Here is a 57,671-nt window from a genome sequence, read left to right on the forward strand (position 1 = left end):
TTCCTGGAGGCGATCAGCCGTTTGTATTTCAGCTTATGGAAAAGCTGTGGTGAGCAGCCGCCCCAGAACCAGCCTTCACGGGTGACGGTTTCATGTTTGATGACACGGCCATCCTCATCCTTTTCCAGAAGGATATAGCCGCCTTGAGCCAGCAGGTGCAGGACCCGCTGCTCGGCTTTGGAAATGTCCATTGATTTGAATTTGCCTGAAAGTATGCACAGATCTTCAGTCACCGCAGCTAATCGCCTGCAGTGCTGATGTGACTGGCCCCGACTGACGTCAGCCGGGGTCTACCGGGACTGTTGCAATCCGCGCATAAAACCTCTCAGTTGGTGGGAAGGCCCTTAGCACACGCTGCCAAACGCGACAACGCGCCGAGGCTCAATGCAGTGGTGAGGCTGGGTGATTTACAGAGGCTGTTGCAAATCTGCTGCGATCTGGAAACGCAGGATTTCGATTTCCTGGTTCGACCGGGTGAAAACGCTTCAGCTGTGTTCAGCCGGCCAGTAGCCGTTGTCCGGGTTGCGGGAAACCGCAATGGCCTCGACATCCCGCGAGCCGCAGGAAGCGCAAGTAAGTGTTTCGCTCAAGGACGAGACTTTCTGGTCTCCGGTGAACCGTGAAAAGTTCATGTAACGGAACCGGCCACAGTGATTGCACAATATGGCAAGGCGTCGATCGGTCTTGAAGAGGGTGTCGACTGTTGGGTCGTCTGTTTCAATAGATGAGAGTAAAGTCATGGCCTTTAAAACTTATTTTAAGGAATGGAAGCTGCCAGAGGCAATGCATGTCAAATACTTGTATTAACAAAAGTAGCACAGAGTTTTGCTGTACAAAACCGTTTAAATTTAGGTGAGCTGAGGGTCATGTCCCGGCCTCTTGCCAGGGAAATGGGACTGTTTCATTCAATTACATGGCTTTACGGCCAACTGCTGAGATGAGACTGCAGCAATTTGCCGCCGGACTAATGTCCTTAAACTTGGAAACCGGCTCGCATTTTGTCCCGCACAAGGCTATGAGGAAGCCATGATGACGCTTTCAGAAACCTGGTACGACCTCTTCGGCCTTGCTGGCCTGCTCAACCCGTTTGCGCTGCTGATCGGCGGGTATCTGGGGTGGAAGGCCGACCGGCTGCAAAAGCTCTGGATCGCGGGATTCGCGGCGGCAGCGCTGACGCTCATTCTGGATGTGGCGATTGGCGCGCTGCCCGTGCCGCAGCCTTTTGCGCATGATGCCGGTGCGCTGGCTGTCTTTCCGTTCCGCTTTGTCGGCGGTTTGATTGCGTCTGCCGTGACCTATTGGCTCAGCCGCCGCGTGAAGCGCGCCTGAAGCCGGTGCTGCCGCGTTTTCAGCTGTCGATCCAGCTGTTGAACAGGGGAGCGTTGGGGCAGTTCGGCAGGGCTTCATCCGCGCCATCGGGATGGCTTTCAAGCCAGGCACGACAGGCTTCGGTTTCGCTGCAGTTGATGCATCGATAGGCGGCAGACCTTAACGCCGCACCCGTGTGCACACCGGTCGGGACGTGGTTCATCGCGCCGATTGTCTCCAGCATCCTGCCCATCAGTTCCGCGCGCTCGTTGAGGCGATCCATCCAGTTCAAGCCGTTTCTCCTTCCGACGGGACATGTGCAGACATTGTCTGCCAAGGCCTTCTGTCTCTTGATGCCGCTCTGGTTTCCGGCACCGGTTATGAAGGACACAATGCAGCAGAAACACCTGCGTTACCTTGATCAGGGTCAACTCTGGGCAAGCATTGCGAAACCAGCCATACTGCAGGTTCATGATTCTGAACCCCTGCCAGGCCGCCTCCTGCAATTCGGAGCGCCGCAACACCTGGAGACGGTGGGATGGTTGAAACGGTAAGCGCCTCGCCGCTGCCCCAGGCAACCGGCAATGGCACAGTAGCTCAGGGACTTGAGCCGGGAACGGAACTCAAGGCCAAGGTTGAGGCAAACCTGCCGGGTGGTGTGGTGCGCCTTGCGACACCCGACGCAAAGCTGGAGCTGCGCGTTCCCGCACCACTTCCTGAAGGCGGCGAGGTTACGGTTACCGTCAGCGGCTCCAAACAGCAGCCTGCGATCCTGATCACCGTGGGCAAGGAGCAGCCGCAGCAGCAACCTTCCGCGCCGGCGACAGCTTCTCAAGGTCAGGCGTCGCAAGCCCAAGCATCCCAAGCTCAAGCACCCCAAGTACAGGCGTCAAAAGGCCAGACCGGCCAGGCTCCTGCGCAATCCGAATCCGGAGCGCCCCTGCAACCGCAACCTTCAACGGCGACCGCCTATCCGCGGCCGTCGCCGGTTCTGGCGCATCTGGTTCAGGTCCTTTCGGTCAACACGGCTCCGGGCCAGACTGCCGGCAATCCCCAGACCTTGCCGCAAACACCTCTGCCGGGGGCGTCTTCGCCAACCAGCGCTCCGCCGGCGGCCGGCGGCGTGCAGCCTCCGGCTTCAGGAAACGTCGCAACCGTTCAGCCTCTTCCGCCGACAGGAGCATCTGGACAAACAATCGCTGGAGCGACACCTCCGGCAGCGGTTTCTCCGCAGAACTCGGCGCCGACGCAGCCTGCTGCTGCCCCGTCCCAGGGGGCCGCACCTGCGCCAAATGGCCTTTCGGGTGGGGCCGCGCAGCCGCAAGTCGCTACCGCACCACCGGCGGGCACGCCATCTTCCGGGATCTCTCAACCGGGACAGCCTGCACCTCCGGCAGGGACTGCGGCCGGACAAGTGCCGTCGGGGGGAGGCGTACCTGTTACGGCTGCTACCGGACAAGGTGCGGCGAGCCTGTCGGACCTAACCGGTGGACAACCGGTTTCGCAGCCGGCAGCAGTTGCCTCAGCGGTTACAGGCATGCCCACGCAACCCGGAACATCGGTGAACCAGCCCGTAGCGAACGCTGCCGCAGTTTCACCTGCCGCTGGTTCTGTTCAGGCACCACCATCCACGCTTTCAGCAGGCACGCTGGCTACGCCAGCACCGCCGCCTTTACAAGGTAACCCGGCAGCTCCAGTGGGGGCTGCTTCAGGAAACGCGCCTGCGCCTGCCACAAGCGTCCCTGGTGTGCAAAGTGCAGTCCCCGGAACGTCGCCCGGTCAGGTTCCGGCAGGTGCAGGGGCCGGAGCGCCCGTATCAAGCACGGTGCAGGCAAATCCCCAGTCGGGAGGACCATCGGGACCAGCGCCTGTCCAGGGCTCGCAATTGGCATCAACCGTCGCGGGGGCTGGTGCCAACTCCGCTTCTCCTCCAGCTGCAAGCCTGCCTGGCACAGGCGTGCCCAATCAAGCCACAGGGCAGTCAAACGGCGCATTTCAGACAGTTGGAGGACAGCCCGTAGTTCTGACGCGAACGGCGATCCCTCAGACTTATCCTGCATCCGTTGGTGCATCCGTGCCGACTGCGGGAGCCCCGAACCCAACCGCGCAGGCTTCAGGGGTGGGGCAGCAGCCTGCCAATAAGATTGCGGAATTGCTGAAGCAACCGCTCAGTGAGCAGCAGGCCGGCCTTGGGAGCCTTTTCGCCCAGATCGGAAGCCTGATGTCCGCGCAGAACAGCGGGAACGTTTCTTTGCCGGATCCCGTGGTCAAGGCAATGCAGCAGATCCTTGGTCTACGCTTGTCGTCTGCCCAGGCACCGACTGCGCAGGATCTGCAACAGGCCGTAAGATTGTCCGGACAGTTTCGCGAAGCACAATTGTCCCTGCCTTCCGGAGCGCAGCCGCAGGGCCAAGTCGCGCTGCCGGATTTGAAATCCGCCCTTTTGTCGTTCAAGGCACTGCTTCAGCAGTTGGGTGCCCGCTCTGAAATCACCCATCCCGCAGGACAGCCTCCGGCGCCATCCCGGCATGGTGCACCACAAGGCCAGGCGCAACAGACCAGCAGCGGGTTCTGGGCTGGAGCTGCTTCGCAAAATCTGCAGGCACTTCTGAAGGAAACGGATTCGGCCCTGGCGCGCCTGCGGCTGACGCAGCTCAGCAATACGAAACTGTCCAGAGACGATGGACCGCGCGCAGCGTCCCGTCCGATGGATCTTGTGGTTGAGCTGCCGCTCGCGTTTGGCAATGAAACGGCCGTGATGCAAATGCAGGTCGGCCGCGATGGGGCCGGAAACCAGGAAGATGATGATGGAGAACCCGGCTGGCGGCTGCGGTTTGCACTCGATCTGACCGCGACAGGGCCGCTGGAAGCTGCCATCAGTCTGCGCGGCGGCGGTACCTATGCCAGCTTGTGGGTGGATCGCAAGGAAACCTTCGACAGCCTGAACGCCGTTCGCGAAACCATGGAAGCCGCTTTTGCCGATGCGGGGCTGGACCTTCAGGAACTGCGGCTGATCCGGGGGCTCCCACCCAGAACAGCGGCCAAATACGGCGCATTGATCGACAGGCAATCGTGAGACGGAACCGGCAATGAGTGAAAAGGACAAATCCGGGAAGAAGCTTGCGGTCGCACTGCAATATGAGAACGAGGGCGCTCCCGTTGTCACTGCCAAAGGCGCGGGCTCCATGGCTGAACAGATCGAACGTCTTGCGCGGGAAGCAGGCGTGCCGATTGAACAGAACCCGATGATGGCGGAGGCCCTGTCGCAGATTGAGGTCGACCAGGAAATTCCGATCGAGCTTTATCAGGCGGTCGCCGTGCTTATCGGCTTCATCATGCGGACTGGCCAGGCCAAGCACCCGCCGCAGGAATGATGGTGCAAGGCCGAGTGTTGTCGCGCTGACAAAGCAATTGCCACTGTGACCTTCCGTTGCACGCGTGTTGGTCGTGCTTCCTGGCTCTGGAAATGATCAGGTCGGGGGTGGCATTACGCTCGTCCGTGACGGCACGGATGCTTGTTGCAACGCTTCGCAATGGGCGATTGCTAGGCAGGCAGACAGGAAAGGCGCGTCCTGCTGTGCGAAAGCTGACGCTTCAGGCAAGGAAAACCTTGCAGCCAGGACAATTCCCGACTAGGTCATCAAACGGCTACAAATTCGCGCCGCAGCATGTCTTTCCAGCTGGTTGATCAGACGCGAAATCAAAACGAACAGGATTTTTGACGACTATGACGATTGTCGACGTACGCACACCCGATCCGAAGAAATTCATCAAGGGCGCGACGGGCGATTGGGAAATCGTGATCGGTATGGAAGTCCATGCCCAGGTCACGTCCGAAGCCAAGCTCTTTTCCGGCGCCTCAACGGAATTCGGCAAGGACCCCAACGATAACGTCAGTCTCGTGGACGCGGCCATGCCGGGCATGCTGCCGGTGATCAACGAGGAATGCGTGCGTCAGGCGATCCGCACCGGCCTCGGTCTCAAGGCCGAGATCAATCTGAAGTCCGTGTTCGACCGCAAGAACTATTTCTATCCGGATTTGCCGCAGGGCTACCAGATCTCCCAGTTCAAGCAGCCGATTGTCGGAGAAGGCAAGATCCTTCTCGACATGCCGGACGAACAGGTCGAGATCGGTGTGGAGCGCCTGCACCTTGAGCAGGACGCCGGCAAGTCTCTGCACGACCAGCATCCGACCATGTCATTCGTCGACTTGAACCGCTCCGGCGTGGCGCTGATGGAAATCGTCTCCAAGCCGGACCTGCGGTCTTCCGACGAGGCAAAAGCCTATCTGACCAAGCTGCGCACCATCCTGCGCTATCTCGGCACCTGCGACGGCAACATGGACCAGGGGTCCATGCGCGCCGATGTCAACGTTTCCGTCCGCCGTCCGGGCGGTGAATTCGGCACGCGCTGCGAGATCAAGAACGTCAACTCGATCCGCTTCGTCGGCCAGGCCATCGAATATGAAGCCCGCCGCCAGGTCGCACTTCTTGAAGACGGCGGCTCCGTCGATCAGGAAACCCGCCTGTTCGACGCCGTGAAGGGCGAAACACGGTCCATGCGGTCCAAGGAAGAAGCGCATGACTACCGCTATTTCCCGGATCCGGACCTGCTGCCGCTGGAGTTCACGCAGGCGTTCGTCGACGAACTGGCACAGCACCTGCCGGAACTGCCGGACGACAAGAAGAACCGCTTCATGGGCGACTATGGCCTCACCGCCTATGACGCCGAGATCCTGATTGCCGAAAAAGCTTCTGCCGATTTCTTCGAGGAAGTCGCCAAGGGCCGCGACGCCAAACTGGCGGCAAACTGGGTGATCAACGAACTCTTCGGCCGCCTGAACAAGGAAGGCAAGGACCTTTCGACCAGCCCGGTTTCCGCGGCGCAGCTCGGCGGTATCGTCGATCTGATTAAGGACGGTGTCATCTCCGGCAAGATCGCCAAGGACCTGTTCGAGATCGTATGGACCGAAGGTGGCGACCCGGCGAAGATCGTCGAAGAACGTGGCATGAAGCAGGTGACCGACCTTGGTGCGATTGAAGCCATCGTCGACGAAATCATTGCCGCAAACCCGGACAAGGTTCAGCAGGCAATCGCCAAGCCGGGTCTTCTCGGCTGGTTCGTCGGCCAGGTGATGAAACAGTCCCAGGGCAAGGCCAACCCGCAGGCCGTCAGCGACATGCTGAAGCAGAAGATCGGTCTGGAGTAAGACCATGACCGGTGAGGGGACAGCGCCGAAAGTCGAGCTGCCCATCACCGGTTCCTGCCATTGCGGGGCGGTGTCTTACGAAATGAAGACACCGCCTCGACACGCCGTTGAATGCAACTGCTCCATCTGCCGCCGACTGGGCACCATCTGGGGGCATGGCGAAGCTGGCGATATCGAGATCAAGGCTGCTCCCGGAGCAACGCTCAGCTACGTCTGGGGCGACAAGGGACTGGCTTTCCACAGCTGCAACACTTGCGGCTGCACCACCCACTGGCAAAGTCTGTCGGCTGAGTTTCCTGGTCGGTTGGCAGTCAACCTCCGGCTTGCACCTCCTGGAACCATCGAGGCCATCGGGCTGCGTCACTTCGATGGCGCGGATACCTGGACCTTTCTGGACTGAAGGAACATTGCGTGCTCTGATCGGGCCGAAGCGCTTTTGCGCACGTAATGCCATCCACACCCGGGAGGAGCAATGAACGAGCATCTTGCTAGCCTTTTTCTGGCTCTCGGCATCTTCTCTCTTGGTTTCATCAGCATTGGACCAAACATCCTCGCCATCATCGGGACGTCGATGGAACGCGGTCGCAAGTCCGGCACCCAGCTCGCGTTGGGTGTAGGCGCAGGCTCCGGTCTATGGGCAACCTTCACGGTTGCCGGACTGACTGCCCTGATTGCCGCTTATGCCCAGGCCGTTATCGTTCTGAAGATTTTCGGGGCGGCCTACCTGTTGTGGTTGGCATTCAAGGCATTCCGTGCGGCTTCAAGGCCGGCCAACGCAATGCATGTGACCGGTGCAAGGGGACGCAATCTGTTCCTGCAGGGGCTCGCTATTCAGATGACCAACCCGAAGGCGGCACTGCATTGGATCGCGATTATCGGGATAGGCCTGGGCGCTGATACGCCGCTATGGGTCGGTCTGCTGCTGATTGGCCTGAGTACGGCAATTTCCATCATCGGGCACGTCGCCTATGCAGTGACGTTTTCAACCGCACCCGTCATCCGCTTCTATCGGCGCAGTCAGCGCTGGATAAGTGCAACGCTGGGCGTCTTCTTCTCCTTCGCAGCCTACAAACTGGCTACATTCCGGCCTTGAGCGGAAAGACCTCGCTGCCGGCTGCCTGCTTCAAACTTTCAGGACAATGTCCACTGAAGCTCAGTGGACATAACTGTTCAGTTGCCAACAGGTTCTCGGTGACGTTCTTTTGGTGCGCTTGGTTCAGATCCGGTCTGCGGCCTCCGGGGCAGGTGAGCGAAACCGCTTGGGCAGTGCTGCGAGCAACATCACCGTTGCGACACATGGTATTGCAAACAGTACTGCGGTTGCGCTCATTGAGGCTACGCCACCCGTTTCAAGCATCCATCCGCCCACGAAGGTACCGAGTGCAATGCCGACATTGGCGGCTGCAATGTTCATGGATGCCGCGAAACTCTTGTGATCAGGCCCTGCCGTCATCACGCGCACCTGCGACAGCACGAAGCCGGCAGCGTGGGCCATGCCCCAGGCAATCAGGACGACTGTCAAAAGCAGGATGGGAGCAGTCGCCAGAAGGCCGAAGGCCATGGCTCCGCCTGAAACAAGCAATGGAACGACAATGGCGCCGGCCAACGCATGGTCGGCAGTCCTTCCTCCGACCCAGTTCCCGGCGAGGCCGGCTGCACCGAAAACCAGCAGCGCGATGGACATCTGATCTCCTTCAAGTCCGGCGTTGGCCAACAGACTGGTGAGATACGAATAGCCAGCGAACATTGCCGAGAAAACGCAGACAGACAGAAAAAGCTGACAGAGAAACGATGGACGGCGAAGCAGGGAAAGCGCGCTGGCTGTCTTTGCCTGGAAAGGTGGCAAATGAAGCCTCAGATTGACGACCAGCAGAACCACAGACAACAAACCAAGACCTGCGACAGGGGTTTGCCAGCCAAACCGTTCTGCAAAGAATGTTCCGCAAGACGGCGCCAGGACAACACCGAGCGTAACGCCGATATAAACTTTCGCGACGCCTTTGCCGGCGCCATACACCTGGGAGAGATGAGAGCTTGCGAAACTGATGTAGACCGGCAATGCCGCTCCCTGAGCGACCCGGAGAGCGGCGGCAAGCTCGAAATTCGGCAATACGATCAATATCAGGTTGGCGGAGTTGGGCAGCATCATCCAGCCGAGCACCTTCGCCGGAGACGTATCAGACAGATACGCGGAAAGAAACGGCGCGGCGAGGGCGGAGCCAATGGCAAACCACGTCACCAGCCAGCCGGATTGCGAGGGTGTCATGTCCAGCTGCGCCGACATTGCAGGCGCAAGGCCGATGACGACGAACTCCGTCGCCACCAGCACCAGTGCCGACAGCCCGATTGTCAGGGCTGTGGCTTTGGAAGAACCTCTTGTCATCAAGCGTTGGCACCATTGTCGATCAACCAGTCCGCTCCTGTAACAGACTGTGCAGCGTCCGAGGCGAGAAAAGCGACAACATTGGCAATTTCTTCAGGCTGTGCATAGGCTTGCCGTGCCATGAGCGCCCGTTGCCCGTCGGCAAACGGACCGTCGGCAGGGTTCATGTCCGTATCTGTGGAGCCCGGATGCACGGCATTTACCGTTATCCGCCGGGAGCCGAGATCACGCGCAAGCGCATGGGTCAATCCGGTGACACCTGCCTTGGTTGCGCTATAGGCCACCAGTCCGGCCATGGGCGCCTGAGCGGCAAGATTACTGCCGATCGAGATGATTCTGCCGCCGTCCGGCATGTGCGTGACCGCGGCTTTTGATGCAACGAACACTGCACGAAGATTGACCGCCAGGGATGTGTCGAAGTCCTCCAGGGACAGTTGGTCGACCGGGCCGACGAGAAAGACGCCGGCGTTGTTCACCAGAATATCGATCTTTCCGAAGGTGGATGCAGCCTTGTTGATCGCGTCCTGCAACTCATTGGCCTTGCTGTTGTCGGCGCGAATGGCCAGTGCCTTGCGGCCCGTCTTTTCGATCGCCGCAACCGTCCCTGCGGCTGCATCCTCGTTTGACGCATAACTGATCGCTACATCAGCTCCATCCTCGGCGAGCTTGCGGGCGATTGCGGCGCCGATGCCCCGGCTTCCCCCTGTCACGAAGGCTGTTTTTCCAATCAATGTCATCGTCGATTCCTATTTTGTAGTGATTGATACAAAATTAGATGGACTGCTTGTGTTGAAGGGTCAAGTGATTTATTTATCGATCGATACAGAAAGGGTTTGAATGGCAACGAGAGGCCGTCCAAGAAAATTTGACCGGGAAGAGGCTCTTGAACGGGCGATGCGTGTTTTCTGGTCCAAGACCTACGAGGGAACATCGCTAAGCGATCTGACATTGGCCATGGGGATTAACACGCCCAGCCTTTACGCTGCCTTCGGCAGCAAGCAGGAGCTTTTCCGCGAAGCCCTGGCTCACTACGTCGAGAACTATCACAACGGTATCTGGACCGGTTTGGAAGAGGCCCCCTCAATTTTCGATGCGGTCCGGACCTTCCTGACACGCTCTGCAGAAGCCTATTGCATGACCGGACAACCACCTGGCTGCATGGTCGTACTGGGAGCTCAACACAGTTGCACCGAGGACCAGTCCGTTCCGGCGGGCTTGAGTAAGATGCGGAAGAACAATCTTCTCCAACTGCAGGCACGCATCGAGCAGGCAAAGGAGGAAGGTGAACTTCCCGGTGACTTCGATACCGCAGCCGCGGCAACGATGCTCTTCTCGATGCAAACGGGAATGTCGGTTCTGGCCCGTGATGGCGTGTGTGAGGAAGCCTTGCTTGCTGCAGCCGACCAATGTGTCGAGGCTTTCAGGGCAATGGCAAACCGGCCCCGATAACAGCGATTCAGCAAGCCTGTCGCATCCATCGAGGCAGTGTCCGTCAGGCAAGCGTTACAGATTGAGCATCCCTACATTCCCAGGGGCTTTGAAGATGTAATAGCTGCACGATGCACACCACGAACCCGGTGCCTGATCAGTTGTTCCAGGCAGCTCGGTATCTGCGTGACCAGCAGTCATGCCTGGTTGTCAGGTCGGACTGCCTTGTAATTTTGCCCAATATCGAGGCAAGTGCCTCCGTTGTTCGCGCATCATTGAAGTTCAGCTGCAGGTTCATGGCGAACGCCTGCAATTCTTTCCTTTGGCACAAGCCTTGCTCTTCCAACTCTGGTTTGAACCATTGGAAGTCTTTGATGAAGCACGGCCTTGTTTCTCTGGTTGGTATCAATGTCCAACCTTAGATTTTTCGAGATCTACCGGAATCCGGAATATTTGTGGCTGCTCGCCAAGGGCGCATTGATCAGCGCTGCGCTGACAATCGGCGGCGGCATCCTGGGGTTTCTCCTCGCCGTGCTGCTGGCGGCAGTCCGCCACTACAGGGTGCCGGTTCTTGCCCAACTGGCGGCAGCCTATGTCGAATTCATCCGCAACACGCCATTGATCGTGCAGATGTTTTTCGTCGCCTTCGGTTTACCGCTGCTTCTTGGGTACCAATGGCCCTTCTGGGCCCATGCGCTGCTGGCACTCTCCATCAATTTTTCCGCCTATTTTGCGGAGATCCTGCGCGCGGGCCTGGCGTCCCTCGGCGCGGGGCAAACGGAAGCCGCCGATGCGCTCGGTCTGCCGCGCTGGCTCAGCTTCGTGAAAGTGTGCCTGCCGCAGGCCGTTGCCGCCATGTATCCTTCGCTCAACAGCCAGTTCATCTTCCTGTTCCTGACAACCGGCATCATTTCGGAAATCGGCGTGACGGACCTGACATGGGCAGGTCTCTTCATCGACAGCCGGAATTTTCGCTCGTTCGAAATCTTCTTCACCCTGACGGTGATCTACCTGTTGATGTCACTGGGGTTCAAAACCCTTCTGGCGCTGCTGCATGACCGGTTGTTCAAATGGAAGGTGGTTCGATGAAAGACGCCTTCGTCGCCATCCTTGGCAAACCATTCGGCATCGTCCTGTTCCAGCTTCTGGAAGCCACCCAATACACGATCTATCTGTCTCTGATCGCTTTCATCGGTGGGGGCTTGATCGGCGCATGCGTAACTGCTTCGCGGGTCTCACCGGTCAAGATATTGCGGAAGATCTTTACCGTCTACACCTGGCTGTTCCAGTCAGTGCCCTTGCTGATGCTGCTGTTTCTGCTCGGGCTGGGTATTCCGCATCTATTCGAAATCCAGATTGACCCGTGGCGAGCGGCCGGCATTGCCCTGACGCTTTATACAAGCGCCTACCTGGCCGAAGTCTGGCGCGGGGCACTGACGGCCATACCGGCAGGCCAGCATGAAGGCGGCAAGGCGCTGGGCATGACCTTCGCCCAGATCATGTTCCTGATCATTCTGCCACAGGCGTTTCGCCTGGCCATTGCGCCCACGGTCGGCTTCATGGTGCAGATCATCAAGGGCACGTCGCTTGCCTATATCATCGGCTTTCATGACCTGATGACGGTCGGCAAGCGCTGGGCGAACGCGCCCGTGCCGGGCACCCAACCCTTCGTCATCTATCCGCTGATGGCGATGATCTATTTTTCTCTTTGTTTCCCGTTGTCTGTGTGGTCGCGGCGCCTTGAAAAGCGCCTCGGGTCCACATCGTCCAAGGGCGGGGCTGCCGCCGCCGCCTGACAAATCGCGCTTCAAGAACAACCGAAGGAGGGTCGCGTAATGTTGAAAAAAATTTTGGGGCTGACAGGCTTGGCAGTGTCTGCCGTATTGATGATTGCTAGTCCTGCATCTGCAGAGCTGAAGGACATTCTGGAAGCCGGCAAGATCAAGATTGCTACACCGGAGAATTTTCCGCCTTTTGGCTCGCTGGGCAGTGAAGGCGAATATGAAGGCTACGATATCGACGTCGCAAAGATGATCGCGGAAGATCTTGGCGTGGAGTTGGAGCTGGTGCCCGTCACGTCCAAGCAGCGCATTCCGTTTCTGGAAACCGACAAGGCCGATCTCGTGATTGCAACACTCGGCGCCAATCCGGAACGCGCAAAGTCGATCTGGTTCTCTCACGCCTATGCTCCGTTCTTTTCCGGAGCCTTTGCCAAGCCTGACGTGGCCGTGTCCACCATCGCGGATTTTTCCGGCAAGAAAATAGCCGTGACCAGCGGCACGCTAGAAGATCTGGCAATCACGGCGGATGCACCGGAAGATGCGGAGATCATCAGGTTTGGCGACAACGCGGCCACCATTGCGGCTTATGTTTCCGGCCAGGCCGACGTTATCGTGACCGGTAACATGGTGGCTTTGGGCATTTCCAATGACAACCCGGACTTCAATCTGGAAAACAAGTTCATCATCGCCAATTCGCCGTCTTTTATCGGTGTGAAGACGGGTAACATCGACCTTCTGCAATGGGTCAACGTTTTTGTTCTGCACAAGAAGCTGAACGGCAAGCTGGGCGAGCTGTCAGAGAAGTGGCTGAAGACGCCGCTGCCGCCTTTGCCTGCACTTTAAGGCCTGCCGGCTGATCGTTTGAAGCGCGCGGCGTCGAGCCGCGCGTTTTTGTTTTCGCAAGGGAAAATGCGAGGTTACAGGCTTCTGAAAATCTAGTATCCCCCTGCCATGATGTTTCGCAGTTCGACCGCCGGTACAGGGCCGGCTCCGTTTTATGCCACGCCCCTCGGGGTCTGGGGCGTCGTCGCCCTTTGGGGGCTCGCGCATATCCTGCTGAGGGCGTTGAACACGCCCGTCCTTGGTACGGACGATATGTTCGAGAACGTTCTGGTGCAGACGCTGGAGCCCGGTTACATGCTGCGTCAGCCGCCGCTTTACGAGTGGCTGCTCTGGTCTGCGCAGCAATTGTTCGGCCCTACAATCTGGGCAGCGCTTTTCGTCAAATACACCCTGATCTCGATTGCCGCGCTTTTTCTGTTTCTGATCGCACGCAAGGCCATCCACGACACGCGCCTTGCAGCCCTGTGTGTCTTTTCCTATTCGCTCTTCTACCAGTTCGGCTGGAACCTTCATGAAGGCGTCACCCACACGGTGGTGTTGACTGCAGCCTGCGCCATGAGCGCCTTCTTCTTCCTGAAGGCGCTGGAGACGCAGCGGCTCGGCTACTACGTGCTGTTTGGCATGGCGGCCGGGGCCGGACTGCTGGGCAAGCATTCCTACCCGATTTTTGTACTTGCCCTGATCCTGGCGGCGGCCAGCGACCCGGCATGGCGCACCCGGCTGCGCCTTTCCGGCCTGTTGCTGGTGCCTTTCGCGGCGACACTGATCTACAGCCCCTATGCCTATTGGATCTTCAGCGAAGGGCTGAAGCTGCTGGCATCGGTTTCCGACACCATGGGCGTCAGTGCTGAAACATCGCATCTGATGCGCGCAGGCGAGGGGCTCGGGAAACTTGCCTTCGGACTTGTCGGTTTCTCGGTTCCGCTGGTCCCGCTGCTGCTCCTGCTGTTCTGGCCGCGCTATCTTGGCCGCAAAAAGCCCGAAACACCTGCCGTGAGTGACGCAGCGCGCCTGTGCGGGCGCACGGTTCTCCTGATGATCCTGCTGACGGCGCTGATGATTGCGATCACCGGTGCGACCTACGTCAAGGAACGGCACATGCACCCGCTGCTTCTGCTGCTGCCGGTGTGGCTGTTTGCGGACCTGGAACGCTTCGGATTTGAAAAGCAATGGCGCTGGCTGACGGCCGTTGTTCTGGCGGTTGTCGCGGTTGCCTTTCTCGCCCGGGTGCCCGGGTTGGTCGCGCCGGACAAGACATGGTGCGGCGGCAAGTGCCGGCACATGAAGCCTTACGCGGACTTGAAGGCACCGCTGGCTGACCTGGGAGCAGCCGACGCCACACTGATTGCCGATGATGGCTATACCGGCGGCAATCTGAGGGTCTTGTTTCCCGATGCCCGGCTTGTGACCAAGGCCATTCCGGCCAGAACGCCACCGCGACAAAGCTGCTTCTTCATCTGGGAAGAGGGGGACAAGGAGCCGGACACGTCTGCAATGGAGCGCTTCAGTCAGGTCGCCTTCTGGGATGCCGGCGAGGCGCTTGAGGCAACGTATCTCACCGGCGCTTGGCCGCATTTGTGGAAGCCGCCCGGCTGGCGGACAAGCTGGTGGGGCGTAGCGAAGCTCCCGCCCGAGAGCCCAATCTGCCGCTGACCGTAATCTTTCCTGACCAAAGGCGCGAACCGAAGATGCCGGACACATTTGCCTCGACTGTTTCCATCGAAAAAGCTCGCCCGGAGCACCTTCGCGAGATCGTCGCCATCATCAATGCGGGGGCGACCAGTGTTCGCAAGGACAGGGAATTTGCCGACTGGCAGGACTACCGCCCGGCATTTGACGCACTTGTCGCCGCACCCGAGTGCGATATCTACGTCGCGCTTGGCGAAAGCGGAGAAGTGGTCGGCACTTTCCAGATCCATTTCATGAAGGGGCTCGCCTTCCAGGGGCGTCCGAGGGTTGAACTGGAAAGCGTTCACGTGCGCGCAGACCAGCGCGGCACCGGTGTCGGGCGGCTGATGATGGCAAGGGCTGAAGACCTGGCACGGCAGGGCAACGCCTGCATGGTGCAGCTGACGTCGAACAAGGAACGCGAAGGCTCACATCACTTTTACAAGCGGCTTGGCTACGACCAGAGCCATCACGGCTACAAGAAGATGTTCGTCTGAGCCATCATTGATCAGTCGGTGCCTGGCGCGCTGTGCCTTGATGGAACCGTAACTGCCAGGCTCCGTCTCGTCTGCTCCAGATCGAACTGCGGTTTGCCCTTTCAACGTTATCAAGCGCACGCCTGACCTCACTGACATAGATCATGAGAACCGAATTCGTGTCGATCACGGTGAACTTGAGGCCGGGCAGGGGCAGGCGTACGTCGATAGGCCGTGCGGCACGCGCGGGCAGGATCAGGTCTTCACGCGGATAGATACGGCCGGATCGGCCGAACTCAAAAAAGTCATCCGCAAAGATCCGGTCCATCAGGACGGGGTCGTAACGCGTTTCCGCTCGCCACAGGCTTTCCTCCAGTCTGGTGAGCGTTTCGATATCGTCGGGCGTGAGGCACGTGTCAGACATGGATCCGGGCCGAGCTGGTGAACCGGCGGTGTCAGTCGACCCGTCGCCAGGTTTCCTTTTCGCAGACATTGAAAACGACGCGGACGCAGCCCTGTACTTCCAGGGCGGAGGCGTTCTTCGGGCGCAAGGTGGCATCCGCGCTGAAGCCGCGACGCGGATCATAGACCCGGCCTTTCCAGCCATCTTTCTGTGGTGCCATGCGCCAGAGCACGGTCAGGCCGAGCACCTTCCGTTTGCGCTTGCTTTCGTCCTTGTTTTTGAGGTCCGGCGTGTTTTCCATGGAATAGCCTTTGGGGGCCGGAAACCGGACAATCTTGCCACAGGGCACCTTGCCGCATTTTTGTATCTGGATGACGGCACCTGCCGGTGTCAGCCATTTGCCGTTGATGTCCGGGGCTGCAATGGCTTGGCCCCCTGTGCCTGCAAGCAGGAGAGCGAACAGACCGGCTTTCGATAACAGTCTGGAAGTCGGAAACGCAGAAACAAAGAAAGAAACAGGAACCACGATTATCCCCCGTCGCAATGCTGGTGACGACTGCGCCACAATCTCTGACCGGCAATTGCGACGGAGGAAAGGCCAAATCGACAGGATCTGGCGATTTCGGACTTTGTTCAGCCGTTTATTGTTCCCGTTTCCAGGTTTCGCCCTTGCAGATGAGGCCGCCTATCACGCAGCCCTCCAGTTTCAACGCGTTGGCGGACGTCAGCTCGATGAAGCCGGTATAGATCTTGCCGTCCTCGGCGTTATAGACCTTGCCCTTCCACTGGTTTTCCTTGTCGGTGGGTTTCATGGCCTGAACGATCTGTACTCCCAGCAGCGGGCGGTCCCGCTTGGCCGCGTCCGGGTTCCTGGTGTCGTTTCGCGGCTCCCGCAGCCATATCAGCTTGCCGCACAAGGAACTGCCGCAGGAGCTTATCCGGATCTTGGATGCCCCGTTCGGGCGGACCCAGTCTCCCTTGGCATCGCCTGCGAAAGACATTGTTGCGGATGTGGTGATGATGGCGCCCGCAAGAAGTGCGGACGACAGAATGGTTTTCAGCATAAGTTCCTCCCAAAGCGGAATGCCTTCCGTTTACGGAAAGGGAATGTATAGCCCGGGAAACGTGCTGAAAAGCCGTCACCCAACGTCAGGTCGTCCGAAAATCCTCCTGAACGCCGAAGGGAGGTAAAGTCTGGTTTTCTGAAAGGAAGGGAACGAAATAAAGTCGGACAAAGAATTGTGGAAACGAATCCATGGTGAATAGAAGGTTGATGGGCCTTGTCAAATTTTCGGAGAATGTGACTGATTAAAAAGGGAAAATCGCAACCATATACTTACCGCAATATGAATTTCAGACTTATTTAAAATTTTGTTTGCATTGCGTTAAACCTGTCTTTTAACGCCCCTTTTAACTGCTGCTGATGAAGTAGACCTCAAGAAACAACGGGGAAAGCTTCACGAAAGCTTGTGTTTCTTAGATCGGTCCTTGCCAAACCATTGTGTTCAGCGAAGTGACCGGTTGGCAGTAGGGAACCGGAACGGTGGATCCAGAAGGATCGGAGCTGTTCCGCAGAAGTCAGACAGACGAAAGGGGAGCGTTATGGCTCGTTTTGAAATGCACTCGGCCGATATGGCCATCATGGGCGAAAAGCCGGTTACCGCGGACATCCTGTTCCAGATGGGTCTGGATAGCGCTTGCGGCCGTCACGGCATGACCGATCTCATCACAGCGCACAAGTGGTTCAACATTGCTGCTCTGAAAGGCAACAAGGACGCAGCTCGCTACCGCAAGGAAATTTCCGGTGAAATGTCCACTTCCGAAATCGCCGAAGCTCAGCGGTCGGCTCGTGAATGGCTGTCGATGCATTGAACCGGATCAAGGCTGCCGGCCGAACGGCACCTGAACCGGTATCCACAACCTGACGCGGCAGCACAGTTTTCTGCCGCGTCCAGTTTCCGGCCCCTTGCCGGGACCGCTCCAGTCAATGGATCGGCGCCAGACCGTACTCATCCCAGATCGAGCGGTCGATTGGTGCACCAAGGGCATATTCGAACCCGCTGACGATCTTGCCGCTGGCGTCCAGCCGGCATCGATAGGCGATCTCGTACCAGACCCGGTTGCTTCTGAGGGCTCCGGCGGGCACAACAATCATATCTTCCTGCTGAAATGAATTGCGGAAAGCATGTGGCGCAAGCCGTGTCGGCTTGAACCCCGGCCGTGCATGACGAACTTGCTCCATTGCCTCCAGCGCGCAAATCTGCTCGCGGCCGTCTTCACTGGTCAAGGTTGGCAGAAACTCGCGTGCCTGTGCGGAGCGTGGGTCGTTCAGGACATCATTGGCAAAATAGGCATTTGCAATAACCCATTCCTGCTCGGGCCTGGTCCTCGAAGAAGATGGGTCCGTGGGCGCGGGCAAGATGGCATTCGAAGAAGGCACCTGTTCCGAAGGCGCGTTCGAACCTGACAACGGATCAGCAGTGGATTGCGGGGAGACTGCCGCAGTTTGCGACTGGCTCTCGTCGGTTTCTTCCAGCGCGGTTTCCAGCAGACTTGGCGGCAGGTATTCGGGAATGATCTCGACGGAGACAGGCTCGGGCGGCTCTGGCAGGATCGTCCGCCACAGCGCCGCATCGCTCAACAACGCATAGAGCGCAAGGTGCAGCCAGAGCGCACAGATCCACGGAAACCTTTCCGCGACAAACCGTGTCAGATGCGTCGGAGGGGCGAGCTCGGCTATGGCATTTCTCCGATACCCGGCCAAGTTGAAGAATGTCCATCGCACCAGAGGACTGCGGCTGAATTATGAAGGGGAAGACGGGAACTGGGTCTGTTCCCGCGGACGGCGGCAGGCCAGTCAATCATCATGCGAGAAGGGTTTGAGACTTTCTGGTAGCGCGATGAACCACCTCTGGAAAAACGTTCCCTAACCCAACAGCCTGGCAGAAGCCCGAGGCAGAAGCCTGGTCAGTTTCTTGCGGGTGCGAATTTTCCGTTTCGACATCTTTCCGCGCATTATGTCCACTGGCGAAACAGCCTTGGCTCGTCTGAGCGCAGCAGTCCACTCGTCTGTCCAGGCACTGAACTGTTCCGGGTAGCGATCGTCACGCATCGGGACAATTTCGAATGTCGTTCTTGCAGACCGGTTGCACGAGCAGGCGCGCCGCAAATTTTCCCTGAGGGCGTGATTGTCAAAACAGGTCGCGGGTATTGCAAGGAGACTGACCAGAGAAAATGTTTTGTCTGGATGCAGACGCGCCATCATCTCTTCAAAAAGGGTTGTTTCGCTTTTCAGATGCGAAACTTCTGCATGAAAGTCGTTTATCGAATTTTCTTCCGCCACTGCCGCGTTGCGATAGTAAATGAAGGTCGTTTTTTTGCCGGTGTCTTTGATGAGTTTCCTGAACCTGTCAATCCGAACCTTGTACTCGGCCAATACGTCACTGTTGTCGTGTGGATTGGAGTGCAGATGCGCGATTTTCGGGTAGTCCTTGAAAATGAGGAACTTCTCAACCGGATTTATTTGATGCGAGGCGTAAGTATAGTCGTGCTTGCTGGTAAGGCCCTTGAAGTCTGTCGCGATGATTTTCGAGACGTAGTCCAGGCCCGCATCAAGGTTCCAGAGCCAATCGAAGGGGTATTGCTCATGCCTCAGGCCCAGCTTCTTGAGGTTTGTCGCAGCGTCACACCCGCCACCCAGCGAAACAAAAACGTTTTTCAAGTATCACCCAAACCCAAACCCATTGATGAAAGAGGGTCGTTTTGCCGGTGGCGCGCCAAAAGTCAACTCCAAGATGTGACGGTGGCCGGGTGGGGAGGAAAAAAGCGAAACCTGGCGAGCGAATTGCCAAATGATGAACCAACGCCATAGTTTAAAATACAACTACTGATTTTTTGTTTTGAATGCTAAACTTTGCCTAGTGCTCTTTGGCTGGAGGGCTGCAATGCTTAGGATGTGTGGATATAAAACGTTCTATGTTGCTGTTTTAATTCAAATTTTGGTATTTTTTTTGCCGGTCGGCTCGGGATTAGGATGTGATCCAAACGAGAATTGTAATCGATGCTTAGTCTCGAATCCCTTCGGCGGTTGTACCATCCGCGGAAATGATCCGGTCTGTGAGGCGCGTAAGGCCACTTGTCAAGTTGGCGGCGGAGCCATAACGGGCGCAATTTTTACTGGCCCCTTGCAGCAAGGCGGCATTGTGCCTCAAGAAACCATTCAAAAATGCTTAAGTCGACCAGGGGATTGCGCTAAAGAAGTTATAGCCAGAGGCGGCTACGCATTTATTCGCCCTGTGGTCGATGAGTATATTTCCGATTTGAGGAGACAGGCTTCTGGGAAATATTCAAAAATACCGTTCGGTTTACAGCGGCAATTGTCCTCCTATTTCGACTTTAATTTGAACGATGTTAGATTTGCATTCAATATAAATACGAGGCACGGGCAGCATATAACAATAGGTAACGAAATATACTTTACCTCTTATGTGGATTTCTCAAGCTGCTTTGGATACCAACTATTAGCGCATGAGCTCGAACATGTGGGGCAGTATGGGCGCCGCGGAGGTATAGATCCGTTTATTGCGGAATATGTGTTAAAGTCTGTCGGTAAGGTGCTAGAGACGCGAAGTTTTAATGTGCACGATAATGTCGATATTGAGCGTGCCGCAATTTCAAAAGCTGGCTCGGTTGGTTGTCCTGCTTCTCTTCAGGGGCAACCTACACCTACTCCTCCCCTAGGTATTGCTTGTTTGACGCCTTACGGCGCTTGTCCAATGAACGGCGCTTATCCAATTAACGCGCCGTGCATTTGCGGTTCTATGAATGGTCCGATTCAAGGGGTGTGGTTCGATAGCGATAGTCTTGCGAAACGTTGGGCTATCTATCTTGTCTATCCCCTGGCACGGTCATAGATTCTATTGCCAACCTTGCAGAAGCTTTCAACAGCATTCTGGTATGATCGCAATGTGGAACTCAATCGATCTAAGTGTTCTTGTCGCATTTCAATAATTTCCAAAGACGCCTGCTTAAGCCGGTTCTGTAATTCCTCTGGTGTTTCCGGCTTATCAGGAGTTTTTGTTATTGGAAGCATAGGGGGCGGCGCGTTAGTGGGGGTACGGATTGCGAAAAATCGAAAGTCGTTGGCCAGTCTATTGTAGTCGTTGAGATTTGATTGGATGTTTACTAATTGTGTAACGAATTCACTAAATTCATCAACCGCCATGGAGCTAAGAGCTTCAGAGTCAGTCTGAAGATTTAGGAGAGATATTCCAATCGTGGGGACAAACACTGGTTCTGTCTGAATTTGAAGACTGCTTATGGATTCCATAATGGCTTCGCATTCCTGAATTGCTACTTTGAGCAAACCAATCGTTCTTTGTTTTTGGTTCTCAGCTGCTCGCCAGTCATTAAGATATAGAGCTGCAAGAACGCCTACTAGCGTGGTCGTCAACGGGAGTACCAAGAGAGAGATCCAAGGCGTCTCGAAGAAATTTTTTCGTTTGGATATTTTCTTTGGATCAATCTGATCTGAGCAGTCAGCTGGCTGGAGCTGCTTGGATTTTCGATTTTTTGTTGACGTGTTAGTAAAGAAGCCTCGGATGTGTGAAAGCAGAGACACGTTTCACCTCACTTGCAGAGCACCCACTAAATTTGATTAGTTATACAATTTTAGGGTGTGTTTCGTCCATCTTTAAAGGCCAAAATAGTATAGTTCGATAGGCTGTTTTCACTTGACTGTTACGGTCATTTCTTTTGATGGCCCGATAGCAAGGACACTGTGGCGGCAATTGTCCAAACTGCCATCGGCGAATTCTCAACTGTGCGGATGGCGCTCGGTGGAACAACAAGCTTTGCAAAAAGGTCTTTGAGTTGGAGAAAAATACAGACCAAGTCTGATCTTCTCTTACCTGGAACAAATCAGAACCAAACTGCCGGTGTTTTGCAGAAGTCTATCTGCAATTCGGTATCTGTTCTCTGCATGTTCTTGCATGAAGGTGCAGAGCTGCGGGCGTGGAAAACCTACTCTGTAAATCAAAAAAGGGCTTGCTTCCCAAGGCTTCGGGCACTAAACGGGACGGACCGGAGAGGTGGCCGAGTGGTCGAAGGCGCTCCCCTGCTAAGGGAGTAGACGGGCAACCGTCTCGAGGGTTCGAATCCCTTCCTCTCCGCCACTTTCCTTCTTCCCACCTTCATAGTTCTATTTCGCTGCGCTGCAGGTAACCCAGTCTGTGTGCTGGTGTGACGCAAACATTGTTTTGCGAGAATGTGTTGTTGCGAGCGTAAACACAGCTGCAGCAACTTTGTGACCTTCCGGGCGAATGCTGCCGGCAACGCAATTGATTCACGCCATTGCCCGAAATTTGAAGGCACCGGTAAGCGACGCGACAGTGCGTTGCTCTGTTTGTTTCTGCGGTTAGCCGCGAATTTACCAAGGCGAAAATGCGGCTAATTTGTGAACAGTTTTCTTTTGATGTTGTCCTGAGGTTTCCGTAGTGTGATTTTGAGTTGGGGGATCGGTGTAAGCGATGGCCTGAGAACATGTTTTGTGTGGATCTGGAATGTCGCGTTTATCGGAATTTTTTCGACCGTTTTTGAAGCCTCTTTTCGGAATACTCATCCTTTCCGGCGCCGGCAGTGTTGATCACGCGGCAGCATTTTCAGAAGAATTTCGGCAGTATCACCAGCAACTTATCCAATCTGGTGATGTGCGGGCGCTGGTCGATTTCGTATCCCAGCTCGAAAACGGCAGGAGCGCCGGTGATCGCCTGATCCTGGCGCAAGCCGAACAGAATGATGACTTGCTGACGCCCGCCGAAGACGCGGTTTCGGATGAGGCGATTCTGACGGACAGCAGTGACGACCTGCTGCCTTCCGATGACGGAAGCGATGATCTGCTGACCGCAGAGGAACCCGGTGCCGCCTCTGTTTCCGATGGTGACGATCTGCTGGCAGGTGATGATCCCAAGGCTGATGGAGATGACCTTCTGGCTGGCGATGACTTGCTTGCCGGGGATGATTTGCTTGAAGGTGATGACCTGCTTGCGGGCGACGGGGCCGATGTTTCCGGCGACGACCTTCTGGCCGGAGACGACGATCTTCTCTCCGATGATGACCTTCTGACAGTTGGCGATGATGACGACATTCTGAGCGGCGGCGGAACCGGGCTGACTGAAACCGTTGAAGGCAAGAAAAAAGAAGAAACGATCCGGCGAACAGCCAATGCGGAGCATGAAAAGCTCTTCCTGGAAAGCAAGTATCCCTCTGCAAACACCTGTGCGACCTGCCACCCTGGCCAGTATGAGCAATGGTCCGTGTCTCAGCATGCCTATGCGCAGCTGAGCCCGATCTACATGGCGATGCAGACCACCATCAACATGAAGACCAGCGCGACCAATGGCGACTTCTGCATTCGCTGTCACAACCCGGTCGGCATGAACATTGGCGAGTCGCTCTATGTCTCAAACCTGAAGCGCAATCCGACCTCACGGGAAGGCATCACCTGCGTTGCCTGCCACCGAGTCAGCCGGAACTACGGCAAGATCAGTGGCCGGTTCGCGCTGGAAGAGGGGGATGTGTTCTCGCCGGTCTATGGCCCCAAGGGCGGCGAGGAGCTGAAGCGCGTTCTGAACACGCCCGAGGAATACCGGGTTTCCCAAAGCAAGGATGATCCGGGACGCAGCATCCATACCGAGGCCAAGCCTTTCTTCGCGCTCACCAAACCAGGCTTTTGCGGCACCTGTCATGATGTGACGCTGTTCAACGGCTTCAAGCTGGAAGAGGCTTTTGCCGAATACAAGCGCTCGCCGGCCGCCAAGAGAGGCGAGACCTGCCAGGACTGCCATATGGGCAAGGTTCAGGGCGTTGCCTCCGGCTATGATTACGGCCCCGCCGCAATCGTTGGCGATGTCCCGACCCGTAACCGCAAACTGACCAACCACATGTTTGCAGGCCCTGATTACTCGATCATTCATCCGGGCATTTTCCCGCACAACGTCGAGGCGGCGGAGTTCAAGACGCTGGCTGAATGGCTGCAGTTCAATGTCGGTGCCGGTTGGGGAACGGACAAGTTCGAGGACAACGTCAAGGACGGCTACAAGTTTCCCGAAGCCTGGTCGTCCATCGATGATCGTTATGATGGCCGCGAGATCCTGGATACCCAGTTCGAGCGGCTGGAAAAGGCGCGTCAGGCACGGCTTCAGGTGCTGCGCAACGGCTTCAAGCTGAGCGACATCACCATTGTCGACAACACCAGCCGGGCTCTCAAGTTCTCCGTCGATGTCAGCAGCGGCACGGACGGACACGGTGTGCCGACCGGGTTTGACGCCGAACGGCTGATATTCCTTCAGGTGACGGTCAAGGACAGCAAGGGCAACACGGTTTATGTGTCCGGTGACCGGGACCCCAATGGCGACGTTCGCGATGCCCACTCGCTTTACGTTCATAATGGCGAGCTGAAGCTCGACAAGGACCTGTTCAGCCTGCAATCCAAGTTCGTGGTCCGCCTGCTGCGTGGCGGTGAACGCGAACAGGTGCTGGCGGTGAACACTTCGACGGACGTTCTGCCGCTCGTTCGGCCGGAACGCCGGGCAACCACCATCTACGGCAGGCCGCGCGGGGCCAGAAAGCACAAGCAGAACCTGGAGCCGGGGGCGAGCCGCACCGCGACCTATGCCGTTCCCGCCGAAAACCTGAAGCCGGGTGAACGCTATTCCATCTCGGTGAAGCTGATTTCACAGATGGTGCCGGTCAACCTGATCGCAGCCATTCAGGGAGCGGGCTTCGACTACGGCATGAGCCCGGCCGGTATCGCGCGCAAGGTGGTGCAGGGCAGCTCCGTGCTGTGGACGCGCAAGGCGAGTGTCGTGCTCAAATGAGGTATCAGGCAAGCAGAACTCGGGGACGGCGGTTCAGTGCGTGGGCAATCACGACGGTGGCTTCGGCTGCGCTTCTTCTGCAGGCCGGCGGGCAGGTATGGGCAGCGGGCAGTGCCTTGAGCGACGACCCAATTCCCATGGTCACGGAAGCGGAAGTCCGCAAGCATCAGGAAGAAAACAGCGGGCCTGCCCCCCTGATTGCCGGTGACCACCATTCAAGCGAATTGAGCACCGATGCAGTTCCGATCATAGCGGAAGATGAGGAGCCCGAACCGACGCCACCGATCTTCCAGCGCGGCGAGAAATTCCTCGCCAGCGGAAATCTTGCGCCCGGTATTGAATTGCCGACCGGGGCAATCTGGCAACCGGCGCTTTGGGTGTTCGGCGACGCGCGCACCGCAATTGGCCACTATGCCAACGGCGTTGAAGATCCGCGCCAGTTCTGGGCGAGCCGTATCGACATCTTTGCCAATCTGAAACTGACACCCACCGAGCGGATCCTCATCGGGTTTTCGCCCTTGACGGAAAAACGCCGGAACACGGGCATTCTCTATACGGATGAAGGCGGCGTTGAATATGTCAACGGGCTCAATCCCTATGTGACGACACTGTTCTTCGAGGGGGAGTTCGGCGAGATTTTCCCGAACCTCGATCCGGACGACAACCGCAATTTCGACTTCGGATTTTCCGTCGGCCGTCAGCCCCTGTTCTTTCAGGAAGGCATGATGATCAACGACAGTGTCGACGCGCTCGGCATCACGCGCGACACGATCGTCATTCCCGGCCTGACGCCGGATCTGAGGGCCACCGGCGTTTTCGGCTGGAACAATATCCGTCGCGGCGACAATGAACTCGACGACAGTGCCTTCCTTCTCGGCCTGTTCACCGAGGCCGATTTCCGCAAGAGCACGGCCAATCTGGATCTTGCCTATGTCATCAGCGATGAGGACGAGGGCGGAGACGGCTTCTATTTCGGGGCGTCCGCCGTACAGCGGTTCGGGCTTTACAATACGGCGTTCCGGATCAACACCTCGACCGCGATCGAAAAGCGAGGCCCGGCTGTCGACAACGGCGTGCTGATGTTTTCGGAAGTTTCGCGTACCGTGACGGCGTCCGAAAACGTCGTCTATGCCAATGCCTTCTGGGCTATCGGCAACTACACCTCCGCTGCCCGCGACAGCCTCACGGGTGGTCCTCTGGGTCAGGTTGGCATCCTGTTTGCCGCTCCGGCTGTTGGTCTGGGCGGGTCTGCACTTTCCAACCGGGCAGACAGCGTCTTCGGTGGATCTATCGGCCACCAGATGTTCTTCAACGAGGACAAGACACAGCTTGTTATGGAACTCGGTGGTCGCAAGGATACCGACGGCAGCGACGCCGGTGTGGTCGCATTCGGCGGCCAACTCTTGCATGCCCTCAACAACAGGAGCAGCATTCAGGTCGACGGGTTTGTTTCCGCCGGACAGGACCGGAAGGCGGGAACGGGACTGCGAATGGAACTGAGAACGAGGTTCTGATGAGAAACATCGGCTCATTTCTGGTCGGAAAGGCGGCCTGCTCATGATCCTGGCACTGCAAATCGGCGGTGGTACGATTGTTGCGCTCGCCCTGTTTCAGCTCTGCCTCGGGATTTATTCATCTCTGGCGGCCGTCTTTCGCGAAAGACGCCTGGACGCCAGGCACCTGCAGCATTTCAACGATCTGGCACAGGCTGCCCTGCGCAATGCGGAAGTCGACAGGCTCAAGTCTGGAACGACCTGGGCCGGCAAGCGCAAGTTCCGGATTGTCGAAAAGCGTGTCGAAAACAAATGCGGCGATATCTGCTCGTTCTATCTTCAGCCGCATGACGGAGGCGAGCTTCCACCGTTTCTGCCGGGCCAGTTCCTGACGTTCGAACTGCCGATTTCAGATCAGCCAGCACCTGTTATCCGGTGCTATTCCCTGTCCGACAGTCCCTCCCGCCTGGACCGGTACCGGGTCACGATCAAGAAACTGCCACCGCCGCCGGATGCCGGTGAAACCGTACCTGGCGGGCTATCCTCGACCTATTTCCATGCCAACCTCAAGGAAGGCGATGTCGTCGATGTGCAAGCGCCCAAGGGCGGTTTCGTATTGGACCTGCAATCGGAACGGCCGGTTGTCCTGATTGGTGGTGGTGTCGGCCTGACACCGGTGCTGTCCATGCTGAAAGCGCTTGACGATGCCGGCAGCCACCGCGAAGTGCATTTCTTCCACGCCGCGCGTAGCGGCGATGACATTGTGCTGTGCGACGAAATTCGGGAGATTGCCGAGCGGCGGAACAACGTCCATTACCGCGTGCTCTACAGCGCACCGACTGATGCTTGCGTTGAGGGACGGGATTACGATTGCCCGGGCTTCCTGACAGTTGATGTCCTGAAGCGGTATCTGACGTCTTCCAACTACGAGTTCTATGTTTGCGGCCCTCCGCAGATGATGTCTTCGTTGACGGAGCAGCTGCGCGATTGGGGTGTACCGGACAGCGATATCCACTTCGAGGCATTCGGGCCTGCGTCCGTCAAAACCGTCAAGTCACCGACAAGTTCACGGGAGGCGGCTGAAAGCGTGCAGGTGGAATTTTCGCGCTCCGGCAAGAAGGTTTCCTGGCACGAGCAGGACGGAACGCTGCTGGATCTGGCCGAACGCAACGGCATCCGGGTCGCTTCCGGCTGCCGGGCGGGCAACTGCGGAACCTGCGCAACAGCGCTCAAGGAAGGCGACGTGACCTATGTCACGCGGCCCGCCAGCAGCCCGGCGCAAGGGTCCGTGCTCATGTGTATCGCTTGCCCGGGAGGCAATGTCATTCTGGACGCCTGACGACGCGAGAGGGTGCCCATCATTTTTGGATCAAAGGATTGAGGGATTGGATATGGCTGGATTACTGAAGGGCTTGCGCCAGGCGGCGTCCTGCCTTGCCGTGTGCGCTGTCGGATATCTCGTGCTGGCCGGACTTGCCCCGGCTCAGGCCGACCCGAGCATGATTGTCGGACCGAACGAATGTGCGGAATGCCACAAGAAGGAAACCTCGATCTGGCAGAACACGCATCACTTCAGCACCTTCAGGGATCTGCCCAAGAGCGAGGATGCCGAAAAGATCGCCGCCAACATGGGCGTGAAGCGACTTAAGGCGGAAAGCCTCTGCACCAACTGTCACTTCACCATGCAGACGGTGGACGGCAAGGAAAAGGCGATTGCCGGCAATTCCTGCGAGTCCTGCCATGGTCCTGCCAAGGAATGGTACAAGGTGCACTCGGATTTCAGCGGCAAGAAGGAAGGTCAGGAAACCGAGGCGGAAATTGCCGCACGCTGGGAAAAGGCCGAGGCAGCCGGCATGATCCGGCCCAAGATGACCTACGCACTGGCGAAAAACTGTTTCAGCTGTCACCTGGTGCCGAACGAGGAACTGGTGAATGTCGGCGGTCACACGCCCGGCAGTGCCTTTGAACTGGTTAGCTGGAGCCAGGGCGAGGTGCGTCACAACACCTGGTACAACAAGGGCAAGTCCAACCCGGAAGCGTCCATCGAACGCAAGCGGATGCTGTTCCTCGTCGGGCGTATCGTCGAGCTGGAAACGGCACTGATCGGCGTCAGCAAGGCGACCGAGAAGAAAGACTACGCCGTGAAGATGGCCAAACGGGCAAGCAATGCCACGAAGGTCATGGCAAGTCTTGCCAAGCTGTTGCCCGAAGCGCCCGAACTGGGTGAGATCCAGGAAATCGCAAGTGGTGCCAAGCTCAAGCTGAACAACCAGGATGAGCTGACCGATGCCGCGGCAATGATCTCCGTGCTCGGCCTCAAGTTTGCCGACACCTACGACGGGACGACGTTCGCCGCGGTCGACAAGTACCTTCCGGGAGCCGACAAGTTCAAGGGACCCGTGACGCAGTAGGGAGCCGGACTGTTGGATCAGGAGCTTCGCGACGAGCGAAACCGGCGCTGGGACGAGCCATTCGGCAAGGAACCGCTGGACCGGGAGACGGTGGACCGTGTCCTGGCCCTGCCGGCGTTTGCCGACGTCAATCCGGCCGACTTTCCCTCGTGGCTGCCGGTTGCAAGCGTCATTGCGAATGATGGCCGGATCAGGACCTTTCAAAAGGGCGAAACTGTCCTGCGCAAGGGGGACTATGGAAGTTCGCTGTTCATCATTCTGTCCGGATCCGTGTTCGGCCTGACTGCGTCTGCGCCGACCGCCGGCTCGGGTCGCAAGCAACAGAAATCCTGGCGCAGGTCGCTTGCGCAACTGTTCGCGCGCAAGCGTCCGCCAGAGTACCGCCCTGCGCGGCGGCGGTCTCGCAGACCTTCGTCCGCGGCCGCTTCAATCAATGAAGTCACACGAGCAAATACGGTGGAAGCTGCCCTGCGTGTCGACGCGGACGAGCTGATTGCGAAGCACGAGACTTTCCTGCTGGAAGCCCCGCAGATGTTTGGCGAGCTGGCCGCCCTGACCCGAAGCCCGAGGCGCGCGACCATCTATGCCCTTGAGGACGACACTGTCCTGTTCGAGCTGCGCTGGCAGGGGCTGCGCGAAATTCGAGACTGGTCGGATGGCTTCCGCAAGCAGATCGACCAGCTTTACCATGAACGCGGTTTGCTGACCCGGTTGCAGGAATGCCCGGTCTTTGCCCATGTCGACAGCACAGCGCTGGCGGAAATCGCAGAAGAGGCCCTGTTCGAAACCTATGGCAATTTCAACTGGACCCATCGGTTCAAGACTGAAATTTCCAAGGAAGATGGGGCGCAGCACATCATCCAGCAGGAGCCGGTGATTTGTGAACAGGGCAGTCACGTCGACGGTTTGTTGCTGATCAACAGTGGCTTTGCCCGGGTCAGCGAACGGATCGATCACGGTGACAGGACCATTGGCCATCTGTCGAAAAACGACGTTTTCGGACTGGATGCGATTGCGGCGTTTGCGCGGGACAAGGTTTCTCCGGTTCTGGATACGAGCCTGCGCGCCATCGGCTATGTCGACGTCATCCGCATTCCGACGCATCTGGTCCAGAAACATGTATTGCCGGGGCTCGATCCTTCCTTCCTGCGGCAGGGCAGACCGGATGATCGTGACGGCACGCGCGGGGAACTGCGCCAGGGCATGATGGACTTCCTCGTCGATCACCGTTTCATCAACGGTGAGGAAGCCATGCTGATCAACCTGGAGCGCTGTGTCGGCTGTGACGATTGCGTGCGCGCCTGCGCGACCGCCCACGACAACAACCCCCGCTTCGTTCGGCAGGGGAGCCGGTTCGAGAACGCGATGATCGCGAGCGCCTGCATGCATTGCACCGATCCGGTTTGCCTGATCGGCTGTCCAACCGGCGCCATTCACAGGGCCGAGGACAGCGGGACTGTCGTCATTGACGACAACACCTGCATCGGCTGTGCGACCTGCGCCAATTCCTGTCCATACAGCAATATCCGGATGGTCGAGATCCGTGACGAGAACGGGCAGTTCGTGACGGATCGCGAAGGGCAGCCCATCAGCCGGGCAACCAAATGCGATCTGTGCGCCGATCAGCTGACGGGCCCAGCCTGTGTCCAGTCCTGTCCGCATGACGCGCTTGCGCGCGTCAACATGCGCGACACCGAAAGACTGCTGGAGTGGCTGAAATGAGCTGGCTCCTCAATCGCAACATCCTGTTGAAGCTTGGTGCGGCCGCTGTTTTGCTCGCGGTTTTCATGACCGTAAACCAGGCTTACCGGATCTCGTTGCGCGACAGCCAGTTCCTCAACGGTTGGGTTCTGGTGGCGGTCATGGCCGGCATGCTGCTGCTGACGTTTCGCAAGCAGTTGAGCACGTTGCCGCTCGGGCGCGTGCGCCATTGGTTGCAGGTGCATTATTACCTCGGGTTCCTGACCATCGGCGTCTTTCTGGTGCATACGCATCTGCGGTTTCCGAATGCGCCGCTGGAATGGCTCTTGTGGATCCTGTTCGTGCTGGTTTCGGCAAGTGGCTGTGTCGGCGGTTTTCTGGCCCGGATCGTTCCAGTGCGCCTGGAAGGCAGAGGTGACCGGGTCCTGTTCGAGCGCATTCCCGTGTTGCGCGCGCAAATCGCGGACGAAGCGGAAACTCTGGCGCTGGCGTCGTTGGAAGACGGCAGTTCCGTCAGCCTTGCCAATGTCTACCAGCGGGAGCTCGGCCGGTTCTTTGCGCGGCCGCGGTATGTATTCGCGCATCTGCGCCAGTCGAGCCTGCCGATTTCGCGGATCATGGGCGAGTTGCAATCGATCGAGCGGTATCTGGACGACAAGGGCAAGGAGCGTCTGGAACGGATGCGCCTGCTGGTGCGCGCCAAGAACGACCTTGATTTCCAGTATGCCAACGGCGGATTGCTGAAACTCTGGCTGTTTGTGCATGTACCGCCAACGTATGCCCTGATCCTGGCAATCCTGGCGCATGTCGTTGTTGCCTATGCCTTTTCGAGCGGAATTGCCTGACCATGAGCCTGTTACGCAGAATTGGTGTTCAGGAACGCCGCTATGAACGGCCGCAGGACGACTGGGTCTGCGGACATCTTGCCGACGGGTGTCCGTGTCGTCTGGGACCGGACCGGAAAGGAAACTGCAGGGCGGGGCCTGCCTGCCAGCCTGTACAGGACGGTGACCGCTGGATTTGCCGGCGCTCGAGCCAGGAAGGCGGACCTTGCGAAGATGGTCCGCTGCCGGACGGAAGCTGCTGTCTGAACCAGGAACCCTGCGTGCCGAAGCCGAGCCTGCGCAAGCGCAGGCGGCGGGCAGCTGTCTGGCTCACGGCGCTGACTGCCGGGCTCGTGGCGATCATTCTCTCCGGCGGAGTGGCAAAGAACTATCTGATGCCGGGCCGGCTTGCAGCCCAGCACGCCAACCTGACAGATTGCCAGTCGTGCCACGCCGACGCACGTCCGCAAGGCCTTGGCTGGCTTCATGGCCTTGCCGCGACAGCTGCAGGACCGAAACAGACAGCAGCGCTTTGCACCACCTGTCACGACGTTGGTTCGCAGCCGTTCACGGCACATACGACGCCGGTTGAACAGCTCCGGCAGATGACACTTGCCCGCACGGCGGAAGTCGGCACCGGGCGTGATCAGAGCTGGACAAACCGCATCAAGTTCTCACTGCCGATGGCAGGGCAGACGCAAGGTAGCGCTGATGCCGGGTCGCAGAACATCTATTGTGCCACCTGTCACCAGGAGCACCAGGGAAGCCTGGGCAAACTGACCGAAGTTTCCAATGACAGGTGCCAGACCTGCCATGTCGAGAAGTTCGGGCGTTTCGAGGACAGTCATCCGCAATTCGCAGGCTATCCCTTTTACCAGCGCACCAGCATCATTTTTGACCACAAGTCGCATTTCGGAAAGCACTTCCCGGATACCGCCGAGAAGCCCGATGGTGCCGGCAAGGTTCCGGCCATGTGCGAGACCTGCCATGAGGCGGGGAACGATGGCCGCTATATGGCAGTTCGAGATTTCGAAGGCATGTGCGCGACCTGTCACAGTGGCGACATTCTCGGCCAGACCATCGTGAGCGGACCGAAGGGCACGAATTTCCTCTCTGTTCCGGGCCTGGACGTCGAAACGCTTGCGGAACGGGGGATCGACGTCGGGTCCTGGCCGGAAAGGTCCGAGGCAGGAATTACGCCCTTCATGCGGGCGCTTCTGGCGCTGGTGCTGGACGGCCGGGATATCGTGGGAGAAGTGTCGGACCTGGATCTTCTGGATCTGCGGGAGGCTGATGAGGACGCTTTGGCAAGGGTCCAAACGCTGGCCTGGGCGGTGAAGCAGTTGCTCGCGAATATCGAGCGTGATGGCCTTCCTGCCGCCATGGGCGCCGGGGCAGCGGACAGCGAAACCATGACGGACCATAGGCAAATGGCGCTGATGGTCGGTGTGATGCCACACGACGTGATCGCCGCCGCCAACCGGGAATGGTTGCCGGATCTCGCTGAGGACCTAGCCCGCCACGCCGACGGAACGCCAACCCGCGCGTTCGAGGAAGCCCGGCAGGAGGTTGAAGAGAACGAAGCGGTACAAACCGAAGAGGCCGCGCCGGACACCCTTTCCGGGGTGGACGACAGCGATATTCTGGCCGGGACAGACGATGCCGCCAGCGAAGGCCATGGTACGGATAGCCTCATCCTCGGTGGCGGAGCGGATGATGGCGCAGAGCTGGCTTCCGAGGACCTGTTGCTGGCGCCTGCAGGAGCCGATGACGCATTGGCCGGCAAGACAGATACCGACGATGACATTCTTGCAGACGAAGGCTCGTTGGTTGAAGACGGTCCTGCCATAGCGGATGACTCAGGCTCCGACGTGTCGGACGGCTTGGACATCCTGGCGGAGGACGACGCTTCGAGCGGTTCCGATGGGGACGCTCTTCTCGGCCAACCCGCGGGCGGAGAGGAAATACTTGCCGGTGACGATATTCTTGCCGGTGAGGACATCCTTGCAGCAGACGAAGGCGGAACGGGCCTGTTGAGCGATGCGGCCGAACCTGTCGACACATCGACTTCAACTGACAACCCCTCTGCGCAAACCCGGGAGGAACCATTCGATCCGGAAAACTGGGCTCTTTACGGCGGCTGGTACCGGCAGGACCATACGATCCGGTATCGCCCGACGGGACATGAAGACCCCTTCCTGAAAACATGGCTCGATTATTCGAGCCATGCGGCAACGGATCAGGAAAAGGCCCTGCGGGATCCCGTATTTGCCTCGCTCAGTGACCCGGGCGCGGTGGGACGCTGTACCAAGTGCCACAGCGTCGACACGGCTGGCGTTGAAAAGGCCGTGCGCTGGCACCCCTTCGATCCCGCTCAGGTGACGACACGTTTCACGCGCTTTTCTCACGACCCGCACATCAGCGCAGTTGGAACGGAAGGATGCGTGACGTGCCACGCGCTCACCACGGGGGCGGACACCTATCTGAAGAGCTACGAGCAAGGTGACCCTGCCATCCACGCACCGAACTTCACCCCTATTGACAAGGCCACTTGCGCGACCTGCCACACGGAACGTGCGGCTGGAGAAGAATGCACGCTTTGCCACCAGTATCACACGGGCGGGTTCAGCCTGCCGCTGGTCAGAACCGAGGTGCCCAAGGAATAGCAGTTCGCAAGGCTGCCCCGCAGGCAATCGTCAAGTCGCAGGTGTCAGTCGAAAGCGATGGCGTATTTGCCGCGCCCCAGGCCGGCGTCGAGTGAGACGGACTTCAGGTAGTCTTCTTTGGCCTGGTCGCGTTGGCCCAGTCGCAGCCTCAAGTTCGCACGGCTGTAATAGGCCTTGGCAAATCCGTCGCTGTGGGCGATCGCAGAGTTGAAGTCGTCTTCGGCCTTGTTCAGATGACCGGCGGCAAGATGAGCCTTGCCGCGATTGTAAAGGGCAAGGGGGTGGTTGGCGACAAGCTTCAGGACCACGTCGTAATCGGCAATCGCCGCGGAATAATTTTCAAGTTGAGCCTGGGCGAAACCACGGTTGAAACGCGCAGCGGCGTAATTGGTATTGATCGCCAGGGCCTTGTCGTAGTCGGCTATCGCTTCCCGGTATTGGTCAAGCTTGCGCTTGGCGTATCCACGGTTGTTGTAGGCTGCTGCATATCCGGGCCGCATCTTCAGAGCGACATCATAATTGGCGATGGCAGCGCCATAATCGCCCATCATGCGGTAGACCAGCCCTCTGTTGTTGTAGGCTTCCGGAAACTCGGGGCGAAGCCGGATGGCAACAGTGTAGCGAAGCAGCGCGGCTGAATAATCTTTCGACTTCGCCAGTGCCAGTCCTCGATTGTAGTAGGTATTGGCAAGTCGGCGTTGCAATGGCGCTTCGATCAGGCGGAAGTCCTGACAAGCCGTCTGAAAATCCTGCGTCTGGTCCAGGGTAAAGTCGACGTCCGGCCCTTTGCCCTGTTTCCAGTCCGATGCCTTGTGCCCGGTGATCGAATAAACGTAATTGCGGGTTTCATCGGGAAGGCGCCCGCGCCCACGGCGCCAGTTGTCGACACGGTCTTCCCCGGCATTATAGGCCGCGGCCGCCAGCCCAAGGTTGCCGTAACCTTTAAAAAGATATCCCAGCAAGCGGGAAGAAGCTTCAATGGCTTCCACTGGCTCGAATGAGTTTTCAAGGCCCCAGTTGGCGGCCGTGTAAGGCATGAACTGGGCAATGCCTTCCGCACCGGCCGGGCTGATCGCATTGGGGTCGAAACGGCTTTCCTTCCAAATCAACTTGGCGAAGAAACCCGGTGGCAGGCCCTGTTTGTTCGCCGCCGCCTCGATAGTGCTGCACATCTGCTGCAGGAAGGCAGCCTCGTCCAGGACCGTGTAAAACGGTCCATGTTCCTTGCGCACTGTCTCGGCTGCCGCCCGGGCGGCAAGAACAGGTGCCATGATGACCGTTTCCGCAGGCTCGGCTGCGTAGGAAGACCCGAAACCGGAAAGGCATGCTGTGCCGGCAATCGCAAGGAGGAAAAACTGTCGAAGTGCCTTGGTCAACGCAGGTCCGTCAATCGGGTGAAAGGCGCACGTCATGTGCGGCGGCAATCATAGCTTCCCCGGCAAGCCAGCTCAATGTCTGCACTGAAGGCTGCAAACGTGTCGAAAACCTGTGTCAGGCAGGGGCTGACAACAGGTTCTGCGCAAGTGCCGGAAGGTCCTTGAAGCTCGAAAAGGACACAGCATGCGGAATTTCGGAAATGGGACGTTTGCGGTAGCCTTCGGTGAACAGTGCAAAGGGCATGCCCGCATTGACAGCCGTTTCGGCATCGACCTCGCTGTCGCCGACATAAACGACCGGACCGCCACCGAGGGACGATTGCAGGTAATGCAGCCCGGCCGGGTCCGGTTTGCGCTCCGTCAGGCTGTCTCCGCCAACCAGGCCCTGGAAATAACGCGACAAACCCAGGTCCTCGATAATCTTCTCGGCGGGCCGCTGCGGTTTGTTGGTGCAGATCGCCAACGTGTGTCCGGACTGCAGCAAGTGGTTGAGCGTGGCTTCGACGTCAGGGTAGGGGGTCGTCAGATCGGTCGCATGCGCCTGGTAATCCTCCAGGAAGCTCGAAATGAGACGTGTGCGATCTCGCGTCTGCAGGCCGGTGGCATCGATGATACGGTCAACCAGCGTCGGAATACCGTTGCCGATGAAGGAGCGGATGGTTTCAAGCGGTAGCGCCGACAGGCCTTCGCCTTCCAGAAGGCGGCATGCCGCTGCATGAAGATCCTGGGCGCTGTCGATCAGCGTGCCATCGAGGTCGAAAATCAGAATCGGATTCATGCAGCCTTCCATTTGATGGAGCATCCCATGGACGGGATCTGGTCTTCCGGTCCCTTGCCAGTTTCTGCAATCTGTCGCATCGCTTCGAACAGATCACGCCGAAGGTCTGCTGGCCCCGTCTCCCTGCGGGAGGCATCAAGTCGCCCACGGTACTGAAGTTCCAGCGCTGAATTGAAGCCGAAGAAATCCGGTGTGCAGACCGCGTCATAGGCGCGGGCGACAGACTGGTTTTCGTCAAAGAGGTAAGGGAAAGGGAAGTTTTCCCGCTGTGCAAGTTCTGTCATTTTCTCAAAACTGTCTTCGGGATAGCTCTCGACGTCATTGGCACTGATTGCAGCAACACCGATGCCAATCGCCTGCAGGTCACGGGCATCGCGCAGGATCCTGTCACGGACGGCAACCACATAGGGACAATGGTTGCAGATGAACATGATCAGCGTGCCCTTGGGGCCGGCAATGTCTGAAAGCTTGTAGGTCTTGCCGTCGGTCGCGGGCAATTCGAAATCGGGTGCTTTCCAGCCAAAATCGCAAACAGGCGGAATGGCGGCCATCGTGTCGTCTCCCCTTGGAATGATGCGCTTTGTCAAAAGGATAGAGTAGGTCACCCCATGGAAGAAATGAAGTGACCGGATGGAGGAAAATCGCCAACAGCAAATGGCCGGAGCGCCAGCATCCGGCAAGATGGCAAGCGGTGAAAGAAATAATCAACGACCGGTAAAGCGCACTAGCTCGGCCCCAGGCGAACGAAGACGCATTCCACGGGCCAACCGGACTTGTGGCATCGGCCCGGCATTCCGGACCGGTGCCGGGCTATTGTTTCAGAGCCAGGCCTGTTTCGGATCGGGCAGCGGAATTGCGTCGAGCAGAGTGCGTGTGTAGTCCGCTTTCGGATTGGCGAAGAGTTCCGCCGTTTCGGAGTTTTCGACAATCTCGCCCTTGTAGAGCACCAGGATGCGGGTACACAGCCGCCGGATCACTGAGAGATCATGACTGATGAAGGCCAGGGTGAGACCGAGGTCCTTGACGAGGCTCTCAAGCAGGTTGAGGACCTGGGCCTGGGAGGACACATCGAGCCCGGACACGATCTCGTCGGCCAGGATGAAGTCGGGTTTCAGGGCGATTGCCCTTGCTATCCCGACGCGCTGGCGTTGACCGCCGGACAACTCGTGTGGATAGCGGGTCGCGAAATGCCGGGGCAGGCCAACCATGTCGAGTGCTTCGTCGACCCGGCCCTTGATGTTGTCGAGTCCCTGAAGGCGCAGTGGCCCGGCAATGATACCGCCAACACGCCGGCGAGGATTGAGTGAAGACATCGGGTCCTGAAAGATCATCTGGAAGCGCCGGCGCAGGGGCCGCAGGCTGTCCTCATGAAGATGGGTGATGTCGGTGCCTTCAAACCGGATCGCACCACTGTCCGGTTCGATCAGGCGGATCAGTGCCCTGCCGAGCGTGGATTTGCCTGATCCGGACCCTCCGACAATGCCGAGGACTTCGCCCTTGGGAATATCGAAGGATAGCCCTTTCAGTACGTCGATCCGCGGTGCCGCTCCCAGAAGCGGTTTGCGGGACATGTCCGGAAAGGAGACGTGCAGGTCTTTCAGCTCGTAGATGATATCGCTCATGGCCGGGCTCCTGCCTTCAATTGTGCGTCGAAGGCAGCCACTTCAGCTTCCACCGCTTTCGTCACGCCTTCCGGTACAGGTGTCAGTGAGCCTTGCGGGTCTGTGTATTTCGGCGTTGCCGCGAGCAGGGCCTTCGAATAGGCGTGCGAAGGCGCGGCAAAGAAGTTCTCGACGGAGGTTTCTTCAATCACCTTGCCCGCATAGAGCACTGTCAGTGACTGGGCTATCTTCGAGACGACACCCAGATCGTGGGTGACGAACAGCAGAGCGGTGCCGTGGCGCTGCTGCATTTCGCGGATCAGCTTGAGGATCTGCTTTTGAACGGTCACGTCGAGCGCTGTCGTCGGCTCGTCGGCGATGATCAGCTTCGGTTCGGCGGCAAAGGCGGACGCAATCAGGATACGCTGGCGCATGCCGCCGGACAGTTCGTGCGGATAGGCCTTCATCACCCGTTGCGGTGACTGGATGTGGACCTCTTCCAACAGCTCCAACGCCCGTTTCTCGGCATCCGGGCGTTTCCAGCCGAGAATATCCACCAGCCTGTCCGTGATCTGCGGCCCGACACGGCGGGATGGATTGAGCGCGGTGAGCGGGTCCTGTGGTATCAGGGCCGCGCGGGCGCCAATCCGCTGGCGTCTTGCCTTTTGGGAGAGCGTCTGCAGGTCTTCCCCGTCGAGCAGGATCTTGCCCCCGGTCAACCTTGCGGCCTTCGGCAGAATGCCGAGAACAGCCTTGCCGATCATGCTCTTGCCTGCGCCACTTTCCCCGACAAGTGCACGCACCTCACCAGGCTCCACATCAAGCGAGACATGCCGGAGCAGCGGCATGCCGTTCTTCAGCTGGACCGTCAGGTCCTGAATGGACAAAAAGCTCATCGCAGCACCGGATCGAAATGGTCCTTCAGGCCTTCGCCGAGCTGGGAAAAGCTCAGCACCGTCAGGAAAAGCGCGAACAAGGGAAACACGAGAACCCACCAGGCCTGATAGATCGAGGTACGGCCTTCGGCAATCATGCCGCCCCATGTCGGTTGGTCCGTGGAAATGGACAGGTTCACGAAGGACAGGATCGCTTCGACGATCACCGCGATACCCATTTCCAGCGTCAAGAGGGCGACGATGGTCGGCAGGACGTTCGGCAGGATCTCGGTCAGGGCGGTGCCGAAACGGGTGCGGCCGGCAACCTGCGCCGAAGCTACATAGTCCATCGCTCCCTGGCTCATCGCTTCAGCCCGGACAACACGCGCAAACCGGGTCCAGTCAATGACGACAATGGCAATGATGACGGACATCAGTCCGGTTCCCAGAACCGCAATCAGCAGGATTGCAAAGAGAACCGGAGGGAAGGCCATCCAGATGTCGATGAAGCGCGAGATCACCAGATCCGCCCAGCCCCGGTAGAACCCTGCGATCAGGCCAAGCGTTGCGCCGATAAGACAGGTAAGCGTCCCGGCGACCAGCGCCACGATCAGCGCAAGTCTTGCGCCATAGAGCATGCGGCTGAGCACGTCGCGGCCGAGGCTGTCGGTTCCCAGCAAATAGGCCGGATCGGCACCTAGTTCGAAGAAGGGCGGCAGGCGTCCGGCGAACAGGTCTTGCGCCAGCGGGTCATGCGGGCTGATCAGGGGGGCGAAGACGGCTGCCAGCACCAGGAAGGTGAGCCAGCCGCCACTGAGCCAGAGCCGAAGGCCAGGCAGGCGACGGATATGTCCTCGGGCGTCACGCATGGCGCAGCCTCGGGTTCAGGGCGGCATAGGCCATGTCCACCACCAGATTGACCATCGTGAAGAGCAGGGCAAAAATCAGGACGATGCCCTGGATCAAAGGCAGGTCTCGGTTGATCACCGCGTCGATCGCCATGTTGCCGAGACCTTCATAGGAAAATAGACGCTCGATGATGACCGTACCGCCTATGAGGAAGGTGAACTGCACGCCGATCAGCGTCAGCGTGGGCAGGATCGCGTTCGGCAAGGCATCACGCAGGATGATCGAGCTTTCCGAATAGCCCTTTGTGCGGGCCAGGGTGATGTAGTCGTCGTGCATGCATTCCTTCAGGGATTGCTTGAGGAGCTGCAGGATAATGGCCGCCAGCGGGATTGCCAGTGCGAGCGCCGGCATGAGCATGTGCCCCATGAGATCCAGAACCACATCGAACCGGAACCGGGCGAGCGCTTCGAAGAGATAGAAGTTGGAGCTGAACTCGAACCCGAGCGAAGGCGATATCCGGCCGGAAATGTGAAACAGCGGCCACAGCACGCCGAAGAGCAGGATCAGCGCTAACCCCCAAAGGAAATCCGGCAGGGACAGCGCAATGCCGCCGGCAACGTCGATCCCGCCTTCCACCTTGGAACCGCGGTAGAGCGTTGCAGTGAGAGCGGCAGCACCTCCGATGATGACGGCGATCAGCAAGGCCATGACCGAGAGTTCCAGCGTGGCCGGCAAACGGCCTATCACCAGGTCGTAGACCGGCTGGCGCAGGGTGATGGACGTGCCGAAATCACCCTGGATCACGTTGGAGATCCAGATCACGAACTGTTCGAAGATGCTCTTGTCGAGCCCGTAAAGCGCTTTCAGCCGGTCAATGTCGGCATCTGTCGCCCCGGGCGGCAGCATCATGGCGATGGGGTTGCCAGGGACGACCCGGATGACCACGAACACGATGATCGCGGCCCCAAGCAGGGTGATAAGCGTTGTGATGAGGCGCGTCAGCAGCGCGCGCACGATTTGCATGACGGTATTTGGCCCAAAAATCGGAAAAAGTCGCCGCAACACCCCGGGAGCAAGCTTTAAAGGGTGTTGCGGCGAAGGCGGGTTCGAAAATTCCGGATTTTTAGGAACGCGTCATCAACGCAGGCAGCAGCGCGCCAGAAGCGTGCGGCGTGACCTTGACCTTGTCGCTGTGCAGGATCGGCTGGACATACTGCAGGAGCGGAATGACCAGGGCATTTTCTGCAATGTGGCGATCGACTTCCTTCCAGCCTTCGATGCGCTTGTCCTCGTCAGCCTCGCCCCAAAGCGGCAGGATCTTCTGCATCAGCTCTTCGCCATCCCAGACGGAGTGAGGTGAGGGGCCGAACATGGCGAAGCCGGTCGAGGTGGTCGGGTCGCCAATGGCATTGCCCCAATTGTAGAAGGCTGCCGGGGCCAGCGTATCGGCCGCGCGCAATTCGTAATGCTTCGCGATTTCGTAGACTTCGATTTCCGCCTCGATGCCGATCTTGCGCCACAAGCCGACGATGGCCTGAATGATCTCGTAATCCTTGGGCTTGAAGCCGCGGGTGGTCTGGATCTTGAACTTGACCGGATTGTCCGGACCGAAGCCGGAGGCCGCCAGCAGTTCCTTTGCCTTGTCCGGGTCGTAGGGAACGGTGATCGAGGCATCATAAGCGGAATAGTCGGGTGTCTGCAGCGTGTCGATGGGCACGCCGTATCCCGACAGGAGACGTTCGATGATGGTCTTCTTGTCGATGGAATAGGCCATCGCCTTGCGAACGTTTTCGTCCAGCATCGGATCGACATCGTTGATGAAAATCATGCCGATGTCGGAGATCGGGGCTGCGGTGCCGACGATGCCGTCGTTTTCCTTCAGCCGGTCGAATTCCTCGTAAGGCATTTCCAGCGTGACATGCGCATTGCCCGACATAACCTCGAAGGTTCGGCTGGACGCATCGGTCACGAACTTGATCGTGACCGTCTTGAATTCCGGTGCGCCGCCCCAGTAGTTCTCGTTGGCTTTCAGTCGGACGAAGGCGTTGCGCTCGAACTTGTCGACCATGTAAGGCCCGGTCCCGATCGGCTTGGCCTCGAAACCGTCTGCGCCGACTTCCTCATAGTATTTCTTCGGCATCACATAGCCGGTCAGGAAGCTCATCCACTTGAAGATGGTGGGCTCGTATTCCTTGACGTCGGCGGTGATCTTGTTGCCGTCGATCTGGAAGTTGCCGACCTTGCCCCAGATGAATTGGATCGGATTGCCCGTGTCCGGATTGCCGGCGCGTTCCAGCGACCAGACGATGTCTTCCGGTGTCAGCGGATCACCGTTGTGCCAGGTGACGCCTTCGCGCACATCCATCCAGATCTTCGACTTGTCGTCGTTCCAGCCCCAGCCGGTGATGATGCCCGGTGCAAAGCTGAGGTCCGTGTTCTGATGAATGAACATGTCGAACACGGACTGGTAGATGCCCTGGATGGTTGGGTTGACCGCGGACGGGCCGACCGTCGGATCCCAGCTCGGCAGGTTGACGTTATAGGCGATCACCAGTTCTTCGATGTCGCTGGCGAATGCTACCGGTGTTCCGACGGCTGTCAGCAATCCGCTGGCGGCCGCACTTTTAAGCAGTGTGCGTCTTGAAACTCTCATGGTTACTGTTCCCCATTTTACCTCTGGTGCCGGTGCGTTTGTTTTTGTCGCTATCCGGCAAGTTTTTGTGCAAGCAGATATCCGGGCCCTGCGCCGGTTCCCGCACCGGGCCAGACGGCCGCGCCGGTGTGGTAAAGGTTTCCAACCGGCGTCGTTCCGTCGGCAAAGCCGCGTACGGGCCTGAACATGAAATGCTGGGTCAGATGATGGCTTCCGCAGACCTGGTCTCCTCCGACCAGGTTGGGATTGTCCGCCTCCAGCAGGGCGGGCGATACGATATGGTGGCCGAGGATCTTGGCCCTCGTGCCGGGGGCATAACGTTCCAGAATATCGAGTGCGCGTTCGGCAAACGGCTCCGCCGCTTCGGTCCAGTCGGTGGCCGCAATCTTGCCGGCGGCATCCCCCTTGATGGTGCCGGGTGCCATGCGGACCTGAAGCCAGAGAACATGCTTTCCCTCCGGTGCCCGGCTAGGATCGACGACGGTTGGCTGACCGCAGACAATCACCGGTTCTTCCGGCAGAAGGCCGGCTTGGGCCTGTGCATAGGTTCGTGCCATCTGATCGAGGTCCGGAGCCATGTGCACATAGACGAATTTTTTCAGCTCTTCGCCTGCGGTCCAGTCTGGCAGGGCGTCCATGGCAAGATGAATCATCATCGTGCCCGGCGCATGTGCTGATTTCTTCAGGCCGAGGTCATACCGCGCGTTGCCGGTTTCGCCCGCAAGTTTCAGCAAGGCGGATGGGGCGACGTTGGCAATCACCGCCTTGCGGGCCATGATCTGCCGACCGTCCTTGAGCTCGATGCCGCGTGCCTGTCCATTCTCGACGATCACGCGCGTGACTTCTGCATTGCAGGTTAGCGATCCGCCCGAAGCCTCGATCTGCGAAGCCATGGCCTTGACGATCGTATCCGCACCGCCCTGACCCAGGACCATGCCGAAGGCCTGATTGACCATGCCTTCCAGGTAGGGGAACAGCGCGCCGCCTGAAATGTCGGGTGCAAAATCCAGATGCATCCCCCAGGCTGCAAGAAGGGCACGCACCTTCGGCGATGTGAAGGTTGTGTTCAGCCAGTCGCGCGGCGAGGATAGCAGAAAGCGGGCAAGGTCCAGCACGCCTTCCGAACCGCTTTTTCGCCACTCCTTGAACAATATATATGCAAATGCACGTTTTTTTGCCGGGCTGCCGAGAAGCGCGAACAAGGTCTCTGCGCGTCCCGGGAATTCCGACGTCAGCGCCCGCCAGACACGTGCGTCTTCCGGGCAGATCTTTTCGATTCGCGAAGCCGTCGTTTCCAGGTCATTGCTGACGCCAAGCCAGGTGCCGTCCGGAAAAACGGAAGAGAAACAATTGGATGCTGGCGCGAAAGCCAGCCCGTGGCTGCCCAGTTCCTCGGAGTATTGCTTGAAGAAGGCGGAACCTGCAAACAGGGAAAGGTTCATGGCCGCCCAGTCGTGGCGGTAGCCGGGTAGCGTGTACTCGCCCGATTTGACCGCCCCGCCAGGTTCCCCCGCGCGCTCGAAAACACCGACTTTCCAGCCTTGAGCTGCAAGATGAACAGCGCAGGCAAGGCTGTTATGCCCGCTGCCGATAATGACGCCGTCCAACACCTCGGTCACGATCAATCCCCTCCGTCGTTCGCAGAAGATAATTGCAAATACAAATAAATCTGTCTAGCATTGAATTGTGATAACGAGCCGACAGGCCACAGAGGTACAGAGGGAACGATTATGTCTGCAGAGAGCGCGCTCAGCGGGCTTGGAGCTAAACTCCTGTCCGGAGAAGTGGAAGTGGTGGATTGCACGGGCGTTCTGGGTCCGAATACGCCGATCCTGCAACTTCCGCCTGATTTTGCAAAGAATACGCCGAAGGTCGAGATTCACAAGATCAGTGAATATGACGCCGACGGTCCTTTCTTCGCCTGGAACTGGATGGTTCTGGGTGAGCATTCCGGCACGCATTTCGATGCGCCACATCACTGGATTACCGGGAAGGACTACAGCGACGGCTTTACGGACACGCTGGATGTGCAGCGTCTGATTGCGCCGGTCAATGTGATCGACTGTTCCAGGGAAAGCGCTGCTGATCCTGATTTTCTGCTGACTGCAGATTTGATCAAGGCCTGGGAAGCCGAGCACGGCGAGATCGGTGCCGGTGAGTGGGTTGTGATGCGCACCGACTGGGACAAGCGCGCCGGCGATGAAGCTGCGTTCCTCAATGCCGACGAAGCGGGTCCGCACAGCCCCGGACCGACGCCGGATGCGATTGAATATCTGCTGTCGAAGAAGATCGTAGGCTGGGGCAGCCAGTGCATCGGCACTGATGCCGGTCAGGCCGGTGGCATGGAGCCGCCGTTCCCGGCACATAACCTGTTGCACAGGGACAATTGCTTCGGTCTGGCATCGCTTGCCAATCTCGACAAGCTGCCGGCGAAGGGGGCGATCCTGATTGCCGCTCCGCTGAAAATCGAACGCGGCACTGGTAGCCCCATCCGGGCACTGGCTCTGGTTCCGAAAGCCTGAGGCGTCTCGAAATGGCCGCTCCGCACGTAATCGTCGGCTCCGGTATAAATGCCCTCGTCGCGGCAGCAATGCTGTCGCGCAGAGGGGAGCCGGTTCTGCTTCTGGAACGCTCAGACGTCCTTGGCGGCTGTATGCGGACAGAGGAAATCACGCTGCCCGGATTCCGTCATGATGTGATGGCGGCCACCTTCGTTCTTTTCATAACCTCACCTGCCTATGCGGAGTTGGCGGAAGATCTGGGCCGGCATGGTCTTGAATTCTGCCACACGCCGCATCCGACCGCTGTCTTACGGCCGGGAGGGGAGGCGCTGAAGCTGACGATGGACCGCGCGGCCAATGTGGCTGCGTTCGAGAAACTTGCAGCCGGAGACGGCAAGCAGCATGCGGCCGACGTCGGCGGTATCGAAGCCGACGCGGAGTTTCTGTTTGCCTTGCTGGGCAGCCCGCTCTGGTCTGGCAAGATGGCGCGCCTGATGCTCGCCCAAGCCTGGAAACGTGGTCTTGGCGGATTGAAGGCATGGCTCGGTACCTGCCTGCAGCCGGCTCGCGGCTGGCTGGAAGGAAGCTATCGGAGCGAAACCCTGCAGGCGCTTTGGGCGCCCTGGGTCCTGCACACCGGTTTGACGCCGGAAAGTACCTATTCGGGTCAGATGGGCCGGGTGATTGCTTTTGCGCTGGAAGCTGCCGGCGCACCAGTGGCCAAGGGCGGCTCCGGCTCCGTGCCGGAGGCGTTCCGAAAATTGATTGAGGCCAAGGGTGGCAAGATCCGCACCGGTGTCGATGTCGAACGTGTCCTGGTGAAGGACGGCAAGGCGGTCGGCGTCGAAACGGCAAGCGGTGAAACCATCAAGGCGCGGTCGGTGATTGCCTCCGTCACGCCAACGCAGCTCTATCAGCGGTTTTTGAAACAGGAAGCACTCCCGGAAGCCACGCAGAAATACCGCTACGGCCGCGGCAATTTCCAGCTTCACTATGCTCTGGATGGTGACCCGGACTGGATCGTCGAAGGGCTTGAGGATGTTGCGCTGATCCACCTTGCGGACGGCATCGACAGTGTTTCCAAGTCCGCCAACGAGGCCGAGCGGGGCCTTCTGCCTGAAGTTCCGACGATATGTGTTGGCCAGCCGCATCGTCTGGACCCCTCGAGGGCGCCGGAAGGCAAGGGGATCCTGTGGCTTCAGATCCCTGACGCTCCGCGCAGGATCAAGGGCGACGCCGCGGGCAGGATAGAGACCGGTCCGGAATGGACCGAAGCAACCCGGGAGGCCTTTGCCGACCGGCTTGAAGAAATCCTGAAGCGGCATATCCGCAACTTCGATCAGATCAAGCTTGCACGGCGGGCTTATTCGCCAGCGGATCTGAACGGCATCAATATCAATCTGGTCGGTGGAGATCCCTATGGCGGGGCCTGCAGCATCGATCAGTTTTTCATCTGGCGCCCCTTTGCTCATTCCGTTAATAGCGCCACCCAAATCCGGAACCTGCACATGATCGGCGCTTCGACCCATCCGGGGCCGGGGCTCGGTGGCGGGTCCGGCTACAATCTGGCGAAATGGATGGGTGCATGAGCAACGAGGATCGGACGGACGTCATCACGGAAGAAGCACGTGTGCAGCGGCTTGGCGAAATTGGGCTGGAGAATTTCCCGCCCTATTTGATGAACCGCATCATGGGCCGCTACAACGCGGCGCTGCGTGACGAAATGGCCAATCTGGGCCTGACGACACCCAAGATGCGTACGCTTGCCGTCTTGTCCGTGATCGACGGCCTGCTGATCAGGGAACTTGCCATTTATGCGGTCGTCGAAGTGTCGACGCTCAGCCGGGCGTTGGACGCACTGGAACGGGATGGGCTTGTCCGGCGCGTTGCCGACAAGGACGACAGCCGTGCTGTCCGCATTCATCTGACGCCCAAGGGGCGCGACACGCATGAGCAGCTCTGGCCGCATCTGGCTGGTGCATACCGGCAGATGTTCAAGGGCATCAGCGACGCGGACCAGCGGGCCTTCGTCGCCACGCTGCAGGCAATTTTGAAGAACGTGCGCAAGCACCCGATATGAGTTGATCGCGTAAGGAGGGGCCGATGGCCGAAAGGTCGTTCAAGGCTGAGGTAGAGCATCTTCGCAAGGGAACAGGAGACACCTTCACGGGTGAGGGTATTCTGGCCATCACCAAGGCACTCCTGGAAAACGGTGTCGGCTATGTCGGCGGCTATCAGGGGGCGCCGATCTCCCATCTGATGGATGTGCTGGCCGATGCGGAGGATCTTCTGGGCGAACTCGGCATCCGTTTCGAGGCCAATGCCTCGGAAGCTGCTGCCGCCGCCATGCTGGCTGCCTCCGTGCATTATCCCATTCGTGGTGCCGTCACCTTCAAGGGCTCTGTCGGCGTCAATGTCGCTTCCGATGCGCTCGCCAACCTGGCCTCGTCCGGCGTCAACGGCGGTGCGCTTGTCATCGTCGGCGAGGATTACGGCGAAGGCAGTTCCATCATGCAGGAGCGTTCCTACGCCTTTGCCATGAAATCCCAGTTCTGGCTGCTCGACCCGCGCCCGAACCTGGCATCCATCGTCAAATCCGTTGGCGACGGCTTTGCCCTGTCGGAAGCCAGCAATTCGCCGGTGATGCTGATGGTGCGCATCCGCTCCTGCCATGTCACTGGCCGGTTCGAAACCCGGGACAACGTTCCGCCGCCGCTGTCCGTGCGCGACGCGCTCTCCAGTCCGATGCGCGATTTCAAGCGCGTTGTCCTGCCGCCGATGTCCTATGCGCATGAGCATGACAAGATCGACAACCGCTGGCCTGCTGCTGAAAAGTTCATTCTGGAAAATCGTCTGAACGAGCATTTCGGCCCGGAAGAGGGCAAGGTCGGGATCGTCTGTCTCGGCGGCATCTACAACAGTGTCATCCGGGCGCTGCAACGCTTAGGACTTGCCGATATCAGCGGGAACACATCCATCCCGCTTCATGTGCTCAATGTCACCTATCCTCTGGTGAAATCCGAACTGCTTGAATTCTGCGCCGGCAAGGAAGCCGTGCTGATGGTCGAGGAAGGCCAGCCGGAGTTTATCGAGCAGCAGCTCGGGGCGATGCTCTACAAGGAAGGCCGGACGACGAAGCTGGAAGGCAAGGGTATTTTCCCGCGTGCGGGTGAATACACCGGCCAGATCATGCTCGACGGTCTGGATACCTTCGTTCGCCAGTACGCGCCCGAGCTTCTGCCAGGCAAGGTGCTGGCACCAAACGCACCCAAGCCGGAACTGCCGGATCTTTCCAAGACCGTGCCGATCCGTCCGCCGGGTTTTTGCACCGGGTGTCCGGAACGTCCGATCTTTGCCTCGTTGAAGATGGTGGAGCAGGAAGTCGGCCAGCATCAGATCACCGGTGATATCGGCTGTCATTTGTTTGCCTGCCTGCCGCCCTTCGAAATTGGCGGCTCCACCATGGGCTACGGCCTCGGGCCGGCCTCGAACGCGGCCTTTGACGGCGGCGGCGAGAGGCGTGCAATTTCGATCATCGGCGATGGCGGCTTCTGGCATAACGGCCTCAGCACTTCCATCGGCAACATGGTGTTCAACAAGTCCGACAGCGTCGCGATCATCGTCGACAACTATTATTCGGCGGCAACCGGGGGGCAGGACATTCCCTCCAGCCGGGCGAAGAACAAGACCAAGTCGACAAACAACCCGATCACCAAGGCGTTGCAAGGAGCGGGGGTCAAGTGGATCCGGCAGATCGACCGGACCTATGATGTCACCCGGATGCGCGAAACCATACGCGAGGCACTGACCACCGAATATAATGGTCCGAAGGTGATCGTCGCGTCCTCCGAATGCATGCTCAACCGCCAACGCCGGGAAAAGCCCCAGCGCAACAAGGCGATTGCAGGCGGCGAGCGGGTCGAGGTGCCGCGGTTCGGCGTCGATCAGGACATCTGCACTGGCGATCACGCCTGCATCCGTCTGTCCGGGTGTCCGTCGCTTTCGCTGAAGAAACTCGATGACCCGCTGCGGGATGATCCGGTGGCACATATCGACCAGTCCTGCGTGGGCTGTGGCAACTGCGGCGAAGTCGCCGACGCCGCCATCCTGTGTCCGTCCTTCTATGAGGCGAAAGTGGTTCATAACCCGACAGGCTTTGAAGCCTGGTATGCGGGGCTTCGCACAAGGATCATTTCCTGGCTGCAGACACGACGGGCCAGCTCCCGTCTGACCTTTACCGGGGAGGGCGCGTGATGTCGCTTTCATTGCCACTGGAAGCCAGACCGGCAGATCCGGCGCTCGAAGGGATCATCAAACTCGCCATTCTGGCCGTTGGCGGTCAGGGCGGCGGCGTTCTGACCAACTGGATCGAGGGCCTGGCCAGGTCACAAGGCTATCATTGCCAGGCAACGAGCGTGGCCGGTGTCGCCCAGAGAACCGGTGCGACCATCTACTATATGGAGATGGCGCCGGGCGATGTCGCGGCCCCCGTCTTTTCGCTCGCGCCATCTGCCGGCGATGTCGACATTATCATTGCCGCGGAAATGATGGAGGCCGGGCGTGCGATCATTCGCGGTTTCGTGACCCCCGATCGCACCACGCTGATCGCTTCGACCCACCGCATGCTTGCGGTCTCCGAGAAAACCGTGCCGGGCGACGGCATGGCGTCTTCGGAGGAGGTAAAAGCGGCAGCTGAACTGGCTGCACAGAAGCTTGTTCTGGCTGATATGGATACGGCTGCCCTGAAAGTCGGATCCGTGATTTCCGCTTCGCTTTTTGGCGCACTGGCTGGCTCCGGCGCTTTGCCCTTCGAACGGGCGGCTTTTGAAGAGGCCATTCGCGCTGGCGGCAAGGGCGTTGAGGCAAGCCTCAGGGCTTTCGCCGCAGGTTACGATCTGGCGAAAAATGGCGAAGAGCCGAAGGTTGAAGCCGCAAAACCGGCCAGGCAGGAAATTGTCAGACCGGCCGGGCCGGATATGGCGCAGAAGGCCTGGGCATCTCTGGAAGCAAAGGTCGCGGCTCTGCCGGAGCCTGTTCGCGAGATGGCACGGGCGGGGCTGCAGAAAGTCGTCGATTTCCAGGATACCGACTATGGGGCGGAGTATCTCGGCAGCCTGGAAAGTCTCGTCAGCCGGGATAGCGCGGAGAAGGATTACGAGCTCTCCCGCGAGGCTGCCAAGTACATCGCCAATGCGATGGCCTATGACGATGTCATTCGGGTTGCTGACCTGAAAACGCGGTCGCAGCGTTTCGACCGGATTGAAACGGAAATGCAGGTGAAGGACGGCAAGCTGATGCACCTGACCGACTATCTTCACCCGCGTGCGGAAGAAATCGTAGGTTTGCTGCCGGAAAAGATGGGCCGGAAGATGGAGAACGATCCGGTCTGGATGAACCGCATCGACCGCTGGTTCAACCGTGGTCGCCGCATCCGCACCGATAGCCTGCGCGGCTTTGCAATGCTCTATTTCCTCGGTGGTTTGCGCGGCTGGCGCCGCAAGACCTTGCGCCACCGGATGGAGCAGGATCATCTGGAAAGCTGGCTGAAGATGGTCTCCGGTTACCTGCCGGACCGCTATGCTATGGCCGTGGAAACCCTGCGCTGCCGCAGGCTTATCAAGGGCTATTCCGACACTCATGCACGAGGCCTGTCGAAATTCGACAAGGTTCTGGCCGGCGCAAGGATGGTGGAAAACCGGGACGATGGTCCTGATTGGGTTGCCCGCCTGCGTGACGCTGCCCTCAAGGATGAAAAGGGCACGGATCTCGATGGGGCGCTGAAGACGGTTGAGAGCTTTGTTTGAGGGAAGGGTGTCCCGGAACTCAATGAAGGGACATTCCCCTCGATTATCCCCCTGGCGAGCATAGCGGGACCCGGGGGGACCCATTTCCAGAGTATCCGGGTTTCAAGGCAAGTCTTCGCCTCGTTGCTGGCGAAGCGAGCAGTCGAGTGCGGCCCGGATTTGCGTCGGCTCTTGCCGAGTTTGCGGCCCATCCGTCGAGACAGCGTTCCGCACTTCCTCAGGATGAGGCGGGAACGAGTTCGAGTTCAGAGGAACGGCTCTCCGCGCCGCTACACCCACACCCTCATCCTGAGGAGGCCGTCAGGCCGTCTCGAAGGATGGGCCGCTTGTGCTGGCTCCGGCGAAACGGCCTCCCGGTTCATCCTGCCAGTGCCTTCCCCAGTTCCACCACGACTTCGCGTGTGGCCTCTTCGCTCGTCTGGATGCCGGGGGAGAGCCGGAGGGTTGCTCCCCGGGTGTCGGCGGAAAAACCGGCACCACGCAGATGGTTCAGCACCTGCACGGCTTGTTCTGGCGAAGCAAGTCCGAACATGAGACTGCCGCCACGATCTTCTTCTGATCTCGGTGTGAGCAGCTTCAGGCCAAGGTCATCCGCGCCATCGATCAGGATACCGCAAAGGTGCCGGTTGCTGCGCAGGATGGACTCCCTGTCGGCGCTGGCATGCCACTTCAGGGCGGGCACAGAGGCGGCCGAAGGCATGATCGACGGGGTGCCGTTGTCGAAGCGGCGGATGTCAGAGGCATATTCGAAGGCGTCGATATCCCAATTGAACGGGTTGTCCTGGCTGAACCAGCCGCACAGCTCCGGCCTGCAATCCCGGATCAGGTCCGGGTGGACATACAAGATGCCGGCTCCAGGCGTGCCACACATCCATTTCAGACTGGTCGAGACCACAAAATCCACGTTCGGCGCCTCAACCGAATAGGGCAGGAGTCCTGCGGCCTGGGTGATGTCCACACCGATGATGCTGCCCATCGAGCGGCCATGGTCAACGAGGGTTTCCAGATCCGAGCGTCTTGAGGTTGTGGAGCTGACCCAGGTGATCAGGCAGAGCGCGACATCGCGGTCCCACTCGGCGATCATGTCTTCGTCAGCGACGAAATTTGCGCCCTGACGGGCCCGCACGGTTACCAGCTCGAAGCCGAGCCGTTCCTGCAGGCGGGTGAGAAGAAAGTGGTTGGAAGGGAAACAGTCTGCGGCCACCAGCACCTTGCGGCCACGCAGCAGGCCGTCCGGCAGCGCCCGCATGACGATGTCGACGCCCTGGGTCACGTTCTCGCAGGTCGTAGCGGACCCGGCGGGTGCATCGATGATCGCGCGCCAGTAATCGATGAACTCTCCGCGCTTGCCGAGCAGATAGGGCCACTGCTGATCGTTCGGAGCACTCCAGACGGCAGCCAGCTCCGCCATCGCGGCGCTCAATCCGGCTTCCTTGCCGGGATACTGGCCGATGGAATGATAGAGGAAGTAGCCGTCTTCCCTGGTCGTCATGCGGTCCCCCGAAATGTCGTTTCCTTCGGTCAATCGGGGTGCTGAAACAGATCCGTTTCCGTCTCAAACACGCTATTGACCCTCACTGGAATATTCGTATACAGTTTTTGAGATAGTTCAAGCTTAAAGGACTTTTCAAATGCCTGAAAATGGGTTGAATAGGCTGAGCGTCTGTTTAGGCTTGAATTGTTCTGTATACGAATTTGCCGTGGTGACGAGGTTCGTGACAAGGGAGGCTTGCCGGTGACAGCAGGAAAATCAACCGCCTCCACTTCGGGTGCACAAAGCACCAGCGGACAGATCCACGACCTGCTCATGGGGCGCATCCAGCGTGGAGAGCTTGGTCAGGATATCCGCCTTGTCGACACCGCCGTGGCGGCCGAATTCGGCGTTTCCCGCATGCCGGCTCGTGATGCCCTGATGCGTCTTGCCCATGAAGGCTATCTGGAACCGACAACGCGGGGCTTTGTGCTGCCGCGTCTCGACCACCGGGAAATTCTGGAAATTTTCGATCTGCGACGTCTTCTTGAGCCCCGGGCAGCCGCCATGGCAGCGCTCAGCCTGTCGGAAGACGAGTTGAAGGGACTGCACGAAATCCTCGAGGATGCAGGTTCGGCTATGGCGGCGGGGGATACCGAGCATTTGCATCGGGCCTGCGAGATATTCCGCAACAGCTGGATTGCCGCCGTGCCGAATGTTTCGTTGCGCAAGGCGCTGCAGCGCTACATGACCCAGGTGCAGGCCGTGCGCCTGATGACCTTTGCCCATCAGGCGAACCATCCGTTGATCGTTGCCGGTAACACCCAGCTTTACCAGGCTTTCTGCCGCCGGGACGCGGTTGCCGCAAGCGACCGGATCCTGCGGTTCGTTTTTGAAGGGGAGGCGGCCTACCTCGCAGCACATGAGGATGCCGGCAATCAGAACACAATATCCTCTGCACAGGCAGGCTGAAGCGGGGGTAAAGGGAGCGATGGACAGGACATGACGGAAACCCGCGCGGAAGTCAGACTACCGACCCAGGACCTTGCCAAGGACCTGCCGTTCTTCACCAAGAAGCTGAACATGCGGCTGGACATGATCTATCCGGCCGACAGCCCGGAAATTGCGGTGTTCTCCGGTCACGGCTTGCGCGTGCGGGTGGAAAAGGGTGCAAGCGAAGCACCAGGCACGCTGCGAATTCTGACGGAAAATCCGGATGAATTTGCAGATGGTGAGCGCCTGCTGGTCTCCCCGAGCGGGACACGTGTCGAAATCGACGAACTCAATCCGCCGCTGGTGATGCCGGAAACCGAGCACGCCTTCGTGGTGCGCCGTCTGGCAGACCAGGCCCCATGGGTGATCGGCCGGGCGGGCATGTCCTATCGGGATCTTGTGCCGACACGGCTCGGCGGCGCCATGATCGCCTCGCATATCCGGGTTCCGGACGGACCGGTTCCGGACATGGTTCACTTCCACAAGGTCGGGTTTCAGCTGATCTTTTGTGTCCACGGATGGGTCGACGTTCTTTATGAAGATCAGGGCGGCATGCGCCGTCTGAGGGCCGGTGACTGTTTCATCCAGCCGCCGGAAATCCGTCACCGCGTGATGCACGCAGCCGAAGGGATCGAGGTAATCGAGATCGGCGTCCCAGCCGAGCACATTACCGAGATCGACCACGAGATGACCCTGCCGACGCCCCATGAGCGGCCGGATCGGGAGTGGCAAGGACAGAAATTCGTGCACAGCCTGGCACAGGACGGCGTTTTTGAACCGTTCCGCATTCCGGGTTTTGAGGGGCGCGACACCACCATCTGTGACAACACCCGAGGCGTGGCATCTGTTATGGTGGCTCGTCCGGTCGGGGAGGCCTCTCCCTGGACGCGTCATGACTGCGATATTCTATTCAACTTTGTGCTGGCAGGCGAAATGACCCTGGAGGGCGAAGGCAAAGATCCTTACCGCCTGTCTGCCGGAGACGCCTTCGTGATCCCGCCGAACATGGCGACGCGATACGCGGAAGCAACTGCCGACCTGGAACTGCTGGAAGTCAGCCTGCCGGGCCGGTTCGAAACGGAGGTCCTGCGCGACTGAAAAGGCAAAGCCTGTCGAGGAGGAAAGAACAGGCTGTGCAGGAGTTCAAGGTCAAGCCATGAGGGGATGACAGCATGAGAAAATTGACGACAATTGTGGCCGCAGCAGCGCTGCTGGGCACGGGCACCGCCGCACTGGCGGACGACACCAAGATCGGTATCCTGATGGACATCACTGGGCCGATCGCCAATTTCATTCCGCCGCTTCAAAATGCAGCCGATCTCGCGGTCAAGCAGGTGAACGAGCAGGGCGGTCTGCTGGGTGGCACGGCAGTTGCCGTCTACGGTGACACCACCGGCACCGCCCAGGGGGCGGTCGATGCTGCCCAGAAACTTGTGAACGTGGAAAACGTGCCGATCATCATGGGTTCGCTCATGTCTGGCACCACCATTGCCGCTGCAGAAGCTGCAATCATTCCGGCGGGCGTGCCGCAAATCTCGCCAACCGCGACCTCTCCGGCGATGACCTTCCTGGAAGACAACGGACTGGTGTTCCGCATTGTGCCTTCAGACAACTATCAGGGTGAAATCCTCGCCAAGATGGTGATGGACGAAGGCATCAAGAAAGTCGCGCTCACCTTCGTCAACAATGACTATGGCGTCGGTATCGGCGAAACATTCATCGACGCCTACACTGAAGCCGGTGGTGAAATCGTCGCCGAGGCGAAGCACGAAGAAAAGAAGGATTCCTACCGTTCGGAACTTGCAAGTCTGGCAAAGGGTGATGCCGAGGCGCTGGTTGTGATCGCCTATGCCGGCGACAGCGGTGGCAAGATCGTCCGTCAGGCCATTGAAGGTGGCCTCTTCACCAAATTCATCGGCACGGATGGTCTTCGTGACGAACTGCTGATCCAGAACGTTGGCGCAGATGCCCTGAAGACCTCGTTCTTCTCCTCACCGACGTCTCCGGCTGAAAACCCGGCCCAGCAGTCACTGCATGATGCCTTCAACGCCGAATTTGGCGAAGGTGCCGACAAGGCTTTTGTCGACCAGACCTATGACGCAACTTTCCTGGCACTGCTGGCTGTTGAAAAGGCCGGTTCGACTGACCGTGCAAAGATTGCCGAAGCTCTGAAGGAAGTTGCGATGGCTCCGGGCGAGAAAGTCGGCCCGGGTGAATGGGCAAAGGCGATTGCGCTGATCAAGGAAGGCAAGGACATCGATTACGACGGTGCCAGCGGCTCTGCGGAGTTCGATGAAAACGGCGATGTCGGTGGCTACATCGGCAAGTTCGTCGTGGACGGCGACGGCTACAAGCAAGTCGAAATCGTCGAATAAGTCGACCAGGCGACAGCGTGATTGAGCTGGACAAAATCTGCGTCGATTTTGGTGGTTTGCGGGCTATTGACCATGCAAGCTTCAAGATCGGCGCAGGCCGCATCACCGGCCTGATCGGGCCGAACGGTGCGGGAAAAACAACCGCCTTCAACGTCATTGCAGGTGCAATCCGGCCCAGTGCCGGCCGGGTGCTTCTGGACGGGAAGGATATAACTGCGCTCAAACCCCATCAACGGGCCAAGGCAGGCCTCGCACGCACCTTCCAGATACCTCACGAATTCGGGCATCTCTCGGTTCTCGAAAACCTGATGGCGTCTGCCTCGGCGCCGGAAGGCGAGAATGTCTTCAACGTGATCTTCCGCCGCGGCCACTACCAGGCCGAGGAGCAGGAAATCTATGAGACCGCGCGGGACACTGTCCGCCTGCTTGAACTGGACCATGTCATCGACGAGAAGGCAGGCAATCTTTCCGGTGGTCAGAAGAAGCTGGTCGAACTCGGCCGCGCCCTGATGCGCAACCCGAAGATCATCCTGCTGGACGAGATCGGTGCCGGCATCAACCGCACGCTTCTTTCCAAGCTGGCGGACAAGATCCTGATGCTGAACCGGGAGCGGGGGCTGACTTTCTGCCTCATCGAGCACGACCTCGATTACGTTTCCAAGCTGTGCGACCACGTGCTGGTCATGGCGCAGGGCACGCTGCTGACAGAAGGTTCGGTCGAAGACGTGCGTAACGACGAACGCGTGATCGAAGCCTATTTCGGCGGCGGAAAATACGAGGCGCAGCTATGACCGAGCGACTTTCCGTCACAAACGTCAGCGCCGGCTATGGCGGCCCGCCCATCATCGAAGAGGTCTCACTGACCGTTGAGCCTGGCGAGATCGCGGTCATTCTCGGGCCGAACGGCGCCGGCAAGTCGACCTTGCTCAAAACCATCTTCGCACTGACCACCGTCTCCGCCGGGTCGATCAAACTTGGCGCGAAGGAACTGGCGGGCTGCAAGACGTCCGCTCTTGTTCCGCTCGGTGTATCGGCAGTGCCTCAGACGAAAAACGTCTTTGCGACCATGTCCGTAGACGAGAACCTTGATGTCGGAACCTATGCAGCTCCACCAAAGGATAAAGCGGCGACGCGCGAACGTGTGCTCTCCCTGTTTCCCGACCTGCGGGACAAGTTGAAACAGCCTGCTGGCGAGCTTTCGGGTGGACAGCGGCAGATGGTTGCCATGGGCCGCGCCTTGATGAGCGACCCGAAGCTGGTGCTGCTGGACGAGCCGACAGCCGGTCTGTCGCCTGCCTATCTGGAGCGGATCTTCGATCTGCTTCTCGACATCCGCAAAACCGGGATCACGATATTGATGGTGGAACAGAATGCCCGCCAGGCTCTGCAGATTGCCGATCACGGCCATATTCTGGTGAACGGACGAAACTATGCCAGCGGGACCGGCAAGGAGTTGCTGGCGGATGAAGACGTGCGGCGCCTCTTCCTCGGGGGAGCGGCTGCATGATCGAGTTCGTGAATTTCTATCTGTTCCCGGCGCTGGCCATCGGCAGCATCTACGCGCTTGGCGCTGTCGGGATTTCCATGATCTTCGGCATTCTGCGCTTTGCCCATTTTGCACACGGCGATCTGATGACCCTGGGCACTTACGGTGTGCTGGCCATGGCTGCCATCGTCCCGGTCAATCCGCTTCTGCTGATCCCCTTCGGCATGGCACTCACGATTGTCTCGGCGCTGCTGGTCGACCGCTATTTCTACAAGCCACTGCGCGAGCTGCCGACCATTTACACGGTGATCTCGTCCTTCGGCATTGCGCTGGTCTTCCGTTCGATCGTCCAGTTGGTCTGGGGTTCTCAAAACCAGGTGTTTTCGACAGGCGTTAAACCGCCGCTGGTCCTATTCGATACCTTTCGGGTGTCGGTGCTGCATCTGCAGGCGGTGATCTCGACAGCGATCATTGCCGTGCTTCTGCACTACTTCCTGACCGTCACAAGAACCGGCCGGTCCATGCGGGCAGTTGCCGACGATCCGGAACTGGCCGAAGTTTCCGGTCTGGATACCGCCAAGGTCATTCGCTGGACGTGGATCATCGGCGCGGCTCTGGCGGCTATCGCCGGAACCTTTGCCGCTTTGAACACCAGTGCTCACCCCAATCTGGGCTGGAACCTGCTGATGCCTATGTTTGCCGCCGCCATTCTGGGTGGGATCGGCAAGCCGATGGGGGCCATGGCAGGTGGTTTCATCATCGGCCTGGCCGAGGAACTGTCCTCCTACCACTGGATCGGTGACGATGCGCTCATCTCCCCGTCCTACAAAACGGCGGTTGCCTTCGTCCTGATGATCGGCCTGCTCATCTTCCGGCCCCAGGGGCTCTTCAAGGGGAGGTTGCTCTGATGGAACTCACCGGTCTCTTTTTCTATGCGGTCAGTCTTCTGATCCTGGGCGGTATCTACGCAATCCTGTGCCTTGCCCTGAATGTACAATGGGGCATGGGCGGCCTCTTCAACGCCGGTATCGCCGGTTTCTACGGTGTTGGGGCCTATACCTCCGCGATCCTGACAACCGCGGCCTCGTCCAAGCATCTCGGAGGCTTTGGCCTGCCTGTACCGATTGGATTGATCGGGGCTGCGATACTCGCCGGGCTTGCCGGCTGGGCGGTGGCCAAGATCTGCGTGCGTCTCAAGAGCGACTATCTGGCGATGGCCTCCATCGGGATCGCCGAGATCCTGCGGCTCGTCATCGTCAACGAAAGCTGGCTCACAAACGGCAGTCTGGGCCTGTCCCGCATTCCAAGGCCTTTGGCGGACCTCACCACCGGGCGCATGGGGGACATCGTGTTTCTCGGCTTTGTCTGGTTCGTGGTGCTGCTGGTCTATCTGGCAGCCTCGCGCCTGCACGACAGCCCGTGGGGGCGCAGCTTGCGTG

At 58.9% G+C, this 57,671-nt stretch carries 53 protein-coding genes and 1 tRNA gene (2 of these 54 running past the window's edge); 34 read left to right on the top strand and 20 right to left on the bottom strand.

Annotation, left to right across the window (positions count from 1 at the left end; genetic code table 11):
* Positions 1-191 carry the 5' portion of a YjhX family toxin gene (locus J7447_RS03965; protein ID WP_022997776.1) on the bottom strand. 67 nt of this gene lie to the left of the window's left edge, so the window shows 191 of its 258 coding nt (coding positions 1-191); it begins with the start codon at positions 189-191; its stop codon lies off the left edge, out of view.
* Between the two features lie 835 nt (positions 192-1,026).
* Between J7447_RS03965 and J7447_RS03970 the strand changes: the two genes are divergently transcribed.
* Positions 1,027-1,329 (top strand): hypothetical protein, encoded by a 303-nt coding sequence (locus J7447_RS03970; protein WP_022997774.1) that lies wholly within the window; start codon positions 1,027-1,029, stop codon positions 1,327-1,329.
* A 19-nt stretch (positions 1,330-1,348) separates the two neighbouring features.
* Here J7447_RS03970 and J7447_RS03975 read toward each other — a convergent pair whose 3' ends face one another.
* The gene (locus tag J7447_RS03975) at positions 1,349-1,591 is read right to left on the bottom strand and encodes a DUF6455 family protein (protein WP_286189051.1); all 243 of its coding nucleotides are present in this window, start codon (positions 1,589-1,591) and stop codon (positions 1,349-1,351) included.
* A 255-nt stretch (positions 1,592-1,846) separates the two neighbouring features.
* On the opposite strand from J7447_RS03975, the gene J7447_RS03980 reads away from it, so the two are divergent.
* The 5 genes from J7447_RS03980 to J7447_RS04000 all read left to right on the top strand — a co-directional run bounded on the left by J7447_RS03980 (position 1,847) and on the right by J7447_RS04000 (position 7,610).
* Entirely contained in the window at positions 1,847-4,384 is a 2,538-nt protein-coding gene (locus J7447_RS03980; protein WP_209168812.1) for a flagellar hook-length control protein FliK, read from the top strand.
* Positions 4,385-4,397: 13 nt separating this feature from the next.
* Positions 4,398-4,682: an EscU/YscU/HrcU family type III secretion system export apparatus switch protein gene (locus J7447_RS03985; RefSeq protein WP_022997768.1), complete on the top strand. Its 285-nt coding sequence runs from the start codon at positions 4,398-4,400 to the stop codon at positions 4,680-4,682.
* 353 nt (positions 4,683-5,035) lie between these two features.
* Positions 5,036-6,517: an Asp-tRNA(Asn)/Glu-tRNA(Gln) amidotransferase subunit GatB gene (gene gatB / locus J7447_RS03990; protein WP_022997767.1), complete on the top strand. Its 1,482-nt coding sequence runs from the start codon at positions 5,036-5,038 to the stop codon at positions 6,515-6,517.
* A 4-nt stretch (positions 6,518-6,521) separates the two neighbouring features.
* Positions 6,522-6,917, top strand: a complete 396-nt coding sequence (locus J7447_RS03995) for a GFA family protein (protein WP_168687948.1) — start codon at positions 6,522-6,524, stop codon at positions 6,915-6,917.
* Between the two features lie 72 nt (positions 6,918-6,989).
* Positions 6,990-7,610: a LysE family translocator gene (locus tag J7447_RS04000; RefSeq protein ID WP_209168814.1), complete on the top strand. Its 621-nt coding sequence runs from the start codon at positions 6,990-6,992 to the stop codon at positions 7,608-7,610.
* A gap of 123 nt (positions 7,611-7,733) precedes the next feature.
* Here the strand turns inward: J7447_RS04000 and J7447_RS04005 are convergent, their stop codons facing one another.
* Together J7447_RS04005 and J7447_RS04010 are read right to left on the bottom strand one after the other, a co-directional pair.
* On the bottom strand, positions 7,734-8,900 hold the full coding sequence (locus J7447_RS04005) for an MFS transporter (RefSeq protein WP_022997764.1): 1,167 nt from the start codon (positions 8,898-8,900) through the stop codon (positions 7,734-7,736).
* A complete protein-coding gene (locus J7447_RS04010; protein ID WP_209168816.1) occupies positions 8,900-9,637 on the bottom strand; it encodes a 3-oxoacyl-ACP reductase family protein in 738 nt (245 codons plus the stop codon). The genes J7447_RS04005 and J7447_RS04010 overlap by 1 nt, the downstream gene beginning before the upstream one ends.
* A gap of 100 nt (positions 9,638-9,737) precedes the next feature.
* Between J7447_RS04010 and J7447_RS04015 the strand changes: the two genes are divergently transcribed.
* The 6 genes from J7447_RS04015 to J7447_RS04040 all read left to right on the top strand — a co-directional run bounded on the left by J7447_RS04015 (position 9,738) and on the right by J7447_RS04040 (position 15,117).
* Positions 9,738-10,349 carry a TetR/AcrR family transcriptional regulator gene (locus J7447_RS04015; protein WP_209168818.1) on the top strand — a complete coding sequence of 204 codons (612 nt, stop codon included), beginning with the start codon at positions 9,738-9,740 and terminating at the stop codon, positions 10,347-10,349.
* 387 nt (positions 10,350-10,736) lie between these two features.
* Positions 10,737-11,417, top strand: coding sequence for an amino acid ABC transporter permease (locus J7447_RS04020; protein WP_062489369.1), 681 nt, complete (start codon positions 10,737-10,739; stop codon positions 11,415-11,417).
* On the top strand, positions 11,414-12,124 hold the full coding sequence (locus J7447_RS04025) for an amino acid ABC transporter permease (RefSeq protein WP_168693430.1): 711 nt from the start codon (positions 11,414-11,416) through the stop codon (positions 12,122-12,124). The genes J7447_RS04020 and J7447_RS04025 overlap by 4 nt, the downstream gene beginning before the upstream one ends.
* Positions 12,125-12,163: 39 nt before the next feature.
* Positions 12,164-12,952, top strand: a complete 789-nt coding sequence (locus J7447_RS04030; RefSeq protein WP_209168820.1) for a transporter substrate-binding domain-containing protein — start codon at positions 12,164-12,166, stop codon at positions 12,950-12,952.
* A 108-nt stretch (positions 12,953-13,060) separates the two neighbouring features.
* Positions 13,061-14,605, top strand: coding sequence for a glycosyltransferase family 39 protein (locus J7447_RS04035; protein ID WP_209168822.1), 1,545 nt, complete (start codon positions 13,061-13,063; stop codon positions 14,603-14,605).
* 35 nt (positions 14,606-14,640) lie between these two features.
* Positions 14,641-15,117 carry a GNAT family N-acetyltransferase gene (locus tag J7447_RS04040; protein WP_209168823.1) on the top strand — a complete coding sequence of 159 codons (477 nt, stop codon included), beginning with the start codon at positions 14,641-14,643 and terminating at the stop codon, positions 15,115-15,117.
* 4 nt (positions 15,118-15,121) lie between these two features.
* On the opposite strand, the gene J7447_RS04045 is transcribed toward J7447_RS04040, so the two are convergent.
* The 3 genes from J7447_RS04045 to J7447_RS04055 all read right to left on the bottom strand — a co-directional run bounded on the left by J7447_RS04045 (position 15,122) and on the right by J7447_RS04055 (position 16,563).
* Positions 15,122-15,520, bottom strand: coding sequence for a DUF4440 domain-containing protein (locus tag J7447_RS04045; protein ID WP_209168825.1), 399 nt, complete (start codon positions 15,518-15,520; stop codon positions 15,122-15,124).
* Positions 15,521-15,551: 31 nt separating this feature from the next.
* Complete coding sequence (locus J7447_RS04050; protein ID WP_022997755.1) at positions 15,552-16,025, bottom strand: DUF2147 domain-containing protein; 474 nt, start codon at positions 16,023-16,025, stop codon at positions 15,552-15,554.
* Positions 16,026-16,140: 115 nt separating this feature from the next.
* Entirely contained in the window at positions 16,141-16,563 is a 423-nt protein-coding gene (locus J7447_RS04055; RefSeq protein WP_209168827.1) for a DUF2147 domain-containing protein, read from the bottom strand.
* A gap of 538 nt (positions 16,564-17,101) precedes the next feature.
* On the opposite strand from J7447_RS04055, the gene J7447_RS04060 reads away from it, so the two are divergent.
* Positions 17,102-17,371 (top strand): hypothetical protein, encoded by a 270-nt coding sequence (locus J7447_RS04060; protein ID WP_022997753.1) that lies wholly within the window; start codon positions 17,102-17,104, stop codon positions 17,369-17,371.
* A 112-nt stretch (positions 17,372-17,483) separates the two neighbouring features.
* On the opposite strand, the gene J7447_RS04065 is transcribed toward J7447_RS04060, so the two are convergent.
* Together J7447_RS04065 and J7447_RS04070 are read right to left on the bottom strand one after the other, a co-directional pair.
* Positions 17,484-18,263 (bottom strand): DUF930 domain-containing protein, encoded by a 780-nt coding sequence (locus tag J7447_RS04065; RefSeq protein ID WP_209168829.1) that lies wholly within the window; start codon positions 18,261-18,263, stop codon positions 17,484-17,486.
* 162 nt (positions 18,264-18,425) lie between these two features.
* Positions 18,426-19,220 (bottom strand): DUF1796 family putative cysteine peptidase, encoded by a 795-nt coding sequence (locus J7447_RS04070; protein WP_209168831.1) that lies wholly within the window; start codon positions 19,218-19,220, stop codon positions 18,426-18,428.
* Between the two features lie 223 nt (positions 19,221-19,443).
* On the opposite strand from J7447_RS04070, the gene J7447_RS04075 reads away from it, so the two are divergent.
* The gene (locus J7447_RS04075; protein ID WP_209168833.1) at positions 19,444-20,412 is read left to right on the top strand and encodes a DUF4157 domain-containing protein; all 969 of its coding nucleotides are present in this window, start codon (positions 19,444-19,446) and stop codon (positions 20,410-20,412) included.
* Here J7447_RS04075 and J7447_RS04080 read toward each other — a convergent pair.
* Complete coding sequence (locus J7447_RS04080) at positions 20,391-21,119, bottom strand: hypothetical protein (protein WP_209168835.1); 729 nt, start codon at positions 21,117-21,119, stop codon at positions 20,391-20,393. The two genes, J7447_RS04075 and J7447_RS04080, sit on opposite strands and share 22 nt — an antisense overlap.
* 463 nt (positions 21,120-21,582) lie before the next feature.
* Between J7447_RS04080 and J7447_RS04085 the strand changes: the two genes are divergently transcribed.
* The 8 genes from J7447_RS04085 to J7447_RS04120 all read left to right on the top strand — a co-directional run bounded on the left by J7447_RS04085 (position 21,583) and on the right by J7447_RS04120 (position 33,470).
* A tRNA-Ser gene (locus tag J7447_RS04085) sits at positions 21,583-21,672 on the top strand.
* A gap of 387 nt (positions 21,673-22,059) precedes the next feature.
* Positions 22,060-24,375, top strand: coding sequence for a multiheme c-type cytochrome (locus tag J7447_RS04090; RefSeq protein ID WP_209168837.1), 2,316 nt, complete (start codon positions 22,060-22,062; stop codon positions 24,373-24,375).
* A 116-nt stretch (positions 24,376-24,491) separates the two neighbouring features.
* The gene (locus J7447_RS04095) at positions 24,492-25,889 is read left to right on the top strand and encodes a hypothetical protein (protein WP_209168839.1); all 1,398 of its coding nucleotides are present in this window, start codon (positions 24,492-24,494) and stop codon (positions 25,887-25,889) included.
* Between the two features lie 43 nt (positions 25,890-25,932).
* Entirely contained in the window at positions 25,933-27,207 is a 1,275-nt protein-coding gene (locus J7447_RS04100; protein WP_209168842.1) for a 2Fe-2S iron-sulfur cluster-binding protein, read from the top strand.
* 52 nt (positions 27,208-27,259) lie between these two features.
* Positions 27,260-28,279, top strand: a complete 1,020-nt coding sequence (locus J7447_RS04105; protein WP_209168844.1) for a cytochrome c family protein — start codon at positions 27,260-27,262, stop codon at positions 28,277-28,279.
* A gap of 12 nt (positions 28,280-28,291) precedes the next feature.
* Entirely contained in the window at positions 28,292-30,001 is a 1,710-nt protein-coding gene (locus J7447_RS04110) for a 4Fe-4S dicluster domain-containing protein (RefSeq protein ID WP_022997722.1), read from the top strand.
* Positions 29,998-30,825 carry a hypothetical protein gene (locus J7447_RS04115; RefSeq protein WP_209168846.1) on the top strand — a complete coding sequence of 276 codons (828 nt, stop codon included), beginning with the start codon at positions 29,998-30,000 and terminating at the stop codon, positions 30,823-30,825. The genes J7447_RS04110 and J7447_RS04115 overlap by 4 nt, the downstream gene beginning before the upstream one ends.
* A 260-nt stretch (positions 30,826-31,085) precedes the next feature.
* Positions 31,086-33,470 (top strand): hypothetical protein, encoded by a 2,385-nt coding sequence (locus tag J7447_RS04120; protein ID WP_209168848.1) that lies wholly within the window; start codon positions 31,086-31,088, stop codon positions 33,468-33,470.
* A 44-nt stretch (positions 33,471-33,514) separates the two neighbouring features.
* On the opposite strand, the gene J7447_RS04125 is transcribed toward J7447_RS04120, so the two are convergent.
* The 9 genes from J7447_RS04125 to J7447_RS04165 all read right to left on the bottom strand — a co-directional run bounded on the left by J7447_RS04125 (position 33,515) and on the right by J7447_RS04165 (position 43,212).
* Entirely contained in the window at positions 33,515-34,846 is a 1,332-nt protein-coding gene (locus tag J7447_RS04125; RefSeq protein WP_209168850.1) for a tetratricopeptide repeat protein, read from the bottom strand.
* 115 nt (positions 34,847-34,961) lie between these two features.
* Entirely contained in the window at positions 34,962-35,624 is a 663-nt protein-coding gene (gph, locus tag J7447_RS04130) for a phosphoglycolate phosphatase (protein ID WP_209168852.1), read from the bottom strand.
* Entirely contained in the window at positions 35,621-36,175 is a 555-nt protein-coding gene (locus tag J7447_RS04135) for a thioredoxin family protein (protein ID WP_209168854.1), read from the bottom strand. The genes gph and J7447_RS04135 overlap by 4 nt, the downstream gene beginning before the upstream one ends.
* Before the next feature lie 267 nt (positions 36,176-36,442).
* Complete coding sequence (locus J7447_RS04140) at positions 36,443-37,246, bottom strand: ATP-binding cassette domain-containing protein (RefSeq protein ID WP_055659058.1); 804 nt, start codon at positions 37,244-37,246, stop codon at positions 36,443-36,445.
* Positions 37,243-38,121, bottom strand: coding sequence for an ABC transporter ATP-binding protein (locus J7447_RS04145; RefSeq protein WP_209168856.1), 879 nt, complete (start codon positions 38,119-38,121; stop codon positions 37,243-37,245). Before J7447_RS04145 ends, J7447_RS04140 begins: the two co-directional genes overlap by 4 nt.
* Positions 38,118-38,969 (bottom strand): ABC transporter permease, encoded by an 852-nt coding sequence (locus tag J7447_RS04150; protein ID WP_209168858.1) that lies wholly within the window; start codon positions 38,967-38,969, stop codon positions 38,118-38,120. The genes J7447_RS04145 and J7447_RS04150 overlap by 4 nt, the downstream gene beginning before the upstream one ends.
* The gene (locus J7447_RS04155) at positions 38,962-39,972 is read right to left on the bottom strand and encodes an ABC transporter permease (protein ID WP_022997712.1); all 1,011 of its coding nucleotides are present in this window, start codon (positions 39,970-39,972) and stop codon (positions 38,962-38,964) included. Before J7447_RS04155 ends, J7447_RS04150 begins: the two co-directional genes overlap by 8 nt.
* Positions 39,973-40,072: 100 nt before the next feature.
* Complete coding sequence (locus J7447_RS04160; protein ID WP_031268068.1) at positions 40,073-41,602, bottom strand: ABC transporter substrate-binding protein; 1,530 nt, start codon at positions 41,600-41,602, stop codon at positions 40,073-40,075.
* Between the two features lie 50 nt (positions 41,603-41,652).
* Positions 41,653-43,212 carry an NAD(P)/FAD-dependent oxidoreductase gene (locus J7447_RS04165; protein WP_353653758.1) on the bottom strand — a complete coding sequence of 520 codons (1,560 nt, stop codon included), beginning with the start codon at positions 43,210-43,212 and terminating at the stop codon, positions 41,653-41,655.
* 120 nt (positions 43,213-43,332) lie between these two features.
* On the opposite strand from J7447_RS04165, the gene J7447_RS04170 reads away from it, so the two are divergent.
* Genes J7447_RS04170 through J7447_RS04190 form a run of 5 tightly spaced genes read left to right on the top strand, consistent with a single transcriptional unit; the run spans position 43,333 to position 49,907 of the window.
* Positions 43,333-44,124 carry a cyclase family protein gene (locus J7447_RS04170; protein WP_209168862.1) on the top strand — a complete coding sequence of 264 codons (792 nt, stop codon included), beginning with the start codon at positions 43,333-43,335 and terminating at the stop codon, positions 44,122-44,124.
* An 11-nt stretch (positions 44,125-44,135) separates the two neighbouring features.
* Entirely contained in the window at positions 44,136-45,692 is a 1,557-nt protein-coding gene (locus tag J7447_RS04175) for an NAD(P)/FAD-dependent oxidoreductase (RefSeq protein WP_209168864.1), read from the top strand.
* The gene (locus J7447_RS04180) at positions 45,689-46,183 is read left to right on the top strand and encodes a MarR family transcriptional regulator (RefSeq protein WP_022997707.1); all 495 of its coding nucleotides are present in this window, start codon (positions 45,689-45,691) and stop codon (positions 46,181-46,183) included. Before J7447_RS04175 ends, J7447_RS04180 begins: the two co-directional genes overlap by 4 nt.
* A 23-nt stretch (positions 46,184-46,206) precedes the next feature.
* Positions 46,207-48,357: an indolepyruvate ferredoxin oxidoreductase subunit alpha gene (locus tag J7447_RS04185; protein WP_209168866.1), complete on the top strand. Its 2,151-nt coding sequence runs from the start codon at positions 46,207-46,209 to the stop codon at positions 48,355-48,357.
* Positions 48,357-49,907 (top strand): indolepyruvate oxidoreductase subunit beta family protein, encoded by a 1,551-nt coding sequence (locus tag J7447_RS04190; protein WP_209168868.1) that lies wholly within the window; start codon positions 48,357-48,359, stop codon positions 49,905-49,907. The genes J7447_RS04185 and J7447_RS04190 overlap by 1 nt, the downstream gene beginning before the upstream one ends.
* Before the next feature lie 358 nt (positions 49,908-50,265).
* On the opposite strand, the gene J7447_RS04195 is transcribed toward J7447_RS04190, so the two are convergent.
* Complete coding sequence (locus tag J7447_RS04195; RefSeq protein WP_209168870.1) at positions 50,266-51,399, bottom strand: aminotransferase class V-fold PLP-dependent enzyme; 1,134 nt, start codon at positions 51,397-51,399, stop codon at positions 50,266-50,268.
* A gap of 243 nt (positions 51,400-51,642) precedes the next feature.
* Between J7447_RS04195 and J7447_RS04200 the strand changes: the two genes are divergently transcribed.
* The 7 genes from J7447_RS04200 to J7447_RS04230 form a co-directional block, all read left to right on the top strand.
* A complete protein-coding gene (locus J7447_RS04200) occupies positions 51,643-52,350 on the top strand; it encodes a GntR family transcriptional regulator (protein ID WP_209168872.1) in 708 nt (235 codons plus the stop codon).
* A gap of 30 nt (positions 52,351-52,380) precedes the next feature.
* A complete protein-coding gene (locus J7447_RS04205; protein WP_209168874.1) occupies positions 52,381-53,469 on the top strand; it encodes a cupin domain-containing protein in 1,089 nt (362 codons plus the stop codon).
* A gap of 74 nt (positions 53,470-53,543) precedes the next feature.
* Complete coding sequence (locus tag J7447_RS04210; RefSeq protein WP_022997701.1) at positions 53,544-54,746, top strand: ABC transporter substrate-binding protein; 1,203 nt, start codon at positions 53,544-53,546, stop codon at positions 54,744-54,746.
* 17 nt (positions 54,747-54,763) lie between these two features.
* The gene (locus J7447_RS04215) at positions 54,764-55,537 is read left to right on the top strand and encodes an ABC transporter ATP-binding protein (protein WP_022997700.1); all 774 of its coding nucleotides are present in this window, start codon (positions 54,764-54,766) and stop codon (positions 55,535-55,537) included.
* On the top strand, positions 55,534-56,253 hold the full coding sequence (locus tag J7447_RS04220; protein WP_022997699.1) for an ABC transporter ATP-binding protein: 720 nt from the start codon (positions 55,534-55,536) through the stop codon (positions 56,251-56,253). Before J7447_RS04215 ends, J7447_RS04220 begins: the two co-directional genes overlap by 4 nt.
* Positions 56,250-57,140, top strand: coding sequence for a branched-chain amino acid ABC transporter permease (locus J7447_RS04225; protein WP_022997698.1), 891 nt, complete (start codon positions 56,250-56,252; stop codon positions 57,138-57,140). The genes J7447_RS04220 and J7447_RS04225 overlap by 4 nt, the downstream gene beginning before the upstream one ends.
* Positions 57,140-57,671: the 5' portion of a branched-chain amino acid ABC transporter permease gene (locus tag J7447_RS04230; RefSeq protein ID WP_022997697.1), read on the top strand. The gene runs 419 nt beyond the window's last position; the window shows 532 of its 951 coding nt (coding positions 1-532); the start codon lies at positions 57,140-57,142; its stop codon lies off the right edge, out of view. The genes J7447_RS04225 and J7447_RS04230 overlap by 1 nt, the downstream gene beginning before the upstream one ends.

It is taken from the genome of Labrenzia sp. R5_0, assembly GCF_017743835.1.
Classification (GTDB): domain Bacteria; phylum Pseudomonadota; class Alphaproteobacteria; order Rhizobiales; family Stappiaceae; genus Roseibium; species Roseibium algicola.

Coding starts and splice junctions, on each gene's coding strand:
- J7447_RS04135 (WP_209168854.1), bottom strand. CDS start 36,175: ATGGCCGCCATTCCGCCTGTTTGCGATTTTGGCTGGAAAGCACCCGAT.
- J7447_RS04015 (WP_209168818.1), top strand. CDS start 9,738: ATGGCAACGAGAGGCCGTCCAAGAAAATTTGACCGGGAAGAGGCTCTT.
- J7447_RS04155 (WP_022997712.1), bottom strand. CDS start 39,972: ATGCAAATCGTGCGCGCGCTGCTGACGCGCCTCATCACAACGCTTATC.
- J7447_RS04005 (WP_022997764.1), bottom strand. CDS start 8,900: ATGACAAGAGGTTCTTCCAAAGCCACAGCCCTGACAATCGGGCTGTCG.
- J7447_RS04170 (WP_209168862.1), top strand. CDS start 43,333: ATGTCTGCAGAGAGCGCGCTCAGCGGGCTTGGAGCTAAACTCCTGTCC.
- J7447_RS04225 (WP_022997698.1), top strand. CDS start 56,250: ATGATCGAGTTCGTGAATTTCTATCTGTTCCCGGCGCTGGCCATCGGC.
- J7447_RS04210 (WP_022997701.1), top strand. CDS start 53,544: ATGAGAAAATTGACGACAATTGTGGCCGCAGCAGCGCTGCTGGGCACG.
- J7447_RS04105 (WP_209168844.1), top strand. CDS start 27,260: ATGGCTGGATTACTGAAGGGCTTGCGCCAGGCGGCGTCCTGCCTTGCC.
- J7447_RS04185 (WP_209168866.1), top strand. CDS start 46,207: ATGGCCGAAAGGTCGTTCAAGGCTGAGGTAGAGCATCTTCGCAAGGGA.
- J7447_RS04055 (WP_209168827.1), bottom strand. CDS start 16,563: ATGCTGAAAACCATTCTGTCGTCCGCACTTCTTGCGGGCGCCATCATC.
- gatB (WP_022997767.1), top strand. CDS start 5,036: ATGACGATTGTCGACGTACGCACACCCGATCCGAAGAAATTCATCAAG.
- J7447_RS04060 (WP_022997753.1), top strand. CDS start 17,102: ATGGCTCGTTTTGAAATGCACTCGGCCGATATGGCCATCATGGGCGAA.
- J7447_RS04140 (WP_055659058.1), bottom strand. CDS start 37,246: ATGAGCGATATCATCTACGAGCTGAAAGACCTGCACGTCTCCTTTCCG.
- J7447_RS04010 (WP_209168816.1), bottom strand. CDS start 9,637: ATGACATTGATTGGAAAAACAGCCTTCGTGACAGGGGGAAGCCGGGGC.
- J7447_RS03970 (WP_022997774.1), top strand. CDS start 1,027: ATGATGACGCTTTCAGAAACCTGGTACGACCTCTTCGGCCTTGCTGGC.
- gph (WP_209168852.1), bottom strand. CDS start 35,624: ATGAATCCGATTCTGATTTTCGACCTCGATGGCACGCTGATCGACAGC.
- J7447_RS04025 (WP_168693430.1), top strand. CDS start 11,414: ATGAAAGACGCCTTCGTCGCCATCCTTGGCAAACCATTCGGCATCGTC.
- J7447_RS03985 (WP_022997768.1), top strand. CDS start 4,398: ATGAGTGAAAAGGACAAATCCGGGAAGAAGCTTGCGGTCGCACTGCAA.
- J7447_RS03995 (WP_168687948.1), top strand. CDS start 6,522: ATGACCGGTGAGGGGACAGCGCCGAAAGTCGAGCTGCCCATCACCGGT.
- J7447_RS04045 (WP_209168825.1), bottom strand. CDS start 15,520: ATGTCTGACACGTGCCTCACGCCCGACGATATCGAAACGCTCACCAGA.
- J7447_RS04150 (WP_209168858.1), bottom strand. CDS start 38,969: ATGCGTGACGCCCGAGGACATATCCGTCGCCTGCCTGGCCTTCGGCTC.
- J7447_RS04145 (WP_209168856.1), bottom strand. CDS start 38,121: ATGAGCTTTTTGTCCATTCAGGACCTGACGGTCCAGCTGAAGAACGGC.
- J7447_RS04175 (WP_209168864.1), top strand. CDS start 44,136: ATGGCCGCTCCGCACGTAATCGTCGGCTCCGGTATAAATGCCCTCGTC.
- J7447_RS04000 (WP_209168814.1), top strand. CDS start 6,990: ATGAACGAGCATCTTGCTAGCCTTTTTCTGGCTCTCGGCATCTTCTCT.
- J7447_RS04030 (WP_209168820.1), top strand. CDS start 12,164: ATGTTGAAAAAAATTTTGGGGCTGACAGGCTTGGCAGTGTCTGCCGTA.
- J7447_RS04100 (WP_209168842.1), top strand. CDS start 25,933: ATGATCCTGGCACTGCAAATCGGCGGTGGTACGATTGTTGCGCTCGCC.
- J7447_RS04020 (WP_062489369.1), top strand. CDS start 10,737: ATGTCCAACCTTAGATTTTTCGAGATCTACCGGAATCCGGAATATTTG.
- J7447_RS04180 (WP_022997707.1), top strand. CDS start 45,689: ATGAGCAACGAGGATCGGACGGACGTCATCACGGAAGAAGCACGTGTG.
- J7447_RS04035 (WP_209168822.1), top strand. CDS start 13,061: ATGATGTTTCGCAGTTCGACCGCCGGTACAGGGCCGGCTCCGTTTTAT.
- J7447_RS04090 (WP_209168837.1), top strand. CDS start 22,060: ATGTCGCGTTTATCGGAATTTTTTCGACCGTTTTTGAAGCCTCTTTTC.
- J7447_RS04160 (WP_031268068.1), bottom strand. CDS start 41,602: ATGAGAGTTTCAAGACGCACACTGCTTAAAAGTGCGGCCGCCAGCGGA.
- J7447_RS04115 (WP_209168846.1), top strand. CDS start 29,998: ATGAGCTGGCTCCTCAATCGCAACATCCTGTTGAAGCTTGGTGCGGCC.
- J7447_RS04205 (WP_209168874.1), top strand. CDS start 52,381: ATGACGGAAACCCGCGCGGAAGTCAGACTACCGACCCAGGACCTTGCC.
- J7447_RS04040 (WP_209168823.1), top strand. CDS start 14,641: ATGCCGGACACATTTGCCTCGACTGTTTCCATCGAAAAAGCTCGCCCG.
- J7447_RS04195 (WP_209168870.1), bottom strand. CDS start 51,399: ATGACGACCAGGGAAGACGGCTACTTCCTCTATCATTCCATCGGCCAG.
- J7447_RS04190 (WP_209168868.1), top strand. CDS start 48,357: ATGTCGCTTTCATTGCCACTGGAAGCCAGACCGGCAGATCCGGCGCTC.
- J7447_RS04220 (WP_022997699.1), top strand. CDS start 55,534: ATGACCGAGCGACTTTCCGTCACAAACGTCAGCGCCGGCTATGGCGGC.
- J7447_RS03980 (WP_209168812.1), top strand. CDS start 1,847: ATGGTTGAAACGGTAAGCGCCTCGCCGCTGCCCCAGGCAACCGGCAAT.
- J7447_RS03975 (WP_286189051.1), bottom strand. CDS start 1,591: ATGGATCGCCTCAACGAGCGCGCGGAACTGATGGGCAGGATGCTGGAG.
- J7447_RS04075 (WP_209168833.1), top strand. CDS start 19,444: ATGCTTAGGATGTGTGGATATAAAACGTTCTATGTTGCTGTTTTAATT.